The organism is Parapedobacter sp. SGR-10 (assembly GCF_011030405.1).
In the GTDB taxonomy this organism is placed as follows: domain Bacteria; phylum Bacteroidota; class Bacteroidia; order Sphingobacteriales; family Sphingobacteriaceae; genus Sphingobacterium.
Map to the genome: position 1 here is coordinate 1 of NZ_JAAJTJ010000002.1, position 57,671 is coordinate 57,671.

A 57,671-nucleotide genomic window follows, 5' to 3' on the forward strand; every position below is an offset into this window, starting at 1 on the left:
GTCATAATTTAACATACCTCAACACGTATTATCCCAAACCTTTCAACCAATCTATAACTTCTTCACGTGCTTTTCCCAATTTTTGCTGTAAGCGCCCTAACAATTCCTCGTCTTGTCCCTCCTCATATTTCAGATCATCATCTGTCCAATCGGCGTACTGTTGCTTGATCTTACCTTTCATTTCGGTCCATTTACCTTTCAAATCCAATTTGTCCATGTTGCTTAAATTTTAACTTTATAACTATTTCTTATCTTACTTAACAAGCGTGGCCATTTTTTGTTTGTAAACTCTTTCAACAATCCAGCTTAAGAGAGCGGATAGACAGATCAATTCTTGTGCATTATTTGTTGAATGAGGTCAATTTCACGCTGTGTAAATGGTGAACTTCACAAATAAGCCCTTCTTCTCGAAGTGTGAATAGTTCTATTGGCCATGCTTCTTACGGCTTAGATAAAATGGCTTGTCTTCGCGAACCGGATGCTAAAAGAGTTCGTGATTTTTTTCGCTATTGTATCATATCTGTTACGAAATCGGTACAGTTGATAAGCGACGGATTAGAAAATTTCTTTTTACATTTTGAAGGGCTATCTTTAAGAATTTAACAATATAAAGTAAGGATATGTCAACAACATTTGAGTCTAGGTACGCCATAGGTCCTAATGAAAGTAAATCATTAGATACAAGTGGACTTCGCCAGAATTTTCTGATCGAACGATTGTTCTTCGAAGATCAGGTACACTTCGTCTATACCCATTACGACCGCTACATGGCAGGAGGAGCATTCCCGGTCAACAAAAAGGTTAAATTGGAAACCATCGAACCCCTATTAAAAGAGCCACATTTCTTGTCCCGTCGTGAACTGGGCATCATCAATGTAGGCGGTGACGGGCACGTAGAGGTAGATGGAGAAATCTTTGTCGTCAACCATAAAGAGGCTTTGTACATTGGAAAAGGAGCGCAAGAAGTCTATTTCAGCAGTAACGATAGCAAGAATCCTGCAAAATTCTATCTCAACTCCACACCAGCTCACCATACATTTCCTACCCGTCGCGTGACAAAAGAAGATGCCAACAAAATCGAATTGGGCAGTATGGAGACGGCCAACCACCGTGTCATCAACCAGATGCTCCTGCATACCGTCATTGAGACTTGCCAACTTCAAATGGGTATGACCGAGCTCAAACCGGGTTCGGTATGGAACACGATGCCTTCGCATACTCACGATCGCCGTATGGAAGTCTATTTCTACTTTGATATACCCGAAGGACAGGCCGTATCTCATTTTATGGGTCCAGTGGACGAAACCCGCCATATCTGGATGCACAATGAACAGGCCGTGATCTCGCCTCCCTGGTCTATCCATTCAGGAGCCGGCACGAGCAATTATACTTTTATATGGGGTATGGCCGGCGAGAATATGGATTACGATGATATGGACAAAAGTGCTATTACAGATTTGAGATAAATGAAAAAAATTATATATGCTGTTGTGGCCCTGTGCCTGACTTATTCAGCTTCGCGGGCACAAAAAGTTATCCAAATAAAGAATACCGGGGATGAGCATAGGCTAGAAGTGGTATCCGTACCTTTTGCCAAGTTTAGCAAGCATTTCGGAGTAGATACAGTTTTTACGATAAAAGACAAGGTTTCAGGTACCACATATACCCATCAATTGGAAAAATTGGGCCTGCCCGATGTACAGAATGTGCTTGTACAGGTACAGATAGCACCCAAAAGTAGTCTGGACCTAGTGGTATCACCCGAAAAAGCTCCATCGGTAAATAGCAAAGCCTACGCCCGATATGTTCCGGAGCGTTTTGACGATTTTGCCTGGGAGAATGATGTAGTGGCGTTCCGTATGTACGGAAAAGCACTCGAGGGTAGAAAAGACGATGCACAAGGCGTTGATTACTGGGCAAAGAGAACTACCGATCTCGTCATCAATGCATGGTATAAGCACGGCGACTACCACAAGGATCATGGACAGGGTTTGGACTATTATTCCGTTGGACAAACATTGGGAGCAGGGGATATCGCCTTGTTTTTTAAGGATAAGGTGCACTACACCAAACATTACAGACAATATCAGGTGCTGGACAATGGTCCATTGCGGACAACGTTCAAACTGACCTTTGAACCACAAGACTTTGACGGCAAAACGGTTTCATTGACCAAAACTATTTCTCTGGATGCGGGACAGCATTTCAACAAGGTCGTTGTGCATTTGGAAAACAAACAGGCCAAGGTCACACCTGTGGTCATCGGTCTGGCCAAACGAAAAGAGGTAAATCCAGCGTTTGATTTTGACCAAAAAGAAAGGACGCTAGCCTATTGGGAACCAGATATCGATGGTGCAGGCCGTACAGGAACCGCCGTGGTATTACCACATTCCAAAGTGCAGCTTCTTCCTAATGTACCTGAACAGTTCTTGATAAAGACGACCGTAAAAAACGGTAAACCTTTGGTGTATTACAATGGGGCTGCATGGAATAAAGCCGGCAAGATCACAACAGCAGACAAGTGGGAAGATTATGTGGAGGAATATGCCGAACGGATCAAAAAACCGTTAAAAGTGACATTGAAATAAGTAAGGGCAAAAGATTTTTTTGCCCCTACATCTAAATTTAATTTTTATGATACTAAATTCATTTGATTTATCAGGCAAGGTTGCCCTTGTCACAGGTTGTAAACGAGGGATCGGAAAAGCCTTGGCCGAGGCACTTGCCGAAGCTGGTGCCGACATCATTGGGGTATCAGCCACGCTCGAGCTTGAAGGCTCGGATGTAGAAAAATCTATCCAAACTTTGGGTCGAAAATTCCATGCCTATAAGTGTGACTTCTCAAAAAGAGAAGAGCTGTATAAATTTATCGATCAAGTCAAGAAAGATCACCCAGTCATTGATATTCTGTTCAACAATGCAGGAAATATTCTACGCAAACCCGCAGCAGAGCATCCCGACGAATATTGGGACGAGATCATTGAAATCAACCAAAATGCACAGTTTGTATTGACGCGCGAAATCGGAAAAGACATGATTGCCCGTGGTTCGGGTAAGATCGTGTTTACCGCATCACTACTGACCTTTCAAGGTGGTATCAATGTACCGGGATATGCGGCATCCAAAGGAGCCATTGGTTCATTGACGAAGGCTTTTGCTAACGAATGGGCATCCAAAGGGGTAAACGTCAATGCTATTGCGCCGGGGTATATCGCCACAGACAATACAGAAGCCCTGCGTGATGATCCCGAGCGTTCGGCTTCTATTCTGGGACGTATACCGGCAGGTAGATGGGGAGAACCCGAAGACTTCAAAGGACCTGCCATATTTCTGGCATCCAAAGCCTCAGACTATGTCCATGGCACGATCCTGACCGTAGATGGTGGCTGGATGGGTCGATAATATAATGTCGTCGTAAAGCTAGCGCACGAATCCTTTCGTGTGCCTATCTTTCGAGCACACGAAAGGATTCGTGCGCCAACAGATGAAAGGGCTTTATTTAAAATAAAGCCCTTTCTTGTCGATAAAGTCGATGACCTTATCCGGAGTATAGTACTTTATACTCTTTCCCTCTTTGATCGCTTGTCGCAGAAAAGTGGACGACAGTTCCATAATAGGCGTATCGGTGACCATCACAGAAGGGTGGCTTTTGAGTACTCCTCCATCATGGCCTATCCTTGGGTACACAATGATTTTATAATCCCTTAAGATAATATCTGCATTCTTCCATTTATGCAAGCTAGCAAGGTTGTCCTCTCCCATGATAAGTACAAATTCTTTGTTGGGATATTTCTCCCCCAAATGGATCAATGTATCTATGGTGTAGGAAGGCTGAGGCAATCTGAATTCGATGTCGGAGGCTTTCAGCTTATCGGAGCCTTCCAAGGCAAGGTTGACCATTTCCAATCGATCATACATATTGCCTAAGCTTTTTTTTTCCTTAAAAGGATTCTGAGGAGAGACAACAAACCAAACTTGATCCAACAAGGTGTACTGCGCCATATAATTGGCTATGATCAGATGGCCAATATGAATGGGATTGAACGACCCAAAGAATAAACCGATGTGTTGTTTTTTCATATTCGTATTGAGATATGAGTAGTGCGTATTGAAACATTCATTTTCAAATTCCCAAATTACTTTATAAAATCCAACACCAATTTCTCCGCATCAGCCTTAGCTGTCTCTAAATCAAAATTATCGAGCACTACATCAAATTTGTCTGCATAGCTCAGCTCATGTTCAGCTTTTGCAAAACGTTCTTTCAACTTTTCTTCCGAGTCAGTACCACGTCCACGTAGTCTCTCTTTGAGCACATCCAGTGACGGAGGATTCACAAAAATAGCCAACGCTTCCTCTGGGAACTTGGATTTGAGGCGAAGACCTCCGACGACGTCGATATCAAAAATCACGTGCTTACCTTCGGCCCAAATACGTTCTACCTCAGATTTCAATGTGCCATAAAACGTCCCGGAATACACTTCTTCAAATTCGATGAACTCGTGTTTGGCCACTTTATGCAAAAACTCCTCTTTGCTGATAAAATAGTAATCCGACCCATCGACTTCGGCACCGCGCCGCTCCCGTGTTGTCGCCGAGATGGAAAACGCCAGTTTGTCCGCGTATTTGGACAGTAGATGTCTGACTATCGTTGTTTTTCCGGCGCCGGAAGGAGCTGAGAATATGATTAATTTTCCCATAATATCTAGCTATAGCACGTTGAGCAATTGTTCCTTTATTTTCTCCAGCTCTTCCTTCATCCGCACGACGACCTGCTGTATTCCCGCATCATTGGCCTTTGAGCCGAGCGTGTTAATCTCACGGCCCATTTCCTGCGAAATAAACCCCAGTTTCTTACCATTCGAATCCGGCGCGTTCAAAGCATTCAGAAAATAATTACAATGACTCCGCAACCGCACCTTCTCTTCGGTAATATCTAATTTGTCTATATAAAAGATCAGTTCTTGTTCGAAACGGTTTTTGTCGATATTCTCCTTACCCACGGCGGCGTCCATATAATTTGCTATACGCTCGCGGATCAAGGGAATGCGGTCGCCTTCCACAGCTTCTACTTCCACCAGATAATCCAAGATCAGCCGTACCCTATTCTCCAGATCGGCTTTGAGGACCTTACCTTCATCAAGCCTAAACGTATTGAATTTGTCCACCGCTTGATAAAAGGCCGCCAAAAGTACCTTTCCTTCTTCCTCATCGATTTCGTCATCGTTGGTGGCCACGACTTCAGGCATATTCAATGCCAAGTCGAATAAAGAAGCTTTCGTATCGCCCACCTGTTGGGCTATCTCTTGAAGTTGGGTATAATATTTTTTGAGGAGCTCGCCATTGATGGACGATGCTTTTGCCGTTTGATCTGTATATTCCGAAGAAATCATGACATTGACTTTTCCGCGCTCTATGAGCTTGCTACACTCACTACGTAAGGTCAACTCTTTGTCCGAAACGGCTTTAGGAAGCCGGATACTCAATTCCAAAAATTTAGAATTAAGCGATTTTATCTCTACAGTGTACTTTACGTTTTCATTTTCCTGCGTATCGACACCATATCCTGTCATTGATTTTATCATACGCAAAGGTAACGAAACAAGCGGTAATTTTCCGATAGATAGGAAAATTGATAATAAATACCTATCTTCGAAACATGTGCACGGGGTGCGAAGCAGATCAGTCTGCTAGCTGAGATTATACCCGAGACCTGATTTGGATAATGCCAACGTAGGAATGCCTTGCACTTCATTTAAACCCCTGCTCCGCGGGTGTTTCATAGGTGTGATTTTCTATGTTTGGCGCAATATATAGAAAATATAAACACACCATATGGAACTACAAAAATCAAATTTTCAGTTACTTCCTACAGATCAACGGACCTGGCAAAACCGTCCTGAATGGTTCTTCAACAGAGAGCATACAGAGACCTACGAACAATGGTACGAAGGGAGGTATAAAAGAGCCGAAATCTGGCAAAAAAAAGTCATGGAACAGCTTGTTAGCCACGATACCCGTGTCAAAACATTATTAGAGTTCGGATGCGGCACGACACGATTTACGCGTTGGTGGAAAGAAATCGGCATTGAAGCTACCGGAGGCGATATCTCTCCATTGATGCTCTCCCAAGCGATCCATCTATTCGAAGGAGATCTAGTCATGGCTGACTCCCATCATATGCCATTCAAGGACCATACGTTCGACAGTTTAGCCTTCATCACTACATTTGAATACTATCGAGACCCGGTCAAGGTTATTCGTGAAGCCGCCCGTGTGGCCAAATATGGAATTGCTATGGGGATGATGAACCGCAATTCGCCTAAGGTTGTACGAAGACGTGTACAGCAGATTTTTGGCAAAAATCCATTCTATGTCACGGCAACATTCTATACACCCAAAATGCTCATCCGCATAATAGAAGAGGCATTGAGAGGAAGAGAATATACCATCCGGTGGACTTGCACCGGATTACCAAAATGGTTTCCTGTCCAGCAATGGAGTGTCCCCTATGGAGATTTCTTTGGACTATATATTCAGTTTAATGACGTAGACCATGTATAGAGATGGAAAATTAGATCCTGTGGCATTAAAAGCCCAGTTTATCGAAAAGACTGGTTTTCGAAGACAGGAAGTCCTACAGGGGCCCTCCATAGGTGTGGATGTCAGTGTCATCAAAATAGATGAAAAAACAGCTTTAATCGCGGCAAGTGATCCACTAAGTATATTACCCTCGCTGTCCATGGAGATCTCCGCTTGGCTTTCTGTACATTTAATGGCAAATGATGTGGCGACCACCGGATTTTTGCCCAACTATGGACAGTTTGTACTCAATCTTCCGACATCCTTGTCCTCCTCCCAAATACAAAACTATTGGAATTCTATCGATCAATATTGTAAAGAAATCGGCGTACATATAACCGGTGGGCACACAGCCTTTGATTCATTTACGCAAAGCACCATTGCCGGTGGAGGTACTTTATTCGCTATCGCACCTGTGGACGAGGTCAAAACATCTTCCCTTGCACAAGCTGGGGACGATCTGCTGATGACAAAGAGCGCTGCCCTCTCCAGCAGTTCGTTGTTAGCGTGGAGCTTTCCCGACTACATCAAAAAACATGTGGGGGATGAGATAAGGAACCAAGCACAGGCAAGTTTTTTCGAAACAAGCATTATTCCCGAGGTGAAAGTATTGCAGGAAGATCAAGCGCTTTTTTCACAGGTACATGCTATGCACGATGTGACCGAAAAGGGAATCATCGGCGCTTCCCATGAATTTGCGCAAGCCAGCAATACATGCATCTCCCTGTTTGAGGAGAATATAAGAGTAGCAGAGCCACAGCGACAGGTGTGCAAGCTTTTTAAGATAGATCCTTTGCGCAGTATAGGCGCAGGCTCTTTACTCATCGCCTGCAATCCACACTATACCGACAAGATCATCACAAAATTAGGTGATGTCCATATAGAAGCAACACATATTGGCAGATTCAATAGTAGACCGGATCTAAAGTCATATCTTCAAGATCAAAATGGTTTGCCTATACCTTACCCTGTTGAAGACCCTTATTGGGCAGCTTACTTCACCGCCTATAAAAATAATTTGTCATGAGCGAACAATATATAAAAAATGGCATCTATCTCGTCCTGGATCCGGGTATGGAACTGGATAAGCTACAACAGCAACTCGTAAAAATCAGTGGCTGTGAATTAAGTGCTATTCAAATCTGGGACAATATGCAGCACTTGCAAGAAGCAGAAATCAATGAAGTATTTGATATTGTCTTCGAAATTTTCGGTGATAAAAATATTCCTATACTGATCAACAACAGATGGGAATATCTTAACGACAGGTCTTTTGATGGTGTACATTTTGACCATATTCCGCTGTTTTTCGAGCATATCGTTGAGCAGATAAAACGACCTTTTTTGAAAGGGCTGACCTTAAACAACGACCTATCCGTCGTATCGGTCGCTGAAAAATATGGTTTTTCCTACTTTTCCTTTTGTTCTATGTTTTCGTCTCAGACCAGCAATAGCTGTGAAATAGTCCATCCCGAAACAATCAAAACGTGTAGACAAAAAACAGAGATACCCATTTTTGTAGCCGGCGGTATTACCCCCCAAAACTTACACCTATTAAATGATCTAGATTACAATGGGGTCGCATTGATCTCTGGAATCATGAAGGCAGAAAATCCTGTCGAACAACTATCAAAATACACCCAACAACTTAATCTATCAAAATAATGAAACTTCAGACCATACAAGAAAAACTTTGTTGCCCTTTTGACAAAAGCGACTTAAACCTAACCGTCATTTCCAAAGACCTACAGGAAAATGTCGTGGAAGGCATCATCCAATGCAAGCAATGTAAACGGGTTTATCCTATTATTAATGGAATACCCGTCATGTCTCCGGACGAATACAGAAATTTTGAGCTCGAACGGCCTGTACTGAAGCGTTGGGACAAATATATCGATCCAGAAAAAATAGATCAGTTTAGGTTATTGAATGAATAGGACAAGACCGATTCTCGACATACATAAGATTTCAATAGGAAGAAAGTATTTTATAGTACTTTCTTCTTGTTAAACCTTTCCTTAAGCACTTCAAATATAATGGGCAGAATGGAAAGAAATATGATCAGTAACACGACTTTGGAAAAATTATCACGGATAATAGGAATATTACCCAGAAAATATCCTGCTAAGGTAATACCAACTACCCACAGCACTGCACCAACGATATTATAGGTCAGGAAAGTACCATAATGCATACGACCTATCCCACCTACAAAGGGAGCAAGCGTGCGTACAATAGGTACAAAACGAGCAATGACGATAGTTTTGCTCCCATACTTCTCATAAAAAGCATGGGTCTTTTCGATCTGTGCCTCTTTGACGACCTGCTTACCAAAAAGTTTGAATTTAGTCACCCGCATTCCAAAATGTTTGCCTATGGAATAGTTAAGCGAATCCCCCATGACCGCAGCCAACAGCAGAAGGAAGATCATAATCCAGATGTTAAGTTCGTTGGGCTGCGCGGCTAACATTCCGGCCGCAAACAATAAGGAGTCTCCTGGCAAAAAGGGCATGACCACCACACCCGTTTCTACAAAAATAATGAGGAACAAGATAAGGTATGTCCAGGTCTGGTAATTATTCACGATCTCCACAAGATGTTTGTCTATATGGAGAATAAAATCAATAAGCGAATAAATGACTTCCAAAACTGTACGATTAGCCTTGACTATTCAACATAACAGGCATGACCAACATCAGGATATCCTCATGATCCTCTTTGATGGCAGGCAACAATAACCCTGCCCTGTTTGGAGAGCTCATTTCCAAAACGACCTCTTCACAGGAAAGATTATTGAGCATCTCGACCAAAAACTTCGCATTGAAGCCTATTTCCATATCTTCCCCTTCAAACTGACAGCTCAACCGCTCATGCGCTTCATTCGAGAAATCCAAATCTTCTGCCGAAATGTGCAATTCTGAACCGTTGATTTTCAATCTGACCTGATGTGTAGTTTTGTTGGCAAAGATCACGACCCGACGTAATGTATTCAGAAATTGTGATCGGTCTACCGTGAGCTTGTTGGGATTATTCTGTGGGATGACCGCCTCATAGTCCGGATAACGCTCGTCTACCAAGCGACAGATCAAATGGATGCTGCCAAACTGGAAGAAAGCATTGGTGGTATTGTATTCCAGAGAGACTTCGGTATCGTCCGTAGGAAGCGAAGATTTCAGCAAGTGCAGGGCCTTTTTCGGCAGGATGATCGAAGTGGCTTTTTCAGCCCCCACATCCGTACGACGGTACCGTACCAAACGGTGGGCATCTGTGGCGACAAATGTAATATTCTGTTCGTTGAGCTGAACATATACACCTGACATCGCAGGCCGAAGCTCGTCATTGCTCACGGCAAATATGGTTTTGTTGATCGCTTCCGCCAAAGCAACCCCGGCGATCTTTACCGTAGACACATTCTCTACGGTCGGTATCTTCGGAAAATCGTCGGCATTCTCTCCACTCAGCTTATATTTACCATCGCCGGCACTGATCTCAATGGCCAATGTATTGGTATCTACCGAAAACGCAACTGGCTGATCGGGTAAAGTCTTTAATGTATCTATCAAAATCTTGGACGGCATAGCGACCCGCCCTTCTTCTTTAGCCTCTATAGGCAATGAAGTGACCATGCTGGTCTGCAAATCCGTTGCCGAAATGGTAAGGGTATTGTCCTTGATTTCAAACAAAAAGTTCTCCAAAATGGGGAGTACCGTGCTGCTGCTGGATGCTCCGCTAATGGCTTGTAATTGTTTTAGCAATGCTGAAGTAGATACAATAAATCTCATTTCTTGATTTGATATTTTTACATGCAATAATACGCAAAAGAATCTATATTTTATAAACTCTGTTTGCTTTAATTCTAAGACACTCTTAGCAATCCGCAGATGACGCGGATTGAAACCGCACCTGCGATAGGCAGGTCTCGATAAATTCGTTTTTATATGAAAACGAATTTATCTAAGTTTGTACAATTCAAGATATGCGGTTTAAAGAGATTGTAGGACATCAGAGCATCAAAGAACAATTGGTCAACACGGTAAAAAACAACCGTGTGAGCCATGCACAGCTATTTCTCGGCCCCGAAGGATCGGGTAGTCTGGCGCTAGCAGTGGCCTACGCTCAATATATCAATTGCGAAAACCGATTGGAAAACGACAGCTGTGGCCAATGTCCTTCCTGCCGCAAATACGACAAACTCATCCATCCTGATCTGCACTTCTCCTATCCCTTCTTTGCAAAGGGAGCAGAAGACGTCGCCACCAATTACATTGAATCCTGGCGGCAGGCTTTTCTATCCAATCCCTATCTAGGGCTGGACCACTGGCGACAACAATTGGAAGCGGGCAATAAGCAAGCCAATATCAATATAGCCGAGGCACACGACATCATCAAAAAACTGAGTCTGAAAGCCTTCGAAGCCGAATACAAGGTGTTGATCATGTGGTTGCCCGAATACCTGGACATACAGGGCAACGCTCTGCTGAAGCTCATCGAAGAACCTCCCGCAAAAACATTGTTTCTGCTCGTAGCTGAAAATCAGGACAAGATCATCAACACGATCATTTCAAGGACCCAGCTTACCAAAATAAACAAGCTGCACCATGACGAAATGAAGAGTTATCTTGTGGAGGAAAAAAACCTTGACCCTGCCAAAGCCAACGAAATCGCTTTCATCGCCGACGGCAATATCCAGCAGGCGCTCGACCTGCTTCATCAGCATGGCGAAAACGAGACTTTTGCCCTATTGGTCCAATGGCTGCGCTTCATTGTGACCGACAATGGGCTAGAACTTATCGGCCTGTGTGAGGATAAACTTTCAAAATTAGGCCGTGAAAATCAAAAAAGTTTCTTACTTTATGCCATCAATATGATGAGACAGATTATTTTAATGCAACAAGGTCTCAAAGAATTGGTATTTTTGCAGCAGGAAGAGTTGGCTTTTGTAGAAAAATTTAGTGGACTATTCCAATTTGAACAGTTACAGCATGCCGTAGAGTTGTTGGAAAAAGCGCATTATGGCATAGAAAGAAATGGTAATCCTAAAATATTATTTTTAGATTTATCTTTGCAATTGGTGTTATTGTTCAAATATCAAACGTTCCCGAAAGGGGCTCAATATATATAAAAGGAAAATATGGGATGTGGCAGTTGCTCATCCGGAGGTTGTGGTAGTAGTAGCAAATTAGGCACGGTACCCGCAGGTTGCAACAACAATGGCTCCTGCATGACCAGCGGATGTAATAAATTAGATGTATATGACTGGCTTTCCGACATGGATTTGCCATCAAATTATAAACCGTTCGATATTGTAGAGGTACGCTTCAAAGGCTCTCGAAAGGATTTTTATGTCAACAAGGACAATATTTATCTGGAGATGGGCGAAATGGTTGCGGTAGAACCTTCTACAGGCGGATACGATATTGGACACGTTTCGCTCACGGGAGAGCTTGTGCGCTTACAGCTCAAAAAAAACAACGTGAGCCCTGAGTCTGTGGTCAAAAAGATTTATCGCAAGGCCAACGAAGCCGATGTCGCCAAATTCAACGCCGCCAAAGATCTGGAATGGGAGACGATGCACCGCGCGCGCAAACTGGCACTGGATCTGGGGCTATCCATGAAGATTTCGGATGTTGACTATCAAGGCGACAAGACCAAAGCTACTTTCTATTATACTGCCGACGGCCGTGTAGATTTTCGTGAACTCATCAAGCGGATGGCCGAAGCATTTCGTATCCGTATCGAAATGCGGCAGATCGGTATGCGGCAGGAAGCCAGCAGGCTCGGGGGTATAGGATCCTGTGGACGGGAACTGTGCTGCTCCACATGGCTGACAGACTTCAAGACTGTCTCTACCTCGGCCGCACGATACCAGAATCTATCGTTGAATACGCTCAAGCTGGCCGGACAATGTGGCAAGCTCAAGTGCTGCCTCAACTATGAGCTGGATAGCTATATGGATGCACTCAAAGATATCCCTAACGATGTAGACCGTATCGAGACCCTCAGCGGTGTCGCTTATCTACAGAAGACGGATATTTTCAAAAAAACAATGTGGTTCTCTTATCCCGGGGCTGAAAACTGGATTCCATTGACGGTAGCCAAAGTCAAAGAACTCGTGGCACAAAACAAAGGTGGAGTCAAGCCCGAAGCACTGGAATATACACCCCAGCAGACTGAAACCAAAAAACCAATCGTTTTTGACTATGAGAATGTAGTAGGGCAAGATAGCCTAACGCGTCTGGATGATCGGAATAAAAAGAAGAAAAAGAAAAAGAGCAAACCTAAACAGTCAAACAACAGGCAGGAAAACAATACACCTGCTTCAAACGGCAATCAAGGCAAAGCTGCTTCTAAGGACAAACATGATCCAACTGCTGCGATAGCCGAACAAAGCAACGCTGCCAAAGGAGGGGAACAACGCAAAAAAAGAAGGTTCAACAATAACCGAAACAGGAATAAAAACGACCAGAAACCAAATAAAGGCAGCGAATAAAAGGATATTACAATGAAAAAGTTTGTCTATATTTTTTTTGTGTGGTTTACCTTTTTCTTCACTCTTTCCTGTGAATACGATGCCTTCTATGAACAGAACAAAGCGATAGCGGGCAGGTCTTGGACGTATCAGGACATTCCTGAATTTCCGGTACATATCACAGATAAGAATGCCAAATATGATATATTCATCAATCTAAGGCATAGCTCTGGATATGATTTTTCCAATATTTTCGTACTCCTCCATCAAAAAGGACCACAATTGGCCGACACAACTTACCGTGAGGAGATCCCTCTCGCCCAACTGGATGGACGCTGGCTAGGTAGATCGGCAGGTGGCCTGTACGAAATACAGTATCTTGCGTATCCAAATTTTGTCTTTCCCGATACAGGAATCTATACATTTGGTATCGAACAAAATATGCGGCAAAATCCGCTGACGGACATTTCGGATGTGGGTATCAAACTCATAAAAAAATGATTACCCTGATCCGGTGGATACTATGGCCTGTCAGCCTTATCTATCAGTGTATCGTATGGATCCGAAACCTATGTTACGACAGGGGGATCTTCAAAAGTACCACTTTCGATATACCGACCATCGTCATCGGCAATCTGGCTGTTGGAGGAACAGGCAAAAGTCCGATGACAGAATACCTCATCAACCTGCTTTCTCCACACTATCGACTAGCCACCTTGAGTCGGGGGTATGGCAGGAAAACAAAAGGTTTTTATTATGTACAGACCGATTCGGAAGCTTTGCAGGTCGGGGATGAACCTCTACAATTCAAAAGGAAATTTCCCCATATTACTGTAGCTGTATCCGAAGACCGCTGTGCAGGCGTGCGGCAGATCATGGACAGTCATGACCTCATACTATTGGATGATGCCTATCAGCACCGCAAACTAAAGCCCGGTTTCTCTATTCTGCTATTGGAATACCGTTCACTCCACAGACCTGTATTGATGCTTCCTACAGGAGATTTTAGGGATAATTTTTCAGCTATACGACGTGCTGACCTAATTGTCATCACCAAATGTCCAGATCATATCACTACTGAACATAAAAGACATATCGAGCAAAAAATCAAAAAGTACAGTGCCGCCCCCATCTTGTACACACGTATAGCGTATGACACCCCATTGGACAAAATTGGCAAGGCTATCCAATCGGATATAGTCGGGATGGACACCCTTTTGTTCTGTGGTATTGCAAATCCCAAACCTTTGATAGCCTATTTAGAAAGCAAAGGAAACAAGGTGCATCCCATCCTATACCGTGATCACCACAATTTTACCGAAAAAGATTACAGCCATATCAAGCAGGCTTACGAAAGGATGTCTTCCTCAAATAAACTTCTGTTGACCACCGAAAAAGATTTTCAACGATTGGATATTATGGTATTTGAGAACTATCCCTTAGGCTACATTCCCATCAAGACCACTTTCTTCGATGAGGACGACAAAATTTTTGACAATGCTGTCCAAAACTACGTACAGCAGCACTTTGTAAACAAACCTTAACAAAGGTTAAACATTTGATAATTAGTTCTTTTCTATCAAAATAATGTTCAACTTTATATAAATAAAAATAGAACGTTATGAAAAATTTCATGTTAACACTCACGCTTGCATTCTTATCTTTGACCGTCACGATAGCCCAAGAACAAAGACCGGGAAGACAAGTAGACAACCCAGAGGAGAGAGCTAGAATGGAGGTACAACGCCTGCATAAAGACCTTGACTTGAGTCAGACCCAGCAGGATTCCATCCTGAACTATTTGCTGACAGCGAATAAAGAACAGCAGCAGCTAAGAAAACAGTCAGGGGGTGACAGACAGGCGGCATTCGAAAAGATGCGTGCACAACGCGAAGTCAGAACAGCCAAAATAAAATCTTACCTCACCAGTGAACAGGTAGGAAAATATGAGGATCTGCTTAAGAAAAGACAGGAAAACAGATCTCAGCAACGAAAGAATAACCTGTAAACAATTCTCCGGCACAAAGGAAAGGCCTGGCTATAGTCAGGCCTTTCCTTTGTGCCGGTTCCCACTTCATGGGCCTAATAATGCTAATTTGTCAGTAACCAATATAATTAGCACAATATTTGAAGTGTCTTGCCTGTTAATATATAAGGTTAAAAACAATAATAGTTTTAAACTTTAAATCTGTAAGCAATGAAAAAATTAATTTTAACAGGATTAGGTTTCTTGTTCGCCATCACGCTGGCACTAGCCCAAGAAGTTGACGTAGAACAAAAAACAAAAGAAACCATAGCTACTCTGGCAGAAAAATTAACCCTTAGCGATGAGCAGCAAGCCACTATCTATCCTGTTGTTTTAGAAGCAAAAATAACCAAATATGCGCTTAAAGCGGACACAGCTTTATCCTTTCAGGAACTACAGCAACAGCTCCACAAATTGAAAGAAGGGTCAAACAACAGAATCATGGAACAATTGAACGATAAACAAAAAGAACAATTCAAAAAATACCTCGCGGAACGTAAAAGCAAGGAAGACTAATAAGGGTTGATTTATAAAAGAGGGGATCGAAAATTTTCGATCCCCTCTTTTATACAACATTTAATGCTTTTCATAAATTAAACACCATAAATACGTTTTTTACTGCTACTTTTGCAACAGGATTTTACGACATTAAAATCAATATGTGTAAACACGCTCTTCAAAGGTCTACAAAAGTCGTGGACAAGAGGGCCCGATAACGGTAAAAATTTATAATAATGAAATCTGCCTGTGGAGACGGGCAAGATTCATTGCCATTGAGAAAACAATTTATGATAATGAAAAATACAGCTTTGACAGATCTGCACACTTCCTTAGGTGCAAAGATGGTTCCTTTCGCGGGATTCAATATGCCGGTACAGTATTCCGGCATCAACGATGAGCACGAGACCGTACGTACGGGAGTAGGTGTATTTGACGTGAGTCACATGGGCGAATTCATCCTCAAAGGAGAAAAGGCACTGGATCTCATCCAAAAGGTCTCTTCCAATGATGCCTCCAAGCTATACGACGGCAAAGTACAATATGGTTACCTGCCCAACGAGGAGGGCGGTATAGTCGATGACTTCCTGACCTATAAGATCGATGATCATACCTATTTGTTGGTCGTCAATGCGTCCAATATCGAAAAGGATTGGAACTGGATCAGCAAATACAACACGTATGGTGTCGACATGAAGAACATTTCGGATAAAACATCTTTGTTTGCTATCCAAGGACCTAAAGCTACAGAGGCACTACAATCCCTGACCGATATCGAGCTGGCTTCCATGGAATACTACACTTTTGCCAAGGGACAGTTTGCCGGTGTGGACAATGTGTTGGTTTCTGCTACGGGGTACACCGGGGCCGGAGGATTTGAGGTGTATGTAGCCAATGAGGATGCGAAGAAAGTGTGGGATGCAATATTTGCAGCCGGAGCTCCTTATGGTATCAAACCTATCGGCTTAGGTGCACGTGACACGCTGCGCCTGGAAATGGGATTCTGCCTATATGGAAACGATATCGACGACACGACATCACCTTTGGCCGCAGGGCTCGGCTGGGTGACCAAATTCACCAAGGATTTTGTAAATTCCGAAAACCTAAAGGCCGAAAAAGAAAAAGGTGTATCGCAAAAGCTGGTTGGTTTTGAGATGATCGATAGAGGTATACCACGTCATGACTATGAGATCGTGGATGCAGAAGGCAACAAAATCGGCCGTGTGACTTCGGGTACACAATCACCTACCTTGAAGCGGTCCATCGGATTGGGTTATGTGGATACAGCCTTTGCTAAGGAAGGTACGGAAATCTACATCTCCATCCGTAACCAGGCTGTAAAAGCTGTGGTAAAGAAACCACCGTTTGTAAAGTAATTTTTTGTTTACTAAGCATACAGATACAGTAAAGTGTCTGTATGCTCGATAAGCATCGATATCTCGCTACAAAAAATCCCTCAGAAACTATACCCTAACTTGATATTCATTACAAAACTTGCCACATAGTATTTTCCCGATCTGGACTCGGAAAAAGGTATATTAGGGTGCCGAGGACCGTGAAGTCTAAAATTCTCACGTATGGGCTTATTATACTCTACATCCCGGTATTTGATTCCTAGGCCAATAAAACTATCCAATATAAATCTTTTGTGCACGTATTGGTATCCTATTTTGGCGTTACACGTGTAGGTTTGCCGTGCAATCTTCAACGTATCCGTATAGTGTTCCGTATCCACACCTTCGTCATATAACCCTGAATAGAATGTCTTCTCTTCGTTGAATTCTTTTGTCAGATAATTGATATCCAAGCCTGCATAAACCCCTTGGGGATAAGGGCTCCTGAAATAGAAACGCGGCTCTAGTCCCAAAGAAAATCCTCTCGTTTCTGGTTTGACATAATCAGCATACCATACCAATGGGTTTCTTAACAAATATCCTGCCTGTGCCTGTACAGAAAACAGTTTCCCCAACTGCCGTTCATAAGATATCTCAGCCGATGGTGTGATCCATCCTGCTATCTTGAATGGCGTCAGCTTAACGATATTGGGCTTGATATATTGGACATCCAAAGGCTTCATCGGTCGTCTGTCAATCCGGTATGTGTCATCATGCATATCGATATATAGACGCTTAGGATAGGTACGCCGCTTGGGGCTCCACAGATCTATTACAGCCCCAGGAAATCCTGCAAAATACACAAGATTAAGAAGATATGTGGGGGAAAGTGTGGACTCGACCGCAACTGTATGGGATACAGAATCTGTAAACGCGGTAATCATCAAGGGAGCTTTAGCACGGTCAACAAAAAGGATGTGTTTATCTGCCAACAAGGTAGTATCATTCTCTACCACCAGCCTGCTTTGCTCGTTCGTCCGGACATATACCAATGTCTCACGTTGATTAAACAACGTGGCACAGGAAGAGAATAGCAATACAACACTAAACGTATAGTAATAGTAGCGTATCATGGTTGGTTCTTTAATGAGTTAACGAGAAAAATACCTATCTGCTACAACTATTGCCATAACGGTCATTCTGATACGCTTGCTGCTTGTTAAGAAAACAATGCTTACCTCTTTTTCTGAGGATTTGGTTTTGCCTGCTGCTTCTTGACCAAGTCTTGTTTGACGTATTTCAATAGTACAACTTTGAGATAGATCAAGACGATGCTTATCGCAATGGCAAGTCCCAATATCAACATATTGCCACTCCGATAGGCTGCCACCCCGCTCATGATGAGAAAGATAATACCTAGATTGAGCAGTAGATTCAGGATAAAGTGCTTTTTCATTTATTTATCTTTTTTTCAATGATAATGAAACTGTCATGATCGAATCATTGTGAGATATTATCTACCAACCGACGGATCATGACAGTTTTATTTTTTGTTTGATTTCTTCCCGATTACATGTTCGCGGATGAATGCAAAATAAACAATCCCGGCCAAAATATTTCCCCCAATGATAAATAAAATCAACAATACGCACTCTACAGCAGTGAGTGCCCTAGACAGCAAGACCTCCCGCAGTACGAGCAGGACCCATATCAAGGATATCAATAGCGATACACTGATGACGATCGGAGCAAATGGAAGATGAAAGATTTGGCTCGCGATGGCCAATAAATAAAAAGCCAGACTAAAGTAGAAAGCCTGTTTAGTCTGGTGAAATAGCGTTTTCATACCACAAAAGTATAAAAATATTATAAGAAAACTTTCGAAGCTTGAGAACGGCGAAGCCCTCAACAAAGTTAAACTTCAGAGATCTTATTTGTCGTTAGCCCTTACGGGAAGATACCTAGCTGCTCGTACGATACACCGATCTTATTGATCGCACAGATAAATGCCGCTGTACGTAGATCCTTCACGCCTTCTTGGGAAGTGTAGATGTCCCGGATCTCCCGATAGGAGCCGATCATGGTATCCTCCAATCCCGAATGAACCAGATCGATCTCGTCCGGGCCTCTCAAAATAGTCTTACGCTCCAACTCCGATACTTTTTTGCCGGTAGTAGATTCGATGATATCGATCAGTTCATGATACATGTTTTCGCTAAAGCGTTTTTCCAGACGTCCATACCGAACGTGGCTTAGGTTTTTCAACCATTCAAAATAAGATACTGTGACTCCGCCCGCATTCAAGTAGATATCGGGAATGACCAATATACCTTTTTTGTTCAGAATCTCGTCAGCTTCGGAAGTCAATGGACCATTGGCCGCCTCGCCTACCATCTTGGCCTGTATGCGATTCGCATTATCCTTGTGGATCACGCTTTCCAACGCTGCCGGAATCAAGATGTCGCAAGACTGTTCCAAACCCTCCGCTGGGTCTGCAATATTGATCGCTCCCGGAAAGTTTAAGATACCTCCCGTCTTCTGGCGATGGGCCTGTACTGCGTCTACATCCAGTCCATTTTCATCGTATATCGCTCCGTTATATTCGATGAGTCCGACCAGCTTGGCTCCTGCTTCCTGAAAATATTTAGCTGTATGGTATCCCACATTTCCCAGCCCTTGTACGATGACCCTCTTACCGGCAATCCCGACAGGCAAACCCAGCTTTTCCATATCCTCTTGGAAAGAACAAGCCTCCCGAATACCAAAGAACACACCCAATCCGGTTGCTTCTGCACGGCCGCGTACACCCCCCTGCGCAATAGGTTTGCCCGTTACGCAAGCTTGCGCATTAATATCGTTGGGATTCAATGAAGCATATGTATCCAGTATCCAGGTCATCTCCCGGGAGCTCGTACCATAATCCGGAGCAGGCACGTCAATACCCGGGCCAATAAAATTCTTCTTACAAAGCTCTGAGGTGTAACGTCTGGTAATTTTTTCCAACTCAAAGTCTGAATATTTTTTGGAGTCGATCTTAATCCCCCCTTTTCCACCGCCAAAAGGGACATTTACGATCGCACACTTGTAGGTCATCAGTGCGGCCAAAGCCATCACTTCCTCTTGATCCACTTCCAGACTGAAGCGAATACCGCCTTTGCAGGGCAATTTGTGATGGGAGTGCTGTACCCTGTAGGCTTCTATAACCTCGATCTCATTACCTATTTTCACAGGAAACTTGACCCGTAAGATCGAATTGCACGCTTTGATTTGGTCCAAAATACCCCTATCGAAACGGGTAAACTTAGCTGCTTTTTCAAAATTCCGCTGTACGCTTTCGAAAAAACTTTGATTTGATGCATTTGTGCTGCTCATAACGGTCTATTTAGTGTTTGTTCAAAATGACGGACTAAAGTTAGCTAAACTTTAAAAAGCTGAGGAGCAAAATACCGTAAAATGAAAAAATTACTTTTTTTTAGATGAAAAGACATTTTTATTGGCATTTGTACAAATTTTATACTGTTCTAGTGTAATTTTTTCGACAAAACATCTTTTTATTTAAAATAAATTTTCAGCAAAATATGCACTAAAGATTAAAAGCAGGAGAAACTGTTGTAAATAAAGATCTTACGTTATGATTTTTTGGTATTTACTTTTTAGTCGTTCTATTCTTTTTGTTAAAGTCTACTTTTCTGTTTTGGATTTGGTTAGCTTAATTAGCATATTCATGCCGGAATAAATATGGTAACTGTTCGTTATGTAGCTCTGTTTTAGACAATGTGACAAATTTAACCTATAAACTTATCGATATTCTGAATAATAAATTCTGTCCTTTCTTTTACGCTTGCTTTTGGAACTTCGATGACGTTATAACCAAACTCAAGATAGGTTTCTTTCATTTTTTTAAATGTACACTCAGCTTCTTCCCAACTTTGTTTTCGTTCATTGTCTGTTTCGTAGATTTCCTGCCAAGGCGGGAGAATAAAAACATTCTTGTTATATGGATATTGTCTTACCATTTCTTTTATTTCATCTGATACCGGAATTTGCTCCATTTTCATATAGCAAATAGTATCTAAAATTCCCCTGTCAAAAAAAATGAAATTTGAAAACGTTTTGGTATTCACTTCATCATAGCTCCTTAGAGATGCCTCCAACATCAGCTTTGCATACAGTTCTTTGTTTTTCCACGGCAACCCTTCACTGTCGGTTTCAATTTGTGCCTTTATTATCTTTCGCGCGTCCTCTTGTACGGTTTGAAAACCGTAACCATTTAGTTCATTAATCAGTGTTGTTTTTCCGACACCCGGACCACCTGTTATGACACAAAAGGCTTCTCTATTTGTTTTCAATTTTTAATATTATTATTAAAATCACATAAGTCTTTTGATAGATATATTGAAGGGGGACTATGAGTCCCATTTTAAAACTTCTCTCACTTCAATACTTCCGTCAATTTTAAAAATGGGATTATTTTTTGCGTTGTTCCTTTTGCGTGAGACTCCACCCTTTTGGAGATAGTGGATAGTTTTGCTGAAAACTTTAAAATAAAAAAGAGAGCTTTTTGCCCTCTTTCCAAAAATCCAAACATTGTTTTAATAAACGTCCATATCTGGCTCGAACTCTTCTTTCCAAGCCAAAATTCCTCCCTCCAAGTTAGACAAATTTGTGAAGCCCTGCTGTTCCAACAGCATGATAGCCTGTGCACTGCGCTTACCTGAGCGGCAATGTACAACTACCGGTATATCCTTTGCGATCTTGTTCGACTCGATAAGAATGCCTGACAAAGGAATATTCACCCCTTCCAGATTGGACACCTCATATTCAAACGGTTCACGCACATCGATCAATTGAAACTCTTCATTGTTATCTATCATCGATTTCAGTTCTTCTACTGTTATTTCTTTCATAATAATCTATTTTACAATCAAACTTAGACAAATTTATGCTTTTATACAACAGCATAGATGAGTCATCTCAAAATCCAAAACTGGAAAGTTTTTATTCTTGATTATTTTTGATATGTTGTGCCTATGGAAAAAAAGACATTGGCTATTGTCGGTTGTGGTAGATTGGCCGCAATCGTTACAGAGGCGCTGAACGCCAATTTATTGGATGAATATCAACTTATCGCTGCCTATTCGAGGACTAAGGAGAAAGCACAGTCCATCGCAGATAGGGTAAATTCGACATTATCTACGGCTACATGTAAGGTCTGCGAATCGATAGATGAGCTACTCGATTGCAAGCCCGACTATATCGTCGAAACGGCATCACCATACGCCTTAAAAGAGTTTGCCATCGAGGCCTTAAAAGGAGGATCATCCATTGTGACACTTTCTATAGGTGCTTTTGCAGATCCGGTCTTTCATGAAGAAGTCCAAAAAACCGCCAAAGCAAACCACACCAAGGTCCACATAGCATCCGGTGCTATCGGAGGCTTGGATGTCTTGCGTACAGTAGCACTCATGGGCAATGCTACAGCCACCTTTGACACCGAAAAAGGACCCAATTCTCTTAAGAACACATCGGTGTACGACGACACGCTTCAGACCGAAAAGAGGAAAGTATTCGAGGGTAATGCTATAGATGCCATTGCACTATTTCCGACCAAGGTCAATGTTTCTGTTGCAGCATCTATTGCATCTGTTGGGCCGGAAAACATGAAAGTGTCCATCACTTCTACCCCAAATTTTGTAGGGGACGATCACCGCATTGAAATCAAGAACGATCAGGTACATGCCGTGATCGATGTCTACAGTTCGACGGCCCAGATCGCCGGATGGAGCGTCGTAAGCACACTCCGCAATATCGTTTCACCTATTTCCTTTTAAGATAGGTCTCTATATTGGCCAGTACCTTTGCGCTCAGGCGGTCAAATGCCTGACGGGTACGGCCTACCGAGACACCCATACAGTACACGTGTGGATGCGTGAGAAACTTCTTATTGCCCAAAGCGATCAGCGTATCACAATAACAAAGATTGTCCCGGTCGATCCATGTGGCAAATGGCTCTTCATCCCAGGCTGGAGAAAGACCTGTATTGAACAAAATCTTCCTATTGCCCATCGCAGCAAACTCCTCGTGATGGAGCAGTACTGTATTTTTGTTCAGACAGGTTACGATAACTTCGCTTTCTTGCAACAGTTGTTTGACCGGCAGGAAACGGTAACCTTTTTGTTTGGCTTCTTCTTTTTCCGACCGGGCAAAGTAAGCAATCTCCGCTCCGAAAAATTTCAGTGCATCGGCCACCATACCACCTGATTTGCCCAGCCCCACGATGCCGACCTTGGTTCCGGTAATCTCCCGTGCCACACCATCCCAAGGCTGTCTAGGCTGGCCGTCTTTCGCCGTACCAAAGCCATGTAAGCACCGTACCAGCTCACTCACCACATATTCTACCACTCCCTCGTCTCCGTAATCGCGTACACCCAAGACCGTGATACCTCTGGAATTGGCATATAGGATATCCACATTCGCACTTTCCGGTGTATACAAGGAACAGCACATGCCGATATATTTCACATGCGGACATTTTTTCAAAGCCTCTCGCCCCAATGTTGATGTATAACTGATCAATACAGCATCCGCATCTCCGATCCGTGCTGCCATTTCTTCAGGGCAGGCAGGCATATTATTATACATCACCACCTCCGAAGCATAATCAAACAATGCTTTCTCTGCCGAGGGGATTAAATTTAGAGGCTCAACCGCAACAAGCTTTTTAAACATAATACCTTTTATTCGTATATATTAGGAAATAAATAATAGCAAATTTTTTGGTAAAAACCAAATCGGGGAAATATACTACAGGTCCTCTCCGATCCATACATACGAATCCGTACTGAATTCCAGTGTCATGAAGCCATCTGCAACTGTACGAAAGGTACCTTTATTTACATACTCCACCCCTTGAAACGATTTGATATAAGCTTCGTCAAAGTACACTGTTTCATTTTTAGGGAGCCACTTTTCAAATTGTCCTTTCACGCAGACGTACCGTCTGTCCGCACAGAACAAAACAATATTGATCTGTCCGGCAAAGGATGAAAGATCCTCGTGGATGTTATCTGACCACATATTCACGGCTTTAAAGCCTTTGCTAACCAAATAATGCATGGCGTCTTCAGGAAATCCTTGCTCTATAGATATCTGTTGGATAGAATCCTGCCGAACAGCAGGAACATCTCCAAAAACTACGTCTACCTTGATGCCCAAGGCCAATAAATAGTCCAGATTTTGTGTATCGGTAATGATCGTGGGCGACCACTCCAAGAGCTGCCCCAACAATTCACCGGCCAAATTACGTGCCGATGTAATTAAAAGAGCCGGTTCTTGATTTTCCCGTACGATATGATGTGAAGACATTTCTGCTACCCCTCCAGTTGCCTCAATGCAATATAAGCCATCAGCCCGATACTGATCTCCAAAGCACGCTCGTCTATATCAAATGTAGGGGTATGCACGGCAGAGGTAATACCTTTTTCCTTATTGCCCGTACCCAAGCGGTAAAAACAGGCGTCATTCTCCTGTGAATAGTAGGCAAAATCCTCTCCCGCAGGCCATAACTCCAAGTCAAGAACATTTTCTTTACCCAAATATTCCTCAGCATAAGATTTTGCTTTTGCCGTCAATCGTGGTTCGTTGATAAGAAAAGGATAGCCCTTACGTACTTCGAAGTCGCAGGACGCACCCATGCTTTCCGCTATTCCCGTAGCAATTTTTTGCATTTTTTGATGGGCTTCAGCTCGCCATTGCTCGTCGAATGTACGGAAAGTACCTTCCATGTACACCTCATCGGGAATGACATTTGTCGCTCCGTTGCCGATAATCTTTCCCCAGGAGAGCACGGTCGGGATCCGCGGATCCGCAGCCCTGCTGACGACTTGTTGCAAAGCTGTAATAATCTGTGCTGTAATGGCAATCGGATCTATATTCTGGTGAGGATGTGCTCCATGTCCTCCTCTACCCCTGACAGTCATATAGAGCTCATCGGTAGAAGCCATATATTGGCCGGATCGAAATCCTACCTTTCCGGCTTCAATAAAAGGCATGACATGTTGGCCAATAACAGCTTGAGGCACGGGATTTTTCAAGACACCTTCCTTGATCATGATGGAGGCACCTCCGGGCAGTTTTTCCTCTCCCGGTTGGAAAATCAACTTGATTGTCCCACCAAATTCAGATTTCAATTCCTGTAGGATCTTCGCAACACCCAATAGGGAAGAGGTATGTACATCATGGCCACAAGCGTGCATCACACCCTTATTTTGTGAGCCATAAGACCTTCCTTCGACCTCGGTAATAGGCAATGCATCCATATCTGCTCGCAAAGCAATAACTTTCTCCGAAGGCTGTTCACCTGTGATTATACCCACCACACCTGTATTGGCCATCTCCTGGTACGGAATACCCAAGCTATCCAAAGTTCTTTTGACAAAAGCCGAGGTCTCAAATTCCTCAAAAGATAGTTCGGGATGTCGGTGCAGATGACGACGTATTTCTACAGTTTCTCCAAAAAAATCCTTTGCTAATCGGTGTACACGCTCCTTTATATCTGCCATGATTCAAAAACTTATTCCCAAACCCAAATATCCTCTTGAAAAACAAATACATTGCTATATTGCGAACGAAGTATCCGCATAAAATTATTAGCTTCGGATCTGCTTGTAAAATCACCTACTTTCACACGGTAATTGGGTTCATCATAATTGATGTAACTATCAATATCCTTATATTGATTTCTGAATCGACTCTGCACAGCATAAGCCTCATTACGGTTACTGCCGGCATAAATCTGTACACGGAAACCTTTTTTCTTGACACGTGTCGCCTTGCTCCGGTCCACGACTCTGGCGCCTAGGCTTACCATAGACGGAGCAACGGGATTGATCTCATTTTCTGCACGAAAATGCTGTAACAATACAATCAAGGTATCTCTATTCACTTCCACGATCCCTGACTGTTGGGATCTGGCCGCAAAAGAGATACAGATACCTGCAAAGCATAAAAGCAACCCCTTGTACAACATACTTTTATTTAAAGTTATACAAATGAAGTAAGTTATGGAGGCGATGTCTGATATTCATCACTATATCATCACCTTTATAACCTTCATCACTTTATTCTAATATTATCCATTCTTGCCGTGACAATTCTTATACTTCAAGCCCGAACCACATGGACACTCGTCATTGCGGCCTATGGTCTGTTCCTTACGGATCGGCTGAGTGACCTGTTGCTTACGGGTGTCAAAGTCCTCTTCCGACACACCTGTAGGTGAATTTAAATCCTGTTTTGAAGCAGTCACATTAGCCGGCTGAGCCGCAACAGGACGTGCTTCCTGGATATTTTGAGGTTGCTGTTGTTGTCCCGGAATCTCACCCTTGAACAGGAAGCTCACAATCTCCTTGTTCATACTGGCCAACATGCTCTTGAACAGATTGAACGCTTCCATCTTATAGATGATGATCGGATCCTTCTGCTCGTACACGGCATTCTGAACAGATTGTTTCAAATCGTCCATTTCCCGTAAATGTTCTTTCCATGCCTCATCTATCAGAGCAAGAACTATACCTTTTTCAAAAGACCGGAAAACTTCTGCTCCTTGCGTCTCTACAGCTTTCTTTAAGTTCGTTGCCACCTGTATACCACGGATACCGTCTGTAAAAGGAACAACAATGTTCTCGATGACGTCCCCACGCTCCTCCAATACATTAGTCAATACCGGCAAAGTCTGTGCGGCAATATTTTTGGCTTTATTTTCATAGTGTGCTATGACTTGTTGGAAGACTTTGTCTGTCAACACATCCACACCGCTTGATGTATATTCCTCAGCACTGATCTCCGGATCCACTGCAAAAATACGGATTACTTCAATCTGAAACTCTTCATAAGAACCGCTTTCCTTGGCATTGATCACGATATCTTCGACCACATCGTATATGGTATTGTTCAGATCTACGTCGAGGCGTTCGCCAAACAAGGCATTTTTACGTTTAGCATAGATGACCGTACGCTGTGAGTTCATGACATCGTCATACTCCAACAAACGCTTACGTATACCAAAGTTGTTTTCCTCAACCTTACGTTGTGCACGCTCGATGGATTTGGTCAGCATGCTGTGCTGCATGACTTCACCCTCTTCCACACCCATCTTGACCATGATATTGGAAATACGCTCGGAAGCAAACAAACGCATCAACGGGTCTTCCAGAGAAACGAAGAACTGGGATGAACCCGGGTCTCCCTGACGACCTGCACGACCGCGCAACTGTCTGTCCACACGACGTGACTCGTGACGCTCGGTACCGATGATGGCCAAACCTCCGGCTTTGATGACCTCTTCGGTCAATTTGATATCCGTACCACGACCAGCCATATTGGTCGCAATTGTCACCTGTCCCGGACGACCTGCCTCAGCAACGATATCCGCTTCTTTTTGGTGAAGCTTAGCATTCAAGACATTGTGCTTGATACCGCGCAGTTTCAGCATACGGCTCAGCAATTCGGAGATTTCGACCGATGTCGTACCCACCAACACCGGGCGGCCTTGTTCGGTCAGGTTTTGAATCTCCTGGGCTACAGCATTATATTTCTCCCGTGCCGTGCGGTAGATCAGATCCTGTCTGTCATCTCTTGCAATAGGCTTGTTGGTCGGTATTTCGACCACATCCAATTTATATATTTCCCAAAGCTCGCCAGCTTCCGTAGACGCTGTACCCGTCATACCGGCGAGCTTGTGATACATACGGAAGTAGTTTTGTAGCGTAATGGTCGCGTAAGTCTGCGTTGCATCCTCTACCTTCACGTTTTCTTTAGCCTCTATCGCCTGGTGCAAACCATCTGAATAGCGACGGCCATCCATGATACGGCCTGTCTGCTCATCGACGATCTTGACCTTACCTTCGTCCACAATATACTGATCGTCACGCTCAAACAGGGTATAGGCTTTCAACAGTTGGTTGATCGAGTGGATACGCTCGGCTTTGACCGAATAATCACGCAACAACTCTTCTTTTTTCGCGGCTTTTTCTTCCAAAGAAGCTTCTGATTTTTCGATTTCGGCAATCTCCGTACCTACATCGGGCAGGATGAAGAAGCTCGGATCCTCTCCCGAAGCCGTAATCAGTTCAATACCTTTTTCGGTCAATTCTACCTGGTTGTTTTTCTCGTCGATGACAAAGAACAATTCCTTATCCGCCTTTGGCATGTGACGGTTTTGCTCTTGCATATAGTAGTTTTCAACCTTTTGCAAAACCTGACGGTGATTGCTCTCGCTGAGGAACTTGATCAGTGCCTTATTTTTGGGAAGACCACGATACGAACGCAAGAGTGCCAAACCTCCTCCCTCTACATCGGTATCACCTGCAGCAATAGCTTTCTTGGCTTCGTTGAATACCGTATTGATGTAAGCTTTCTGTGCATTGACCAGTCTTTCTATCCTTGGTTTCAGTTGATAGAACTCATGTTCATCCCCCTTAGGAATAGGGCCGGAGATAATCAATGGTGTACGTGCATCATCGATCAATACCGAGTCTACCTCATCGATCATGGCAAAATGCAGTTTACCCTGTACCAATGAATCCGGAGTCTGTGTCATATTGTCACGTAGGTAGTCAAAACCAAACTCATTGTTCGTACCATAGACGACATCCGACTTGTACGCATTGCGACGTTGCGGAGAGTTTGGTTGATGTTTGTCTATACAGTCTACGCTCAGCCCATGGAACTCAAACAGTGGACCATTCCACTCCGAGTCACGCTTGGCCAGATAATCGTTGACCGTGACGATATGTACACCTTTACCCGACAAAGCATTGAGATAAGTCGGCAATGTACCTACTAATGTCTTACCTTCACCTGTCGACATCTCGGCAATTTTACCTTGATGCAGCACGATACCACCGATGAGCTGTACATCGTAGTGAACCATATTCCAGGTCACTTCCGTACCTGCTGCTGTCCATGTATTGGACCAAAGCGCTTTATCACCCTCAATTTTCACATTTGGCTTGCGTGCTGCCAAATCTCGGTCAAAATCTGAAGCCGTAACCTCCACAACAGGATTTTCGGTAAAACGACGGGCGGTTTCTTTTACGACGGCAAAAGCCTCGGGCAGAATCTCTGATAAGATTTCTTCCAGCTTCTTGTCTCTGTCCTTGTTTAATTTGTCGATTTTTTCGTAGATGGCGGTTTTTGTCGACATATCGACCGACTCTTCTTCCGCCTGTACTTTCAACGTATCGATTTCGGTATCGATCTCCTGTAGATATTCTTGTATACGTTTCTTGAAATCCAGGGTTTTGGCACGCAGCTCATCGTTGCTTATTCCGGTTAGCTTGCTATACTCTTCTTTGATTTGTTCGACGATCGGTTGTATAGCTTTGATGTCACGCTCGGACTTGCTACCAAAAAGTTTGCTTAAAAATTTGAACATAATATTTTTTATCTCTTCTTTTTTGTACAAAATGAAGTCCAAAAATAGAGAACGGACATTTTGACACTAACGGGCAAATTTAGTTATTCGAAATGATATCTAACAGGTTCGTCCTATTTTTTTTACTTAAAATGTTTGTTGTGTTTTCGCTAGGCACTTGCACAGTTTGGTTTTGTGCTTACAGTTAAAATCACAGCTCATCCACCGATTAAATCTTGAAACCCCTCCAACAATCCCTGTATCTTCTGTTCATCTGTACCGCGAAAGCTCCGCAACAGCATCTCCATTGGGATATTGCCTACTAAAGCATCTTGTGCAAACGGACAGCCTCCATAGCCCATAAGCGCACCTTCAAAAATACGGCATCCTGCTTCATAGCCTGCCTCTATCTTCAAGAGTGCATTTTCTGGTCTGCTGTGCAAATGCAGGCTCAATTCCCAATCGGGAAAAGTATGCCGGACAAGAGTAAATAACATCTTGATGTCCTCCGGTGAGGCTTCGGATGTGGTATCGGCAATCGAAAACCGTGTGATTCCCAAGTCGGAAAGCCTTTCCATCCATTCCAATACCACATCCGTACTCCATGGATCACCATACGGATTGCCAAAAGCCATAGAAATGTACATGACCAGTTCTTGCGAGCCCGATGCCATATAGCTTTTAATATTTTCCACCCGCCGAAACGATTGCTCGATCGTGGAGTTGGCATTTCGCTGCTGAAAGGTCTCCGATATGGAAAAAGGATAACCCAAGAAGTCGATTTGATCAAAAGGAGCAGCGGTCTCAGCCCCCCTTTCATTGGCAATAATGGCCAACAGCTTGGTCGTACTATTCTTTTCAATACTTTCCAGCACCTTTGCCGTGTCCTGCATCTGCGGAACAGCCTTTGCAGAAACAAAACTTCCGAAATCAATACAATCGAACGCATGGCTGCGCATCAATTGGTTGATGTACGTTGTCTTTTTTTCCGTGGGGATAAAATGTGTAATACCTTGGATGGCATCCCGTGGACACTCCACCAATTGTACTTTTTCGTTATTGGACATCTTTCCTAATCTCCCTGGCTATAACCATTTTTTGTATCGCACTGGTTCCTTCACCAATAGTACACAATTTTGCATCCCGAAAATATTTTTCCGCCGGATAATCCTTCGTAAAACCATATCCACCATGGATCTGCACACTCTGATTGGACACTTCCACAGCAACTTCGGACGCGTAATACTTGGCCATCGCACTTTCCTTGGTCACTTTCTGATCTGTATCTTTCAAATACCCCGCCCGACGTATCAACAGTTCCGAAGCATCTATTTTGGAGGCCATGTCGGCCAATGTAAATGCCACATCCTGAAAATCAAAAATCTTCTGATTAAACTGTTCACGTTCATTCGCGTAGCGCAATGCACATTCGTACGCCCCCCGAGCGATGCCCAGTGACAATGCAGCAATGGAAATACGCCCACCATCCAACAGTTTCAGGGCTTGGATAAATCCGTCGCCTACCTTACCGATAATCTGGTTTTTGTGCACCCGGCAATTATCAAAAAACAAACTAGCTGTTTCGGAAGCCCGCATACCCAATTTGTTTATTTTTTGGCCTGCTGTAAATCCCTCCATGCCTTTTTCCAGCAGAAAGGCCGTAACTCCATGTTTGTCTCCTTTCTCGCCCGTACGGGCCATCACGACAAATACATCCGCACTAATGGCATGGGTAATAAACGTTTTGGAACCGTTGATGACGAAATAGTCGTCGTCCTGCACTGCTGTAGTCGCTAGCCCTCCTGCATCCGATCCCGAACCTGTTTCCGTCAAACCCCAAGCACCTATCCATTCTGCCGTAGCCAATTTGGGCAAGTACTTTTCTTTTTGCTCTTCATTGGCAAAGGAAAGGATATGGTTAGTACACAGAGAATTGTGGGCAGCCAAAGAAAGCCCTATTGAGCCACAGACTTTTGATATTTCATCCAAAATGGTAATATATTCTTGATAATCAAGACCTGCACCGTTGTATTTTTCCGGCACCAGTATGCCCATAAAACCATATTCGCCCATTTTCTTGAACAACTCTACCGGAAAATATTGTTTTTCGTCCCATTCCATCACATAGGGTTTGATATGTGTATTTGCAAAATCCCTTGCACTTCTTTGAACCAAAACCTGCTGTTCGTCCTCCTGTATATTGAATACCATAATCTGTAAGTTTATCCTTCTTTATGAAAAATACAAAAAACCTTCCGTATTTTGAAAGATTTTTATTTTTCATATACAAAACAATCCTGCTATTGAAAAGTTTTAAATAACATAGGCAGGGCTTTTTTAATTCGGTATCTTTGGTATTGCGCTTAAATAAACCACATATGGAAAATCTACTCAACATACTCAAGAGCAAGCACGAAAAACTCTTTCTCGGAGGTGGTATAGACAAAATCGAAAAGCACAAGAAAAAAGGCAAAATGACTGCTTGGGAACGTATTGTCTATCTTTTGGATGAGGATAGACCCTATGTAGAAATTGGTGCTTTTGCCGGAGACGGTATGTATGAGGAGCAGGGTGGCTGTCCGAATGGGGGAGTAGTAGTCGTGATGGGTTATGTCAAAAACAGGCTGTGTGTCATTGTCTCCAACGATGCCACGGTAAAAGCTGGCGCTTGGTTTCCGATTACAGGCAAAAAGAACCTGCGGGCCCAAGAAATTGCTATGGAAAACCACCTTCCCATCATTTACCTTGTCGATAGTGCCGGTGTGTACCTACCTATGCAGGAGAAAATTTTTCCCGACAAGGAGCACTTTGGCCGTATATTCCGAAACAATGCCAAAATCTCGGCCATGGGCATTCCACAGATTTCTGCCATTATGGGGCCTTGTGTGGCCGGTGGTGCCTATCTGCCGATCATGTCCGACTATGCCCTGATTGTCGAAGGCACTGGTTCTGTTTTCCTAGCCGGTCCGTATCTTGTAAAATCGTCCATAGGCGAAGTGGTCGACAATGAAACATTGGGAGGGGCAACCACCCATTGTGAAATATCAGGCGTCACGGACAACAAATATCCTAACGACGAGCGTTGTCTCGACGCCATCAAAAATATCGTGGACAAATTTGGCGAAACCGACAAAAACCAATTTTCCCGTATAGCAAGCAAAGAACCCGAATATCCACACACTCGGATCTACAAGCTCTTGCCCGAAGACCGTCTAAAGCCTTATAATATGCTCGACATCCTAAAAGCTATTGTGGACAAGAGTTCGCTCGAAGAATATAAAAAAGACTACGGCAAAACATTGATTTGTGCCCTGGCGCGCATCGATGGCTGGGCGGTAGGCATCGTGGCCAATCAACGGGAAATTGTCAAAGCCAAAAAACCCGGCAGTACCTCCGAAATGCAGATGGGCGGTGTGATCTATTCCGATTCTGCAGACAAGGCCGCCCGATTTATCATGAACTGCAATCAACAGAAGATCCCGCTGGTATTTTTTCAAGACGTGACCGGATTTATGGTCGGCTCGCGCTCAGAACATGGGGGAATCATTAAAGACGGCGCCAAAATGGTCAACGTAATGGCCAATTCGGTCGTTCCAAAATTCACGTTCATCATCGGAAACAGCTATGGTGCCGGCAACTATGCCATGTGTGGCAAAGCTTACGACCCTCGACTGATATATGCCTGGCCCACAGCACAAATCGCAGTGATGAGCGGCGCATCGGCCGGAAAAACCCTGCTACAGATACAGGAAACAGCACTCAAAGCAAAAGGCGTGTCCCTATCCGAAGAAGAAAAAAACCAATTGCTTTCTAAAATCAAACAACAATACAATGCACAGTTAAGCCCCTACTATGCTGCCGCCCGTCTTTGGGTTGATGGAGTCATCGATCCCAAAGAAACCCGAAAAATCATTTCTATGGGAATAGAAGCCGCCAACCACAATCCAAATATGGAAAAATATAATGTCGGAGTGCTACAGGTATAATAACTCCATAAAAGTAAGTCGGATATGATAAAAACTAACTCTTCATAAACTCAGTCAACGATCGGTCAATAATAGCTACACTATCCAAGATCTGTGGCTCTGTCATCAGCAATGGGGGAGCAAAACGAATGATATTTCCATGCGTTGGCTTGGCCAATAATCCATTGTCCCGCATCTTCAAACAGATATTCCAGGCTGCTTCGGGGTCTGAATGTTCAATTTCAATAGCATTCAACAGTCCTTTACCTCTTATATCTATTATGAAACCATAATTTAGTTTTTTGAGTTCTTGACGCAGTAAATTTCCCGTTTTTTCAGCATTTTCAGCCAAATTCTCGTCCTTCAGCACCTGTAAGGCGACAGTAGCTATACTACATGCCAGTGGGTTTCCGCCGTAGGTAGATCCATGTTCGCCCGGTTTGATAGTCAGCATAATGTCGTCATCTGCCAAAACAGCCGAAATAGGAAAAGTACCGCCACTCAGTGCTTTTCCTAAAATAAGAATATCGGGTCTCACATTTTCATGATCGCAGGCCAACATTTTCCCCGTACGACAAAGTCCGGTTTGTATTTCATCAGCAATAAAAAGTATATTTTTGCTTTTACAGAGCGCTGCCACCTGCTTCAAATATCCCTCATCGGGGACAATAACACCTGCTTCTCCCTGTATGGGCTCGACCATGAATGCCGCTACATCCTTGTCCTCCAACACTTTTTCCAAGGCTTCGATATCATTGTATTCAACTGACACAAATCCGGGCATATAGGGTCCAAACTGATGATAACTGATCGGATCGGACGAAGATGAGATAGCCGCAAGCGTCCGTCCCCAAAAATTGTTCTTTGCAAATACAATCTTTGCCCGGTTTTCGGGAATACCCTTTTTCACATAGCCCCAACGTCTTGCCAGCTTAATAGCCGTCTCTCCACCTTCTACACCTGTGTTCATCGGCAAAACTTTATCGTATGAGAAATATTGTGTGATATATTTCTCGTATTCGCCCAATTTATTGTTGTAAAAAGCACGAGAAGTCAGTGTCAGCTCCTGTGCCTGCGCTATTAAAGCTTCTACAATACGAGGATGACAGTGTCCCTGGTTTACAGCCGAATAGCCACTTAGAAAATCATAGTATTGCTTGCCTTCCACATCCCAAACATGTACACCTTTACCTTTTTTCAGTACAACAGGAAGAGGATGATAATTGTGTGCACCATACCGATGCTCCAAATCCATAAAATATGTTGATAAGTCTTTTTCTGTGTTCATATCGAAATTTACTGTTTTTGATTAAAAATTCCCACATATTCTTCCAGACATTCCGGATTGCGCATGATATCTTTAGAAACAGTTTTTTCCAATGGATAACCCGAAAAAATCTTTTTGATAGGTATTTCCAATTTTTTACCGCTCAACGTATAGGGAATATCCGTTACGGCATAAAAATCATCGGGAACATGACGTGGGCTATATTGCTTTCGGAGTTCGCTCTTTATTCTTTCGATGATCTGCCCCAATGAGGTATTTGCTTCCAATTGCACAAACAAGGTTATCCTGCTTTCACCTTTCTCATTATCAGTGGCGATGACCAAACTATCCTTCACATGCTCCAAGGCATTGACTACATTATATATTTCGGCTGTACCTATGCGTACACCGCCTCGATTGAGTGTTGCATCCGACCGTCCATACATGACAATCCCACCTCTATCATTTATCAAAATCCAATCTCCATGACTCCACACACCTGGCCGTTCAGAAAAATAACTTTCTCTATACTTTTCATTATCCTTATCATTCCAAAAATACAAGGGCATAGATGGCATAGGCTGTTTGATAACCAATTCTCCTACTTCATGATATACCTCTTTTCCTTGGTCATTGACCGCAACAATATCCGAACCTAAGGCTCTACATTGGATTTCGCCGGCATACACCGGCAAATATGGGCAACCGGACAGAAATGCACTGCACACATCCGTACCTCCACTTAAAGAAATGATATGTACGTCTGGAAATTTCTGTTGCAGATTTTCGAATGTAGACGCAAGTAGGGGAGAACCGGTAGATCCGATCACTTTGGGTTGGTAGTCCCCAATTTCCAAATCATGGATAGCCGAAAAATAAGCTGCCCCTCCACCTAAATGGTGTACTTTGGCCAGTTTAACAAATTCCCAAAAATCTTTGTGGTCACGATAATGTATAGCTCCATTGAACAAGCACAATGTAGCACCACATAGCAGAGAAGACAAGGCATAATTCCACATCATCCACCCCGTGGTCGTATACCACAGAAAATTCTCTCCTTCCTGTACATTTTGATGGATAGCCAATGCTTTGTAATGCTCCAACAGATTGCCTCCTGTACTATGCGTGATGGCTTTGGGTTTTCCGGTCGTGCCCGAAGAGTATAAAATCCATATCGGATGCGAAAAAGGTACACGCAAGAAAGTCAGCGTCTGAGGTGTATAGGTGGAAAATATAACCTCCCAATCTTCTTCGTAAACAGGTACAACCGTTGCAATCGATGGAATATGCTTCCTGATCTGTGCTAAAGTTTCTTGTTTGGAGAATGATTTTCCGTTGTATTGGTATTCAGTTTCCAAGAACAGTACTTTTGGTTCTATCTGCGCGAAGCGCTCGATAATACTTTTGTCCCCAAAATCCGGTGAACAACAAGACCATATGGCACCCAGTGAATTGACAGCTAGAAAAATAGCAATCGTTTCCACGGTGTTATTCAAAATTCCGACAATTCTATCTCCTTTTTGAACACCTTTTTCCTGTAAAAACTGTTGGATAACCGAAACCATATCCTCCAATTCACGCCACGTGACTTCCCTGTATTTTAATTTTTCATCCGCATATTTTAACGCTATTTTTTCAGATTGCTTATTCCGAAAAATATGCTCTGCATAACTTAGCGAAATACCTTCAAACCACTTTGCCTGAATAAAATCGGTACTTATATTGTCCCGGTCCAACACTTTTTGATACCCACCTGAATAGGTAATCTCAAAGTAGTCGTATACAGCTTCCCAAAAAATACTTAGATTCTCAATTGACCAGGAATACAAATCGTCATAAGCCAAAAATTTTTTATTCGTTTTTTGTTCCACAAAGTGTTGAAAGTAGTACAAAATAGAACTTTGTGTATATTCTTGAGAGGGTATCCACAGTGGCGCTGACATAGCTGTTTATAAACGATTGTCAACTTAAAGTTTAAAAAAAAAAATTTAAACCTTCATTTCCAAATCACCTTTTTCACTTACTTCTAGTGGAAATTCAGCGATTTGTATACCAAAGGCATTGTAGATTCGCAACTTGAAATTCATACCATCCTTCATCAGTTTTTTGCATTCAGGGTATTTTTGATCTACCTGAGTCAAGACAGAAGATAATTCATTGGTATAGGGCGCTCCGAAGGATTCTTCTTTCGTATCAAAGACAAAATCTAAACTGACCGTTCTCTTGTCCAAACTATAAGCTTTCGTATGTTTCAAGGTTGCATTGGAAATAGCTTCCTTATTTTCATTGTATTTCGTCACCAAGTCATAAACCTGGGCTTCCCTGTTTTTACATGCTGTGAAAAACAATGGAAATATCAATAATAAAAGTATTTTTTTCATATATGTCATACTGTAAGTATTTTGGAAAATAAAATTTTAAAACCGTGTTCCTACTTCCCAAAAGCATTCCATCCCTGTGCCTTGATTTCATGCACATTTCCGGATTTGGAAATCATGTTGCATCCTGCAGCTGCCTCTGTCATATAGCCAATGACCGAAATATCCAACTGTCCTTTTATTTTATCGTAGTCCGCCTGTGGCACCGTAAACAACAATTCATAATCCTCACCACCACTCAAAGCACATACCGTAGGATCCAAACCAAATTCACGGGCGGTCTCGTAAGTCATTGGGTCGATCGGAATTTTGTCCTCATGCAGCTTACATCCTACATTGGAAGCTTTGCAGATATGTAATATTTCCGAAGCCAATCCATCCGAAATATCGATCATAGCATTTGGTTTCACGTGCAACTTGGCCAACAGCTCTATCATATCTTTGCGTGCTTCGGGTTTGAGCTGACGTTCGATAATATAATCTTTACCTTCCAAATCGGGTTGTATCTGTGGATTCTCCAAAAAAATCTGCTTTTCACGTTCCAAGAGCTGCAATCCTACATAAGCCCCTCCCAAATCACCACTCACACACAGCAAATCTCCTTCTTTCGCACCCGAACGATAAGCAATTCTATCTGTATCAGCGTAGCCCATACTCGTGACCGAAATGACTAATCCCTGTACCGAAGCTGAGGTATCACCTCCAACTAAATCTACATTGTATTTCTTACAGGCAATCAAAGCTCCCTCATAAATTTCTTCTACAGCTTCCAATGGAAATTTTGAAGATAACCCAATAGAGAAAGTAATCTGTGAGGCCATTCCATTCATTGCATAGATATCGGACAAATTAACTTGAACGGCTTTATAACCTAAATGTTTGAGAGGAACATACCGCAGATCAAAATGTACGTTTTCTAATAACAGATCCGTAGAAATCAAAGTTTTCTTATCTGAAAAATCCAATACAGCTGCATCATCTCCAATGCCTTTTACAGTTGATTTTTCAGTCAGTTCCACCGCTTGTGTGAGGTGTTGGATTAATCCAAATTCTCCTAAGTCGTTTATATTTGTTTTATCGTTATTCTCAAACATATTTTTAAGATTAAAGATAAAGGAAAAAGGAGCAAGGAAGTCCCTTGCTCTTTCTACCTTAATCTATTATGCTACAATCCCAATCTGGCCGAAATCTCCAACATCCGTTCGATGGGACGTCTGGCACGTGCTATAACATCTTCCGAAAGGATGATTTCCGGTTGTTTGTAGTACAGGCAATTGTATAGTTTTTCTAAGGTATTGAGCTTCATGTGCGGACAATCGTTGCAGGCACAGGCATTGTTTGGCGGAGCCGGAATGAATGTCTTATGTGGACTAGCTTTTTGCATCTGGTACAAGATACCCGATTCGGTTGCCACGATGTACGTTTGGCTAGGGTCTTCTATTGTAAACTTCAACATACCCGAAGTAGAACCAACATAGTCGGCTTGAGCTAAGATATGCTCTTCACATTCGGGGTGGGCAATAAATTTAGCCCCGGGATATTCAGCCTTTAGCGCATCGATACGCTCCTGCGAAAATATTTCATGTACCATACAAGCACCATTCCACAGTACCAGATCACGACCGGTCTTTCTTTTGACATAGTCACCCAGATTACGATCCGGGCCAAAGATGATCTTTTGATCCTCCGGAAGGCTTTCTACGATCTGCACGGCATTGCTCGATGTACAGACGATATCCGACAGTGCTTTTAGCTCTGCAGTACAATTGACATAGGTGATGACCAAATGATCGGGATACTGCTCCTTGAACTTAGCAAACAAATGAGGGGGACAGCTATCCGAGAGCGAACAACCGGCTTTGAGATCTGGTAATAATACCTTTTTGCCAGGAGACAGGATCTTGGCTGTCTCGGCCATAAAGTGTACGCCTGCAAATACGATAACATCTGCATCGGTCTTGGCTGCTTGTTGTGATAATCCTAAGCTATCACCAATATAGTCTGCCAAATCTTGTATTTCAGACTCTTGGTAATAATGTGCCAGAATAACCGCATTTTTTTCTTGCTTGAGCCTGTTGATTTCTTCCACCAAGTCGATCGTTGGATCTATAGCCACATCGATAAAACCTTTGGCTTGCAAGTCTCTTTCAAAAACTGTATTCATCTCTCTTCGCTATGCTGTCAATCTTTTGACTATTTAACTATACAAAAGTAAAGAAAGAATTTCAAACGAATTCCACATTCCCTTTTTCTAATAAATAATAACTCTTTTTTTAAAAAAGAATCTTGTTGTTTATTAGGGTGTGGATATTGGGGAAAATTGTTTCAAAAAATATTTCCTAAAGAAGATATTCTTAGTTTGTTCACATCTTATTCACATTAATTTTATGTTATCGTGTTGGTATTCAATACACTATTATTTTACCTAATATTTTTTCCATATTTTTATGTTTGATTCTTTTTGTTCATATTCTGTTAATATTAAGGTTACATTAGGGTAATCTGGACAATCAATTTGTGGAGTTTTTCAAGTGATTGTGGAATAAAAGAAAGTTTTGAATTTTAATTCACCTATTCTATACAGGTTTTCCACATATTTTGTTAATTTGTTTATTCATAAATATAGCTAAAAAGAAAATGGCGGACAGAAAGGTAGACTTTTTGATTGTAGGCTCAGGGATAGCCGGCCTTAGCTTTGCCCTTAAGGCTGCAAAACTAGGTAAAGTTCTGATCGTTACAAAGTCTAATGAGGACGAATCCAATACAAAATATGCACAGGGTGGTGTCGCTGTGGTGACAGACCATACAGATAGTTTTGAAAAACATATACAGGATACACATATAGCCGGAGATGGGTTGTGCAATCCAGAAGTAGTGGAAAATGTCGTCAAAGAAGGTCCGGCACGTATACAGGAATTGATTGCTTATGGGACTTCTTTTGATAGAGAGGATACAGGTGAGTATGATCTGGCCAAAGAAGGGGGACATTCCGAACATCGGATTTTGCATTATAAAGATATCACGGGGTATGAGATAGAACGTGCTCTTTTGGCCAAGGTACATCAAGATCCCAATATTGAGATAATGACGCATTATTTTGCCGTAGATCTTATTACACAACATCATTTGGGTATTCATGTGGATAAAAAATCCACTGATATTAGCTGTTATGGAATCTATGCATTGAATACGCATTCTAATACAGTGGAAAAGATATTGGCAAAAGTGACCTTGATGGCAACGGGTGGAGCTGGACATATCTACGCATCCACGACCAATCCGACTATCGCTACAGGAGATGGGATAGCTATGGTGTACAGAGCAAAAGGAAGGATCAGAAATATGGAATTTATCCAATTTCATCCGACGGCCTTGTACAATCCAAGTGAATATCCTGCATTTTTGATATCGGAGGCAGTACGGGGATTTGGAGGTATTCTTCGCAGGGCAGATGGCAAGTCTTTTATGGAAGAGTATGATGAACGTGGTTCTTTGGCTCCTAGGGATGTTGTGGCTAGGGCTATTGATGCGGAGATGAAGAAATCAGGTTTAGATTATGTTTATCTTGACATTACACATCGTTCTAAAGGGGATCTGTTATCACATTTTCCAAATATTTATGAAAAGTGTCTGTCTATAGGATTGGATATGACAAAAGACTATATTCCTGTGACACCTGCAGCTCATTATCTGTGTGGGGGTATTATGGTGGACAATTATGGGGCGACATCTATAAGAAATTTGTATGCCTGTGGAGAAAGTTCTTCTACAGGACTCCATGGTGCCAATAGATTGGCTTCCAATTCGTTGTTGGAAGCAGCTGTTTATGCACATCGGATTTTTGTGGATGTCAGTTCTAAATTCAAAAGTATCGATTACCAGGATAATATACCGGACTGGGATGAATCAAATACAAAGCTTTCGAATGAGGATATTTTGGTGACACACAATCTACGTGAAACACAAAAATTCATGAGTGACTATGTAGGTATAGTACGTTCGGATTTTAGATTGGAGCGCGCTATGCGTCGATTGGGATTGTTGTATGAAGAAACAGAATCATTCTATAAACGCACGAAGTTGTCCGTGAAACTCTGTGAATTGCGTAATGTGATCCAAGTAGCTTATCTGGTGGTCAAGTCAGCTATGAGTAGAAAGGAGAGTAGGGGATTGCATTATACGACTGATTATCCAAATCATGCTGAGGTGTTGGAAGATACAATTCTTTAGGAGCAAGGACAATGGATAAAGGAACAAAGACTGTTTAAAGAAATAAATACTATGCCGTTGATTTCACCTGTAAAAGAAAATTACCCTGTTATTGGAGAGAATACTTTTTTAGCACCAAATTGTACTGTGGTCGGGGATGTGGTTATTGGGGAGCATTGTTCGATTTGGTTCAATGCTGTCGTAAGGGGTGATGTGAATTACATTAAGATTGGTAATTATACCAATATTCAAGATAATGTTTGTGTACACGGCACTTATGAACGAAATGGTACGGATATAGGCAATTATGTCAATATAGGGCATAATGCGATTATTCATGGATGCGTGATTCACGATCATGTATTGATCGGGATGGGTGCTATCGTAATGGATAAGGCCATTGTTGAATCCAATGTGATTATAGCTGCCGGGGCAGTGGTTTTGGAAAATACGGTATGTGAATCTGGCTATTTGTATGCAGGTGTTCCCGCAAAGAAAATAAAACCTCTGACAGAAGATCAGTTGGCGTTATTGCAGAAGTTGCCGCACAATTATGTGTTGTATAGTTCCTGGTTTAATAGGTAGAGACGCAATTAATCACGTCTCTACTATTTATTAAAATCTACATCAATCTTTTCATTTTGCTCCCAATTGGCGCGTATGGTAAAGGTTTTGTCGAAATACCAAATAGGCTCTGCTTGTGTTTTTGTCTTATAATCTGCACCATCCCACCTGTTGTTTTCATTTAGGTCTTTTATAATACGAAGTGTATATTTTCCTCCTGGAAACTTAATATAGCTTATTTTATTTTCGTTTCTTAGTATCCTGCTATCGAAAGTTTTCTTTTTGCTTTCGTCTATGAGTTCTACGATATAATTTACATTTTTTTCCAATCCATTTATATCGAAGATGATATCGCCATAATTATCCGTTTCATCAAAGGTGAAAGTCTTTTTCAATTCTTTGTTAAAAGTTTGGAAAGGGGTAAGTATGGCTTTTTCTTCTATAACAAGCTCATAGTTTTTATTTGGTTTCCAATTGAAGCGTATATGATAGAGATTTTTATTTGCTGTATCTTGTTGCAGTTGGAAATTTCTACGTGAAACAGAGTCTTCGAGGATTTGAATCTTATTTTTATCGACAGAGGTAATGGGTTCTTTGGCTGTCAATCTGATGTGACGTATCTTATCTACTTTATTGTTGATATTCAGTATAGGGACAAGATCACGCTCGTATTTGTCATTTTTTCCTCGTCTTATGAGTATGGTATCAAGGATTTGCTGGTTATCACTCAATTCGAGTTTGATGGAATCAAATTCCAGTTTTTCTACATAAATAAAAGCGGAATCATTATTATTTGCGAAATTAACGATCTTATTGGCATTCAGTTCGTCGGGATCTAATATTTTTAAGTCTGGATTATTTAGTGATTGGTTGAATGTCAACAGGATAGATCCATTTTTTTCTATTTTTTTCTCAATGGTACGATGTTTTTCAGGTTTTCCTTTTGAATATTCGAGGTGAATATCGGATATGTCATTGTCCAACACAATGCTATCCAATAAGAAACCCAGGAGCTCATCCGGATTATTATATATTCTGTCGTTATTCTGTTCTTTTAAAGCATATATTCTATAGGTATCTTCTCGTAGATTTTTGAATTGGAAATTACCGGAACTGTCTACAGAAGTAAATATGTTAGCTTTCTTTTTACCAAATATACTATCCTGCCGGGTAGGGATCAAGAGGACTTTGAGGTCCGGATCTTCTTTCATATCGTAGGTCTTGGTATATGCGTTTTTGACTTGACCGGATATGGTTAGGGAATCTAATTCGGGCCCTGTGGAGAATACATACGTATAATTCACGATAGGGTTTCCTTCGTTGTAATCTACCAGACCTTTACCAAAATTTATTGTGTAGGTTGTGTTTTCTTCCAATGAATCAGGAAGTATGATGTGCAAACTTTTCTTTCTTATTTTGTATTCCGGTTGCTTTTCTACGTCTGGTGATATGCTGAATTCTTTAAATTCATTATTTTTTTTAATGAATTCGTCAAACGTGAGTACGATTTCTTTTTCGGAGAAATTACGGGTTAAATTTTCCGGTACTTCGGCCAATAGTTTAGGAGGGATAGAATCTTTTGGACCACCTGTGGGTCTTTGCATATTGGCACACTGAAAAAGGGTAAGTGATATAAGAACCAAAAAACATGTAAGAATGGCTTTTTGCAATAACGTTGCTCTTGATGAAATATTTGTTTCTGTTCTCATTTTAATGCTTATATCACTTTTTTGGCTTTTTTTGTCATTCTGAGGATTTTCGAAGAATCTGTTGATAATATATTTATAGATTCCTCCAAAGTCGGAATGACAATTTAGCTTAGTATAACACTATACAGTATCTAGCTTCTATTTTTAAGTTAATATATTGATTATCAATATATTAACTTAAATGTACCAATAATACGCTAATATCTGAGGGTGACACGCCCGAAATACGTGAAGCCTGTCCAAGTGTACGAGGTTTCACTTTTAGCAATTTTTCACGCGCTTCTATCGAAAGTGAAGTCAGTGAAGAATAATCAAAATTAGGATTAATTTCTTTATCCTCCATCTTTTTCATTTTGTTTACGATTTCCATTTCCTTTTCGAAATAACTGTCATATTTGACCTTTATTTCTGCCTGCTCGATTGTCTCTTCGTCAAATTTACGTAATTCCTGTGCAAATCTTTCGTCTGCTTCGGCAAGATGTTGTATATTGACTTGTGGCCGGCTCAAAATATTGAAGAGTTTCACCTTCTGTGTGAGTAGACTTGAATCTTCTCTTTCCAATATGGAATTCATATTTTCCTTGTCCACACTATTTTCTTTCATATAGTGGATTAGATAATCTGAGTTTTTTATTTTCTCTTCTACTATTTGCAATCTTTCGTCTGAGACCAAGCCTAGTTTGTGTGCAATAGGTGTCAATCGAATATCGGCATTATCCTGACGTAGCAACAAACGGTGCTCTGCTCGGGATGTAAACATACGATAAGGTTCTTCTGTTCCTTTAGTGACCAGATCATCGATCAATACACCTATGTAGGATTCGGATCGCTTTAGAATGAGCTCATGCTGATCATTGATACATTGATGTGCATTGACTCCAGCTACAAATCCTTGTGCAGCCGCTTCTTCATATCCTGTAGTTCCATTGATCTGTCCGGCAAAGAATAGATGTTTGATCCGTAATGTTTCCAATGTAAGATCCAATTGCATAGGAGGGAAGTAATCGTATTCTATAGCATATCCAGGACGGTACATTTTTGCATTTTCAAAGCCAGGTATCAACCGCAAGGCTTTCTGTTGTACATCTTCTGGTAAGGATGTAGAAAAACCATTGACGTATATTTCTACGGTTTTGAAACCTTCGGGCTCGACAAATATTTGGTGTCTATCCCTTTCGGCAAAGCGATTTATTTTATCTTCGATAGATGGGCAATAGCGTGGTCCCAGTCCTTTTATCCTTCCGGTGAACATGGGTGATTTTTCAAAACCGGTTTTCAGTACCTCATGTACTTTGTCATTGGTATATGTGATCCAGCAACAGCGTTGTTCGATGGGTAGCTCTACAGGGGTATAAGAGAATCTACCTCTTTTTTCATCTCCCCATTGTTCCTCCATGACGGCATAGTTGAGACTTCTACCGTCGATCCGTGGAGGTGTTCCTGTTTTCATTCTGCCGGATTCAAAACCTAAGGACACTAATTGCTCTGTCAAACCGGTTGCTGATTTTTCACCTGTTCTCCCACCACCAAACTTTTTCTCGCCGATATGTATAATACCGTTCAAGAAGGTACCATTGGTCAATACAACGGCATCGGCTTCTATACGTACACCGAGTGAAGTTATGACTCCTTTAGCTTGGCCATTCTCGACGATGATTTCTTTGACCGTATCCTGCCACATATCGACATTTGGAAGTGCTTCCAATTGCAGACGCCACTCTTCGGCAAAGCGCATTCTGTCATTCTGCGTACGTGGGCTCCACATCGCTGGGCCTTTGGACTTATTGAGCATACGGAATTGTATGGTCGATTTGTCGGCAATAATACCGGTATATCCTCCCATGGCATCTATCTCACGGACGATCTGTCCTTTGGCTACACCTCCCACGGCAGGATTGCAGCTCATCTGCGCAATTACTCCCATATTCATTGTGATGAGTAGGGTAGAGGAACCAAGGTTGGCTGCTGCTGCTGCTGCTTCACAACCTGCGTGTCCAGCTCCGACAACAATTACATTATATTTTTTAAACATATTCTTTTCTTACTCCGTTTCACGTGGAACGAAAATACTTTTTCATTACGTTTTTTGTCATCCCGACTTTGGGGAATATTTTTGAGATTCTTCCTATCGTCAGAATGACAATATTTCGCTTCCTGCACGATAAATCGTCGCTTTTATTTTTTTAACATTCAAAATTGTAATAACTTGTTTCACGTGAAACTTTTTATATATACTCCGCCAATTCCAACCAACGTTCAGTTTTTTGATCTAAATTATTTTGTAAATTTTCTATTTCTTTTGCTACCTCTGCTATTTTTATATGGTCCGTCATCTCATTTAGTTCTGTAGATTTCGATGAGACGAGACTTTCTAATTCTTCTATATCCTTTTCCAACTGTTCGTATTCCCGTTGCTCCTTATAGGATAATTTTTTCTTTTCTGATTGTGGAGGAGATTCTTTCTCCTCCGTAATGTGTGATTTTTCCTTCAGTTTTTCTTCTTTGAGAAGCTGCTCCTGTTCTAATTTGTAATCTGCATAATTACCGTTGTAGATAGTGACCTGTCCATTTCCATCAAAAATAAACAATTGTTCGGTCAGTTTGTCCAATAAATAACGATCGTGGGATACCAATATCAATACGCCCGGAAAGGTTAAGAGAAAATCTTCCAATACATTGAGCGTATCAATATCCAAATCGTTGGAAGGCTCATCCAAGATCAGAAAATTAGGATTGGCCATCAACACACGCATGAGCTGCAATCGTTTCTTTTCGCCTCCACTTAGTTTTTCTACCAAGCCAAATTGCTTTTCGGGTGGAAAAAGAAAAAGTGTCAACAATTGTGAAGCGGTGAGAGTATCGCCGTTGGCCATTTGAATGTACTCTGCTATCTTTTTTACGATATCCAGTACTCTTTCGTTTTCTTCGAATTGTAGACCTCCTTGTTTATAATAGCCGAATTTTGTGGTTTCTCCCAAGACGATGTTTCCCGAATCGGGCAAAAGTTCTTGTGTCAATAGATTCAAAAATGTACTCTTTCCTGTTCCGTTCTTACCTGCAAGGCCTATACGATCACCTTTTTTGAATATATAGGAGAAATCTGATATGATCGTTTTCTGATCAAAGGTTTTAGAAATATTTTCCAGCTCTGCTATTTTGGAACCTTGTCTCGAAACCTTTACACTCAATTGTACTTTATCTTGCGTACGGGGACCTTTAGCTTTTTCTTCCAGGTCATAGAAGGCATCGATACGAGCTTTGGATTTTGTACCTCGTGCCTGCGGTTGACGGCGCATCCATTCCAATTCTGTACGTAGCAAGTTTCTGGCTTTTTCTGCCATCAAAGTATTCGAATGTTCCCGCTCGGCTTTCTTTTCCAAAAAATAGGCATAATTGCCTTTGTAGCTATATAGCTGCCCTCTATCGAGTTCCTTGATTTCGGTCGATATATTATCTAGAAAATATCGGTCGTGAGAGACACTGATAACGGTTTTTTGGCCCGTCGTAAGTAGTTTTTCCAACCACTCTATCGTTTCTATATCCAGATGGTTGGTAGGCTCATCCAGTATATACACATCCGGTTCGTCAATAAGCAGTTTGGCTAACGAAAGTCTTTTTTTCTGTCCTCCGGAGAGACTATCGATGTGCTGATCAAAGTTGGTGATCTGTAGACGGTTGAGGATTGTTTTGATTTGATGCTCGTATTCCCAAGCATTCAAAGCGGTCAATTTATCACTCAGAATAGCTAATTTTTTTTCATCAACTTCTTGATTTTCAAATAGTTGTTCGTATTCTTTTATCAACTGCTGCTGTTCATTGTCCGCACTGAAAATAAAATCATTGACAGTATCCAAACCATCAAAATTGGGTTCTTGGGGAAGATACCCTATTTTTATACCTTTTTCTTTGACGATACGACCTTCTTGTGGAGGAAATACTTCTGCCAAGAGCTTCAATAACGTTGATTTACCTGTGCCGTTTATACCGACCAAGGCCACCCGATCACCTTTTTGTAGGGCAAAATGTAAATTTTTGAATAACCACTTATCGTTAAAGGAATGGCTAACCTGTTCTGTGCTTAAAATACTCACGCCAATTTTTTTATTTCTTCCGTTTGATAGATATGGACGCCACTTGTGCGCAAACTTGCTGTATGGATCATTGCTCTGGCGACAGATTCAGCAGAAATGCTTTTGAAATTTCTCCATGGGCCGATCATAAGCATATTGAATAAAGGGCTTAATTTCTGTGTGACAGTTTCTAAAAGCCGGTGTTCCTTTCTTTTGCCCATCAGTAGGGAAGGCCGAAAGATGTATGTGCTTTCAAATCCCAATGCCATGATACTTTGTTCTACCTGGCCTTTTAATCTGAGGTAAAAGTTTTTGGATTGTGCATTTGCACCTATACTGGAAACTAAGCAAACTGCGTTACACCCGTTTTTTTTCAACAATGTGGATACCAGGATGGGGTAATCATGGTCAATCTTATAGTACTCGTCTTTGTTTGGGGATTTGGCCTGTGTTGATCCAATGCAGGAAAACAGCACATCGACACGGATATCCTTGATTTTTTCCTCAACATTGTGCATATCGGCAAATATTTGCACCAGTTTGGGGCTTTCTTTGTTCACACCCTTTCGACTTACAGCAAATACCATATTATATTTATCGTTTTTCAATAATAAATCAACAATTATTTCTCCAATAAGACCATTGGCTCCCAATACTAATGCTGTCAATTTGTCCTCCACTATAATTTGCCAGGTACAAAAGTAAATAAATATTCAACAATATAGGAGTGTTGTTAACACACTCCTATATCAATGACCACACCCACTTCCCAAAAATCCAAAGCAGGTAGAACAGCACTGCACATAAGGCAAATAGAATAACCAATATAGTAATCAAAATGCCTGTTGCACTCCCTTGGTGCTTATTTTCAAAATAATGTTCGTGTAGAAGAGTGATGTTTTTTTTATTGGCTTTGTTGAAAAAGTCAAATACCTGCCCAAAAAAGGGTATTGCTCCAAGAACGGCATCGTATATGATGTTAAGCAACATTTTTACGACTACTTTGGAGCCAGCTCCGTTACGAAGCATGATGATGACCAATAATAGGGAGGTGCCGAAGGATACTGCCTGACCTCCGTAGGGTATTAAATTCAAAAGGGGATCCAATCCAAAACGGAATCCCCCTATATTAAATTTATCGTCCATTAAGGAAGAAAAACGCTTGAGCCACACAAACTCTTTTTTGCGTTTTTCTTCTTTGTAGTTTGCAGGTTTATACATTATTTCAATTCAAAAACGCCATCCACATAGCATGTGAGCTTGATCGGACGGATGTCAATGTCCAAGCTTTCTGCCTCCGCACCTGCACTGTCCATTGCTACCGCCGCTTTGGCTGCATACATGCGCGGTTGGGGTACAAGATCATTGAAATTGATACTGCTGTTGTCATTGATGACCAATACCTTTCCGACGGATTGTCCATCAGCGGCGGCCAGTATTTCTGCATTTTGACGTGCATCTTTGACGGCAGCTGTTTTCAAATCTCTTTCTATTTCGCGTTTTTGGCTGTGGTCATAGCCCGAAATCGAAGTACTTTGCAATCCACGGGGATCTATTTTGTCCATCATGGCATTTAATCCGTTCAGATTTGTCACCTTGATCCGATATTGCCGTGATTGTAGGAGTTCGTTGAGCTTCTTTTTTATGTTTGAATTGTAGCTGAAGATATTCTGTATAGTGAAATCTTCTTTTTTGACACCGGCTTCCATGGCCGCTTCGTAAAGCTGTTTTTCCAATGTTTCGATAAAAACCTTCTTTTTGAGGTTACCATCCATGTAAAATTCTTTCAGACTAATGGAAAGATAGATAATGTCCGGGGTTACTTCCCGTTCGGCATATCCCTTTGTAGCGACCTTTCGGCTGCTTTCGATGTTTATGTTCTGTGCATTTGCCATAGCTGTGCTAGCGATTATCAAAGTCAAAGCAAGTAGTTTTTTCATTGTTTTTGTGTATTAAAGTTGTTGTTGTTTCTTTAGCATAGACAAACAAAATGCCACAATGTTTAAGGAGTATTTGAAAATAAATTGTAAACAATTGGTTTTTAAGTCGTACCTTTAGAAAAATAATACAATTAAATAATGCAAGAAGGTAAAGTAAAATTCTTTAATGAGACCAAAGGTTTCGGTTTCATTGTCCCTGCATCAGGCGAGAGCGAGATTTTTGTTCACGTTTCAGGGTTGGTTGACAAAATTCGTGAGGGAGATGATGTTTCTTACGAAGTAGAACAAGGCCGTAAAGGTCTGAATGCGGTAAATGTAAAAGTTATCTAAGAGTAGTTTATATATTTATTGTAAAAAATCCCGAAACACCTGTTTCGGGATTTTTTATTTTAGTTATTATCGTCTGTAAATGGTCTTGGCGGATTGGGAAACGGATTATTGTTTTCCCGTTGGCCGGCAAACGGATCTTGATTTTCATCTGCTTTGGGATCTTCGCCATATTCATTCGGACCGTGATCGCCTTCGATGATGTTCAGATAAATAAGATAGAATATACCTATACAGGTGAATACCCATAGAATATTCCATCCGGACTTACCAATATCATGAAGTCTTCTCACCGTCACAGCCAATCCCGGAATAAGTATGGCCAAGGAATAAATTGAACTTAACATCCCATTTTGACTATACCAAGGCAGACCTTCTGTAGAACCGATCGTGAGACCGAAAATTCCATCGATTATTCTTAAGATAACACTTCCTATGATGAAGTTAAACAGTACGAACATCCAGTACTCTTTGCGACGGGCACGGCCACTGAAGTTTGCGTAATTATCCCGAATTACTTTTAAATACCATTCCATGTGATAATGTTTTAATTATTGTCGTTTGTAAACGGATTTGTCGGATTTGAGAATGGATTATTCTCTTGTTGCTGTCCGGCAAAGACATTTTGATTTTCAGTAGCTTTGGGGTCAGGACCAAACTCATTAGGTCCTTTGTCTCCTTCCAGAATCAGCAAATAGAGAATGTAAAGATTGACAATGGGAATAAAATTGAGTACAATATACCAGGTTGGCTTACCGGTATCGTGTAAGCGACGGACTGTAACTGCCAAGCTTGGTACCAATATAGCCAATGAAGCAATCCATATCACAAAGCTTAGTATACCACCCAATGTACTGCTTATCCAGGAGATAATTCCTATGACAATCGACAGAGCGATAAAGATGAGCATCACGTATAATGTGTACATCCAGTACTCTTTACGGCGAGCACGGCCTTCAAAGTTAGCATAGTTGTCTCGGACAACTTTTAAGAACCATTCCATAGTTTTGTGTTTTTAATGTTAGCGAAGTGATTAAAAAATTATTTATAAATCCTTATCAAAAATAATCTATTTTTTGAAAAACGAAAATTTAATGGAAAATTTCTTCCAGAATTTCTAACGAATTGACTGTTCCGAAATTTTCGGTATGCAATCTGTAGAAATTTATGATCTGTCGCAACAGATATATGCGGTCCTCGTGTTTCATCTGAAATGAGTGACTTTCATCGTAGCTGCTGCGTAATATTTCGTAGAACAAGGTGGTGTGAGGTTCTTGCAAGACATATGTGTGTGCGGGTAGATTTTTCGTAAATATACCTTCTGCAAGATCGAAATAAGGCATTTTTTCGGACGTTAGGGTGGGTAGGTAGCCTAGATATTTGCTCAATTTCATCAAGAAGCAGAGGTGAAAATTGGAAACGGGTTGTTGGGTTTGGTCAAGCCAGAGAATGGATTCTTGTATAAAATGGAATAAATGGCTGTCCGGCTGCTGATGCTTCAGTACCTTATACAGCACTTCGTTCAGAAAGAGAGCTAGGGAGCTTTTGACGATATCTAGGGGTATTTGCCTGAATACAGGCGTTTGTCTTGCTTCTTTGATATGTTGCAGACCGTTGTTTTCTTTGACGTAGGCCACCATTTCCAATAGATGAAGAGGTTGCAGCATATTGATATGGATTTTAGCCTTTGGTTTTTTAGCTCCGTTTATGATATAGGATTGCAAGCCCAATTCTTCGGTGAATATTTGGGTCACTACACTGCTGTCTGCGTAATCGGTTACTTTTAAAACGATACCCCTGGTCTTGATGATCATCGGTTGTGTTGTGTTTCTAAGAGGCGTAATGCTTACGGATTTACCTGCACAATGTGAATTGTTGAAAACTATTTTGTTTTGTTCGAACAAAGATAATATTATAAAACATATACATTTGTACTGTGCCTGTCTTGAATTGTTATTTCAAATAATTCTTAACTATTCTATTGTAAATTCCAAAAGAAATATAGATATTTGCAAACTCTTTGCAGGGAGTGCATAGAGCGTATAGTGTAAATGGATAATTAAAAATAAATATCATGTCAAGAATTTGTGATTTAACAGGCAAAGCGGCATTAACGGGAAATAACGTTTCTCACTCTAACGTTAAGACCAAACGTAAATTTTACCCGAATCTACAAACCAAGCGTTTCTACATTCCTGAAGAGGATCGTTGGATTACTTTGAAAGTATCGGCTGCGGCCATCCGTACGATCAACAAAAAAGGTATTTCTGCGGTAATCGATACGTTCCTTAAAAAAGGATACGTTTAATTAGATAACGCCTGTTAATAAAAATATTCATGAACATAAGATCTGCCAGTGAGCAGGTTTAATATAGTAAAACAATGGCTAAAAAAGGAAATAGAGTACAAGTAATCTTAGAGTGTACTGAACACAAGGAAAGTGGTCTTCCAGGGATGTCTCGTTACATCACGACAAAAAATAAAAAGAATACCACTGAGCGTTTGGAGTTGAAAAAATTCAACCCTGTATTGAGAAAAGTAACTGTTCACAAGGAAATTAAATAACCATGCATGTTGGCTTTGGCCGGCATGTTTAAAATATTAGAATACCATGGCAAAGAAAGCGGTAGCATCATTACAAAAAGGTGGTGGTAAAGAGTTTACCAAAGTGATTATCACGACAAAGTCTGCAAAGACTGGCGCATATACTTTTAAAGAAAGTATGGTACACAACGATAACGTAAAAGACGTTGTGGCTACGGCCAACAAATAGAAGCATTCCTTATTTTAAGGTTTTCTTTAAAAAATTTCAAAAGCCGTTTTGGTATATCTACCGAAAGGGCTTTTTTGGTATATTTGGATTCTTGGAGCAAGGATAAATGAACAAGGAAGAAAGACTTGCGACTAAGTTATACATATCTCAATACGCAATACTAAGGACTCAATACTATTATGGGACTATTTGATTTTTTCAAGAAAAAGCAGGAAACACCAGAGGCTCAGGAAGCTTTGGATAAGGGACTGGAAAAGACAAAAGAAGGTTTTTTTTCCAAGATCACTAAAGCCGTTGTGGGCAAATCCACGATAGATGACGATGTATTGGACAATCTGGAAGAAGTGTTGGTCACTTCGGATGTGGGTGTGACCACTACGCTCAAGATCGTGGAACGTATTCAGGAACGGGTCGCACGGGATAAATATGTGGGTACGGAAGAGCTGAACAGATTGTTGAAAGAAGAGATTCAAGACCTGTTGGCAGAGAATAACAGCAGTGATTTTGAGAATTTTGAATATGGCAACCATAAGCCGTATGTGATCATGGTCGTCGGTGTGAATGGTGTTGGTAAGACCACGACGATCGGTAAGCTGGCACATCAGTTGAAAGAAGCAGGCAATAAAGTCGTGCTTGGCGCAGCTGATACATTTCGAGCCGCAGCAGTGGATCAGATCAAATTGTGGGGAGAGCGGGTCGGTGTGCGTGTTGTTGCCCAAGCTATGGGTTCGGATCCAGCTTCGGTGGCTTTTGATACCATAAAATCCGCAGTCTCCAACGGAGACGATGTGGCGATCATCGATACGGCCGGACGTTTGCACAATAAAGTGGGCTTGATGAACGAACTGGGTAAGATCAAAAATGTGATGCAAAAGATCGTTCCGGGTGCTCCGCACGAAATCTTGCTTGTGCTGGATGCGTCTACAGGACAGAATGCAATCGAACAATGTAAGCAGTTTACAGAAGCTACGGATGTGAACGCTTTGGCACTAACGAAATTGGACGGAACGGCCAAAGGTGGTGTGGTCATCGGTATTTCGGATCAGTTCAAGATTCCGGTAAAATATATAGGTGTAGGAGAGAAAATAGGTGATTTGCAGCTGTTTAACAAGAGAGAGTTCGTCGACAGCCTGTTTAAAGGATAATAATGAAGACAAAAGAAGCCCGTATAGGGGCAACAATAAAGAAACCTCGTGTCAATGTCGTAACCTTGGGCTGCTCCAAGAATATCCACGATAGTGAAGTGCTGATGGGTCAGCTGAAAGGTAATCAAATGGAGGTTGTTCACGAATCCTCCAATATCCAGGCAAATGATATTGTCGTCATCAATACCTGTGGGTTTATAGATAATGCCAAACAGGAATCCATCGATACCATATTGCAATTTTCGGAGCTCAAAGACCAGGGCAAGGTAAACAAGGTCATTGTCACCGGCTGTCTGTCAGAGCGATACAAGCCCGAGCTGCAATCCGAGATTCCGAATATAGATGACTATTTCGGCACGAATGACCTGCCCGACCTTTTGGCTTCTATTGGTGCAGACTATCGACACGAGCTTCTGGGTGAGCGGTTGCTGACCACACCTTCCCATTTCGCCTATTTCAAGATTGCCGAAGGCTGTAATCGACCCTGTTCATTTTGTGCTATTCCGTTGATGCGGGGCAAGCATATATCAAAAAGTATAGATGAACTGGTCAAGGAAGCTAAATTTTTGGCGGCTAATGGAACAAAAGAACTTATCCTTATCGCACAGGATCTGACCTATTATGGCCTTGATATCTATGGCAAGCGGAATCTATCGGACTTGCTCCGACACTTGTCCGACGTCGATGGTATCGAATGGATACGTCTGCAATATGCCTATCCATCCGGTTTTCCGATGGACATTCTGGATGCGATGAACGAACGCAGCAATATCTGCAATTACCTGGATATGCCCTTGCAACATATTTCGGATCCGATGCTACGCTCTATGCGCCGGGGTACAACAAAGCAGAAGCAAATCGATCTGGTCAATGCCATTCGGGACAAGGTACCGGATATTGCCTTGCGCACCACATTGATCTGTGGCTATCCCGGCGAGACCGAACAGGATTTTGCGGAAATGTTGGGATGGGTGGAGGAAACCCGTTTTGACAGGCTGGGCTGTTTTACCTATTCACACGAAGAGAAAACCCATGCCTATTCGTTGGATGATAATGTACCTGATGAAGTAAAACAGGAAAGGATGGATGCGATTATGGAAGTGCAGCAAGGCATTTCGTACGACATCAACCAAAGCAAGGTAGACAAAGAATTTAAGGTGTTGGTGGATCGGGTCGATGGGGATTATTTTATTGGCCGTACAGAGTACGATTCGCCCGAAGTGGACAATGAGGTCATTCTGGATGCCAAAGCCAATTATGCAAGGATAGGAGATTTTGTGCAGGTCAAGGTAGAGCGTGCAGAGGATTTTGATCTGTATGGTCATATAATCAGATAGTAGACGTCATTCTCGGCTCTACTATCCAACTCTTTTTGATTATACAGTTTTCACATACTTCTCATCGTAGTTTTCTATATCGATGATATACTTGTTTTGGATCAGGAAATCGTATAGGGGCTTTGCTTCCGGAGATACATCAAGATTTTTAGTTGTTACAATCTGATTTTGCTTCTTGTCCAGATAGGGATAGGCATAGAGTTTGACATTCTTGCTAAACATCCCCGAAATGTAGGAAAGAAGTTCGTTGGTGTACTGTTCCTTATTGTAATTTTCAGAATGGAAGATATTGCGTAGGTTTGATACGTTGGTCGCAATACCGACGTTTCTGGGTTTTAGCGTTTTGATGAATTCTGCCAAATGATTGTTTCGTCTAAAACTGGAAACCATAATGTTGTTTCCTGTGGAACACAGGAACTCTGCCCGGTCGGCAAAATACTTCAGGTCATCGCTCGTCAGGTTTAGGTCTTCATCCAGCACATTGGCCATCAATATTTCGATCAGTACAACAACATTTTCGGGGTTTGCCCCCGTATTTTTTTTAAATTGTTCGACTGCAAGATTGAAGAGGTCAAAATTTGGCAAGGATTTTTGGCGGTATTTCGTACGCAAGATGATGATATCTTTTTTGTACAGGAAGTCTTTGATCTGTGCGGCTTTTCCGTCTGGTCTGAAAATGGCGGCATGCGCAAATCCCTTGGCGATCAGGTATAGGTTTAGCAGGCGTTCATTGACGTTTTCGAAGATAGGGCCACTGACTTTGACCAGGTCTATCTCCACACTTCCGACGGAAAGGTTGTCCACGAGGGACTCGATCATGGTCTGTTGGTCGTTGGCGTAATGATAGGCAGCAAAGACAAGGTTTACCCCCAGGATGCCCAATACTTTGGATTGCAGTCGTGTATCACTGTCCAACAATCTGACGTGGATGATGATATCATTGGTCGGTCCTCCTACTTCGTGTTGAAAACGTATCCCAAGCCAACCGTGTGGATCGTTGCTTTTGGTAAAATTGAGCGTGGTGACTGTATCGGCAAAGGCAAAAAACTTCTTTTCGTTGTATTTTTTCCCATGTAGACGCTCGGTAAGCAATTCAAACTCGTGTGCTAGCATTTTGAGCAGTCGTGTGCGGCTGACGTACCTCCCCGATTCTTCTATTCCATAGATAGCGTCGCTGAATGCCATATCGTATGCAGACATGGTCTTAGCAATGGTTCCCGATGCCGCTCCAGCTTCAAAAAAGTTGCGAGCGACTTCTTGACCAGCTCCGATTTCAGCAAATGTACCGTAAATTTCAGGACGTAAGTTAATTTTTAGTGCTTTCCGCTTTGTTTCGAATATCTCTCTTGCCATGGCGCAAAGGTACGAAAACAGGGATAATTATTTTTATTTAGACCTATAAGGTTTCAAAAACCTTATAGGTCTTTCCTACAGCAGCCCCAACTTCTTAAATGTATAGAAAAGTGCCGATGTATGTAGCGCCTGTCCGATTTTATTGTCAAACAAAAATTGTTTTGCCTCTTCTATGCCCATTTCGACGACCTCGATATCTTCAGAATCGTCCAGTTCTTGTTCCTGCACTTTTTTACCTCCTTGCAGGAGATAGGTGTAGGTGAGATTGCCCGATGTGGCCGGGTTGGCATACAATTCACAAATATATTCTATCGAGTCAAATGCATAGCCGGTTTCTTCAAGCAGTTCCCGATATGCAGCTTCTTTGGGATCTTCACCTTTTTCGACGACACCGGCAGGGAGTTCGACCATGATCTCACCTGCTCCATGGCGATACTGTTTGACAAAGAGGATCGTGTTGTGTTCGGTAATAGCTACCATATTGACCCATGTGGGGTATTCTAGTACATAATATTCATCTTTTATATTGCCGTTTGGCAACCGTAGGGTGTCTATGCGTAAGGTAGCCCAAGGACGTCGGATGATATACTTTGAGTCGAGTAAAGTCCATTTTTCCATACTTATTCCTTAATGATATCTGCCATGATGTTTTTTACTTTATTTTCCAGTTTGGCAGCAATGGAATCGTATAAAGAAATATCGATCAAGCTTTCTTTGACAGAGCAGTAAAATTTGATCTTAGGCTCTGTGCCGGAGGGTCTTGCCGAGATGACATCTCCATCTACTGTGATAAATTGCAGCACATCGGATTTAGGAAGATCGATAGCGGTTTTTTCTCCCGTTAGCAGATGGGTCGCTTCCCTATTTTCATAATCGCGGACTTCTTTTACCCGTACGCCTCCGAGGGTTTTGGGTAGATCTGCCCTTAGATTGGCCATCATTTGTCTGATTTCATCGGCGCCGGCTTTTCCTTTTTTGGTCAATGAAATTAACTTTTCCTGATAGAAGCCATAGGTTTTGTACAATTGCAGCAGCACGTCAAAGAGGGTTTGACCTTCTCCCTTGTAATAAGCGGCCATTTCGGCGATGAAAGCACAGGCATTGACGGCATCTTTGTCCCGCACTAAATCCCCTACCAGGAAGCCATAGCTCTCTTCTCCTCCGACGAGATATTTTTCCTTGCCCAAGACATCGGTGATCACTTCACCTATGTATTTAAAGCCGGTCAGTGTTTCATAGCATTTGACCTTAAAGCTTTCGCCGATGTCTGCGATGAGATTGGTCGTCACAATAGTTTTTACGATGTAGTC

60 protein-coding genes and 1 riboswitch (1 of these 61 running past the window's edge) are annotated in these 57,671 nt (G+C 41.9%); of the genes, 24 read left to right on the plus strand and 36 right to left on the minus strand.

Annotated elements, in window-relative coordinates; genetic code table 11:
* Positions 1-28 precede the first annotated feature (28 nt).
* A complete protein-coding gene (locus tag G5B00_RS02075; RefSeq protein ID WP_163871600.1) occupies positions 29-217 on the minus strand; it encodes a CsbD family protein in 189 nt (62 codons plus the stop codon).
* A 403-nt stretch (positions 218-620) separates the two neighbouring features.
* Between G5B00_RS02075 and kduI the strand changes: the two genes are divergently transcribed.
* The 3 genes from kduI to G5B00_RS02090 are packed head-to-tail and all read left to right on the plus strand — an operon-like array spanning position 621 to position 3,402.
* Positions 621-1,466, plus strand: a complete 846-nt coding sequence (gene kduI / locus G5B00_RS02080) for a 5-dehydro-4-deoxy-D-glucuronate isomerase (protein ID WP_163871601.1) — start codon at positions 621-623, stop codon at positions 1,464-1,466.
* Positions 1,467-2,588 carry a DUF4861 family protein gene (locus tag G5B00_RS02085; RefSeq protein WP_163871602.1) on the plus strand — a complete coding sequence of 374 codons (1,122 nt, stop codon included), beginning with the start codon at positions 1,467-1,469 and terminating at the stop codon, positions 2,586-2,588. It begins immediately after the preceding gene.
* 49 nt (positions 2,589-2,637) lie between these two features.
* Positions 2,638-3,402 (plus strand): SDR family oxidoreductase, encoded by a 765-nt coding sequence (locus G5B00_RS02090; RefSeq protein WP_317168827.1) that lies wholly within the window; start codon positions 2,638-2,640, stop codon positions 3,400-3,402.
* A gap of 93 nt (positions 3,403-3,495) precedes the next feature.
* Here G5B00_RS02090 and nadD read toward each other — a convergent pair whose 3' ends face one another.
* Genes nadD through G5B00_RS02105 form a run of 3 tightly spaced genes read right to left on the minus strand, consistent with a single transcriptional unit; the run spans position 3,496 to position 5,585 of the window.
* On the minus strand, positions 3,496-4,080 hold the full coding sequence (nadD, locus tag G5B00_RS02095) for a nicotinate (nicotinamide) nucleotide adenylyltransferase (protein ID WP_163871604.1): 585 nt from the start codon (positions 4,078-4,080) through the stop codon (positions 3,496-3,498).
* Between the two features lie 56 nt (positions 4,081-4,136).
* The gene (gene gmk / locus G5B00_RS02100; protein WP_163871605.1) at positions 4,137-4,700 is read right to left on the minus strand and encodes a guanylate kinase; all 564 of its coding nucleotides are present in this window, start codon (positions 4,698-4,700) and stop codon (positions 4,137-4,139) included.
* A gap of 9 nt (positions 4,701-4,709) precedes the next feature.
* The gene (locus G5B00_RS02105; RefSeq protein WP_163871606.1) at positions 4,710-5,585 is read right to left on the minus strand and encodes a YicC/YloC family endoribonuclease; all 876 of its coding nucleotides are present in this window, start codon (positions 5,583-5,585) and stop codon (positions 4,710-4,712) included.
* 71 nt (positions 5,586-5,656) lie between these two features.
* A riboswitch (TPP riboswitch) is annotated at positions 5,657-5,757 on the plus strand.
* Positions 5,758-5,835: 78 nt separating this feature from the next.
* Between G5B00_RS02105 and G5B00_RS02110 the strand changes: the two genes are divergently transcribed.
* From G5B00_RS02110 to G5B00_RS02125, 4 genes are read left to right on the plus strand one after another with little or no spacing between them, the layout of a single operon-like run.
* Positions 5,836-6,564 carry a class I SAM-dependent methyltransferase gene (locus G5B00_RS02110; protein ID WP_163871607.1) on the plus strand — a complete coding sequence of 243 codons (729 nt, stop codon included), beginning with the start codon at positions 5,836-5,838 and terminating at the stop codon, positions 6,562-6,564.
* 19 nt (positions 6,565-6,583) lie between these two features.
* Positions 6,584-7,609 (plus strand): AIR synthase-related protein, encoded by a 1,026-nt coding sequence (locus tag G5B00_RS02115; protein ID WP_205966265.1) that lies wholly within the window; start codon positions 6,584-6,586, stop codon positions 7,607-7,609.
* Positions 7,606-8,247 (plus strand): thiamine phosphate synthase, encoded by a 642-nt coding sequence (locus tag G5B00_RS02120; protein WP_163871609.1) that lies wholly within the window; start codon positions 7,606-7,608, stop codon positions 8,245-8,247. The genes G5B00_RS02115 and G5B00_RS02120 overlap by 4 nt, the downstream gene beginning before the upstream one ends.
* Complete coding sequence (locus G5B00_RS02125) at positions 8,247-8,519, plus strand: Trm112 family protein (protein WP_163871610.1); 273 nt, start codon at positions 8,247-8,249, stop codon at positions 8,517-8,519. Before G5B00_RS02120 ends, G5B00_RS02125 begins: the two co-directional genes overlap by 1 nt.
* A 50-nt stretch (positions 8,520-8,569) precedes the next feature.
* On the opposite strand, the gene G5B00_RS02130 is transcribed toward G5B00_RS02125, so the two are convergent.
* Together G5B00_RS02130 and dnaN are read right to left on the minus strand one after the other, a co-directional pair.
* The gene (locus G5B00_RS02130; RefSeq protein WP_163871611.1) at positions 8,570-9,229 is read right to left on the minus strand and encodes a DedA family protein; all 660 of its coding nucleotides are present in this window, start codon (positions 9,227-9,229) and stop codon (positions 8,570-8,572) included.
* A gap of 10 nt (positions 9,230-9,239) precedes the next feature.
* A complete protein-coding gene (gene dnaN / locus G5B00_RS02135; protein ID WP_163871612.1) occupies positions 9,240-10,364 on the minus strand; it encodes a DNA polymerase III subunit beta in 1,125 nt (374 codons plus the stop codon).
* 194 nt (positions 10,365-10,558) lie between these two features.
* Here dnaN and G5B00_RS02140 point away from each other — a divergent pair, with 194 nt between their 5' ends.
* The 7 genes from G5B00_RS02140 (at position 10,559) to gcvT (ending at position 16,951) form a co-directional block, all read left to right on the plus strand.
* Positions 10,559-11,704 carry an ATP-binding protein gene (locus tag G5B00_RS02140; protein ID WP_163871613.1) on the plus strand — a complete coding sequence of 382 codons (1,146 nt, stop codon included), beginning with the start codon at positions 10,559-10,561 and terminating at the stop codon, positions 11,702-11,704.
* A gap of 9 nt (positions 11,705-11,713) precedes the next feature.
* The gene (locus G5B00_RS02145; protein WP_205966266.1) at positions 11,714-13,072 is read left to right on the plus strand and encodes a stage 0 sporulation family protein; all 1,359 of its coding nucleotides are present in this window, start codon (positions 11,714-11,716) and stop codon (positions 13,070-13,072) included.
* A gap of 12 nt (positions 13,073-13,084) precedes the next feature.
* Positions 13,085-13,552, plus strand: coding sequence for a gliding motility lipoprotein GldH (locus tag G5B00_RS02150; protein WP_163871614.1), 468 nt, complete (start codon positions 13,085-13,087; stop codon positions 13,550-13,552).
* Positions 13,549-14,595 carry a tetraacyldisaccharide 4'-kinase gene (lpxK, locus tag G5B00_RS02155; protein ID WP_163871615.1) on the plus strand — a complete coding sequence of 349 codons (1,047 nt, stop codon included), beginning with the start codon at positions 13,549-13,551 and terminating at the stop codon, positions 14,593-14,595. Before G5B00_RS02150 ends, lpxK begins: the two co-directional genes overlap by 4 nt.
* Before the next feature lie 77 nt (positions 14,596-14,672).
* Positions 14,673-15,059: a hypothetical protein gene (locus G5B00_RS02160; protein ID WP_163871616.1), complete on the plus strand. Its 387-nt coding sequence runs from the start codon at positions 14,673-14,675 to the stop codon at positions 15,057-15,059.
* A gap of 189 nt (positions 15,060-15,248) precedes the next feature.
* Entirely contained in the window at positions 15,249-15,593 is a 345-nt protein-coding gene (locus tag G5B00_RS02165; RefSeq protein WP_163871617.1) for a hypothetical protein, read from the plus strand.
* A gap of 278 nt (positions 15,594-15,871) precedes the next feature.
* Positions 15,872-16,951, plus strand: a complete 1,080-nt coding sequence (gcvT, locus tag G5B00_RS02170; RefSeq protein ID WP_163871618.1) for a glycine cleavage system aminomethyltransferase GcvT — start codon at positions 15,872-15,874, stop codon at positions 16,949-16,951.
* Between the two features lie 80 nt (positions 16,952-17,031).
* Here the strand turns inward: gcvT and G5B00_RS02175 are convergent, their stop codons facing one another.
* The 6 genes from G5B00_RS02175 to G5B00_RS02200 form a co-directional block, all read right to left on the minus strand.
* Entirely contained in the window at positions 17,032-18,042 is a 1,011-nt protein-coding gene (locus G5B00_RS02175) for a DUF3575 domain-containing protein (RefSeq protein ID WP_163871619.1), read from the minus strand.
* Positions 18,043-18,143: 101 nt separating this feature from the next.
* Complete coding sequence (locus tag G5B00_RS02180; protein ID WP_163871620.1) at positions 18,144-18,365, minus strand: DUF6358 family protein; 222 nt, start codon at positions 18,363-18,365, stop codon at positions 18,144-18,146.
* An 87-nt stretch (positions 18,366-18,452) separates the two neighbouring features.
* On the minus strand, positions 18,453-18,755 hold the full coding sequence (locus G5B00_RS02185) for a hypothetical protein (protein WP_163871621.1): 303 nt from the start codon (positions 18,753-18,755) through the stop codon (positions 18,453-18,455).
* 101 nt (positions 18,756-18,856) lie between these two features.
* Complete coding sequence (locus tag G5B00_RS02190; protein ID WP_163871622.1) at positions 18,857-20,281, minus strand: Glu/Leu/Phe/Val family dehydrogenase; 1,425 nt, start codon at positions 20,279-20,281, stop codon at positions 18,857-18,859.
* A 413-nt stretch (positions 20,282-20,694) separates the two neighbouring features.
* A complete protein-coding gene (locus tag G5B00_RS02195; protein ID WP_163871623.1) occupies positions 20,695-21,258 on the minus strand; it encodes an AAA family ATPase in 564 nt (187 codons plus the stop codon).
* 243 nt (positions 21,259-21,501) lie between these two features.
* Positions 21,502-21,816: a rhodanese-like domain-containing protein gene (locus G5B00_RS02200; RefSeq protein ID WP_163871624.1), complete on the minus strand. Its 315-nt coding sequence runs from the start codon at positions 21,814-21,816 to the stop codon at positions 21,502-21,504.
* Between the two features lie 123 nt (positions 21,817-21,939).
* Between G5B00_RS02200 and G5B00_RS02205 the strand changes: the two genes are divergently transcribed.
* Complete coding sequence (locus G5B00_RS02205; RefSeq protein ID WP_163871625.1) at positions 21,940-22,740, plus strand: aspartate dehydrogenase domain-containing protein; 801 nt, start codon at positions 21,940-21,942, stop codon at positions 22,738-22,740.
* Here G5B00_RS02205 and G5B00_RS02210 read toward each other — a convergent pair.
* The 7 genes from G5B00_RS02210 to G5B00_RS02240 form a co-directional block, all read right to left on the minus strand.
* On the minus strand, positions 22,727-23,638 hold the full coding sequence (locus G5B00_RS02210; protein ID WP_163871626.1) for an NAD(P)-dependent oxidoreductase: 912 nt from the start codon (positions 23,636-23,638) through the stop codon (positions 22,727-22,729). The two genes, G5B00_RS02205 and G5B00_RS02210, sit on opposite strands and share 14 nt — an antisense overlap.
* A gap of 75 nt (positions 23,639-23,713) precedes the next feature.
* Entirely contained in the window at positions 23,714-24,274 is a 561-nt protein-coding gene (locus G5B00_RS02215; protein ID WP_163871627.1) for a thiamine diphosphokinase, read from the minus strand.
* Positions 24,275-24,279: 5 nt separating this feature from the next.
* Positions 24,280-25,470, minus strand: a complete 1,191-nt coding sequence (locus G5B00_RS02220; RefSeq protein WP_163871628.1) for a M20 family metallopeptidase — start codon at positions 25,468-25,470, stop codon at positions 24,280-24,282.
* An 11-nt stretch (positions 25,471-25,481) separates the two neighbouring features.
* Positions 25,482-25,937: an SPOR domain-containing protein gene (locus G5B00_RS02225; protein WP_163871629.1), complete on the minus strand. Its 456-nt coding sequence runs from the start codon at positions 25,935-25,937 to the stop codon at positions 25,482-25,484.
* Positions 25,938-26,039: 102 nt separating this feature from the next.
* Complete coding sequence (secA, locus tag G5B00_RS02230) at positions 26,040-29,345, minus strand: preprotein translocase subunit SecA (protein ID WP_163871630.1); 3,306 nt, start codon at positions 29,343-29,345, stop codon at positions 26,040-26,042.
* Between the two features lie 197 nt (positions 29,346-29,542).
* Positions 29,543-30,391: a hydroxymethylglutaryl-CoA lyase gene (locus G5B00_RS02235; RefSeq protein WP_163871631.1), complete on the minus strand. Its 849-nt coding sequence runs from the start codon at positions 30,389-30,391 to the stop codon at positions 29,543-29,545.
* Entirely contained in the window at positions 30,381-31,535 is a 1,155-nt protein-coding gene (locus tag G5B00_RS02240; protein ID WP_163871632.1) for an acyl-CoA dehydrogenase family protein, read from the minus strand. The genes G5B00_RS02235 and G5B00_RS02240 overlap by 11 nt, the downstream gene beginning before the upstream one ends.
* Before the next feature lie 167 nt (positions 31,536-31,702).
* Here G5B00_RS02240 and G5B00_RS02245 point away from each other — a divergent pair, with 167 nt between their 5' ends.
* The gene (locus G5B00_RS02245; protein ID WP_163871633.1) at positions 31,703-33,310 is read left to right on the plus strand and encodes an acyl-CoA carboxylase subunit beta; all 1,608 of its coding nucleotides are present in this window, start codon (positions 31,703-31,705) and stop codon (positions 33,308-33,310) included.
* A 34-nt stretch (positions 33,311-33,344) separates the two neighbouring features.
* Here the strand turns inward: G5B00_RS02245 and rocD are convergent, their stop codons facing one another.
* From rocD to nadA, 5 genes are all read right to left on the minus strand, one after another.
* On the minus strand, positions 33,345-34,577 hold the full coding sequence (rocD, locus tag G5B00_RS02250) for an ornithine--oxo-acid transaminase (protein ID WP_240894358.1): 1,233 nt from the start codon (positions 34,575-34,577) through the stop codon (positions 33,345-33,347).
* Positions 34,578-34,585: 8 nt separating this feature from the next.
* Positions 34,586-36,499 (minus strand): acetoacetate--CoA ligase, encoded by a 1,914-nt coding sequence (locus tag G5B00_RS02255; RefSeq protein WP_163871634.1) that lies wholly within the window; start codon positions 36,497-36,499, stop codon positions 34,586-34,588.
* Between the two features lie 45 nt (positions 36,500-36,544).
* Positions 36,545-36,937: a hypothetical protein gene (locus G5B00_RS02260; RefSeq protein ID WP_163871635.1), complete on the minus strand. Its 393-nt coding sequence runs from the start codon at positions 36,935-36,937 to the stop codon at positions 36,545-36,547.
* Between the two features lie 50 nt (positions 36,938-36,987).
* Entirely contained in the window at positions 36,988-38,028 is a 1,041-nt protein-coding gene (thiL, locus tag G5B00_RS02265; protein WP_163871636.1) for a thiamine-phosphate kinase, read from the minus strand.
* 71 nt (positions 38,029-38,099) lie between these two features.
* Entirely contained in the window at positions 38,100-39,098 is a 999-nt protein-coding gene (gene nadA / locus G5B00_RS02270) for a quinolinate synthase NadA (protein ID WP_163871637.1), read from the minus strand.
* A 473-nt stretch (positions 39,099-39,571) separates the two neighbouring features.
* On the opposite strand from nadA, the gene nadB reads away from it, so the two are divergent.
* Together nadB and G5B00_RS02280 are read left to right on the plus strand one after the other, a co-directional pair.
* On the plus strand, positions 39,572-41,164 hold the full coding sequence (nadB, locus tag G5B00_RS02275) for an L-aspartate oxidase (protein WP_163871638.1): 1,593 nt from the start codon (positions 39,572-39,574) through the stop codon (positions 41,162-41,164).
* A gap of 51 nt (positions 41,165-41,215) precedes the next feature.
* Complete coding sequence (locus G5B00_RS02280; RefSeq protein ID WP_163871639.1) at positions 41,216-41,728, plus strand: gamma carbonic anhydrase family protein; 513 nt, start codon at positions 41,216-41,218, stop codon at positions 41,726-41,728.
* 23 nt (positions 41,729-41,751) lie between these two features.
* On the opposite strand, the gene G5B00_RS02285 is transcribed toward G5B00_RS02280, so the two are convergent.
* From G5B00_RS02285 to G5B00_RS02310, 6 genes are all read right to left on the minus strand, one after another.
* Positions 41,752-43,311 (minus strand): Ig-like domain-containing domain, encoded by a 1,560-nt coding sequence (locus tag G5B00_RS02285; RefSeq protein ID WP_240894359.1) that lies wholly within the window; start codon positions 43,309-43,311, stop codon positions 41,752-41,754.
* Positions 43,312-43,588: 277 nt separating this feature from the next.
* The gene (gene mnmG, locus G5B00_RS02290; protein ID WP_163871641.1) at positions 43,589-45,448 is read right to left on the minus strand and encodes a tRNA uridine-5-carboxymethylaminomethyl(34) synthesis enzyme MnmG; all 1,860 of its coding nucleotides are present in this window, start codon (positions 45,446-45,448) and stop codon (positions 43,589-43,591) included.
* A 193-nt stretch (positions 45,449-45,641) separates the two neighbouring features.
* Positions 45,642-47,507: an ABC-F family ATP-binding cassette domain-containing protein gene (locus tag G5B00_RS02295; protein WP_163871642.1), complete on the minus strand. Its 1,866-nt coding sequence runs from the start codon at positions 47,505-47,507 to the stop codon at positions 45,642-45,644.
* The gene (locus tag G5B00_RS02300) at positions 47,504-48,166 is read right to left on the minus strand and encodes an NAD-dependent epimerase/dehydratase family protein (protein WP_205966267.1); all 663 of its coding nucleotides are present in this window, start codon (positions 48,164-48,166) and stop codon (positions 47,504-47,506) included. The genes G5B00_RS02295 and G5B00_RS02300 overlap by 4 nt, the downstream gene beginning before the upstream one ends.
* A gap of 64 nt (positions 48,167-48,230) precedes the next feature.
* A complete protein-coding gene (locus G5B00_RS02305) occupies positions 48,231-48,707 on the minus strand; it encodes a DUF4112 domain-containing protein (protein ID WP_163871644.1) in 477 nt (158 codons plus the stop codon).
* Positions 48,707-49,426, minus strand: coding sequence for an SIMPL domain-containing protein (locus G5B00_RS02310; RefSeq protein ID WP_163871645.1), 720 nt, complete (start codon positions 49,424-49,426; stop codon positions 48,707-48,709). The genes G5B00_RS02305 and G5B00_RS02310 overlap by 1 nt, the downstream gene beginning before the upstream one ends.
* A 138-nt stretch (positions 49,427-49,564) precedes the next feature.
* On the opposite strand from G5B00_RS02310, the gene G5B00_RS02315 reads away from it, so the two are divergent.
* Positions 49,565-49,756 (plus strand): cold-shock protein, encoded by a 192-nt coding sequence (locus tag G5B00_RS02315; RefSeq protein WP_163871646.1) that lies wholly within the window; start codon positions 49,565-49,567, stop codon positions 49,754-49,756.
* Between the two features lie 59 nt (positions 49,757-49,815).
* On the opposite strand, the gene G5B00_RS02320 is transcribed toward G5B00_RS02315, so the two are convergent.
* The 3 genes from G5B00_RS02320 to recO form a co-directional block, all read right to left on the minus strand.
* A complete protein-coding gene (locus tag G5B00_RS02320) occupies positions 49,816-50,289 on the minus strand; it encodes a DUF805 domain-containing protein (protein ID WP_163871647.1) in 474 nt (157 codons plus the stop codon).
* 11 nt (positions 50,290-50,300) lie between these two features.
* Entirely contained in the window at positions 50,301-50,756 is a 456-nt protein-coding gene (locus G5B00_RS02325) for a DUF805 domain-containing protein (RefSeq protein WP_163871648.1), read from the minus strand.
* 88 nt (positions 50,757-50,844) lie between these two features.
* Complete coding sequence (gene recO, locus G5B00_RS02330) at positions 50,845-51,567, minus strand: DNA repair protein RecO (RefSeq protein ID WP_163871649.1); 723 nt, start codon at positions 51,565-51,567, stop codon at positions 50,845-50,847.
* A gap of 260 nt (positions 51,568-51,827) precedes the next feature.
* Here recO and rpmB point away from each other — a divergent pair, with 260 nt between their 5' ends.
* From rpmB to rimO, 5 genes are all read left to right on the plus strand, one after another.
* Positions 51,828-52,061, plus strand: a complete 234-nt coding sequence (gene rpmB, locus G5B00_RS02335) for a 50S ribosomal protein L28 (protein WP_163871650.1) — start codon at positions 51,828-51,830, stop codon at positions 52,059-52,061.
* A 74-nt stretch (positions 52,062-52,135) separates the two neighbouring features.
* The gene (rpmG, locus tag G5B00_RS02340) at positions 52,136-52,318 is read left to right on the plus strand and encodes a 50S ribosomal protein L33 (RefSeq protein ID WP_002998409.1); all 183 of its coding nucleotides are present in this window, start codon (positions 52,136-52,138) and stop codon (positions 52,316-52,318) included.
* Positions 52,319-52,364: 46 nt separating this feature from the next.
* Positions 52,365-52,526, plus strand: coding sequence for a DUF4295 domain-containing protein (locus tag G5B00_RS02345; RefSeq protein WP_163871651.1), 162 nt, complete (start codon positions 52,365-52,367; stop codon positions 52,524-52,526).
* Positions 52,527-52,705: 179 nt separating this feature from the next.
* A complete protein-coding gene (gene ftsY, locus G5B00_RS02350; protein ID WP_163871652.1) occupies positions 52,706-53,671 on the plus strand; it encodes a signal recognition particle-docking protein FtsY in 966 nt (321 codons plus the stop codon).
* A gap of 2 nt (positions 53,672-53,673) precedes the next feature.
* Entirely contained in the window at positions 53,674-55,008 is a 1,335-nt protein-coding gene (rimO, locus tag G5B00_RS02355) for a 30S ribosomal protein S12 methylthiotransferase RimO (protein ID WP_163871653.1), read from the plus strand.
* A 39-nt stretch (positions 55,009-55,047) separates the two neighbouring features.
* Here the strand turns inward: rimO and G5B00_RS02360 are convergent, their stop codons facing one another.
* The 3 genes from G5B00_RS02360 to G5B00_RS02370 all read right to left on the minus strand — a co-directional run.
* On the minus strand, positions 55,048-56,361 hold the full coding sequence (locus G5B00_RS02360; RefSeq protein WP_163871654.1) for a nicotinamide mononucleotide adenylyltransferase: 1,314 nt from the start codon (positions 56,359-56,361) through the stop codon (positions 55,048-55,050).
* Positions 56,362-56,436: 75 nt separating this feature from the next.
* Complete coding sequence (locus tag G5B00_RS02365) at positions 56,437-56,979, minus strand: NUDIX hydrolase (RefSeq protein WP_163871655.1); 543 nt, start codon at positions 56,977-56,979, stop codon at positions 56,437-56,439.
* Positions 56,980-56,981: 2 nt separating this feature from the next.
* On the minus strand, positions 56,982-57,671 hold the 3' end of the coding sequence (locus tag G5B00_RS02370; RefSeq protein ID WP_163871656.1) for a phospho-sugar mutase. 1,050 nt of this gene lie beyond the right edge of the window; the window shows 690 of its 1,740 coding nt (coding positions 1,051-1,740); its start codon lies beyond the right edge, outside the window; the stop codon is at positions 56,982-56,984.

Excerpts from the sequence above, each read along its gene's own strand:
- G5B00_RS02075 (WP_163871600.1), bottom strand. The coding sequence starts at position 217 with ATGGACAAATTGGATTTGAAAGGTAAATGGACCGAAATGAAAGGTAAG.
- kduI (WP_163871601.1), top strand. The coding sequence starts at position 621 with ATGTCAACAACATTTGAGTCTAGGTACGCCATAGGTCCTAATGAAAGT.
- G5B00_RS02085 (WP_163871602.1), top strand. The coding sequence starts at position 1,467 with ATGAAAAAAATTATATATGCTGTTGTGGCCCTGTGCCTGACTTATTCA.
- nadD (WP_163871604.1), bottom strand. The coding sequence starts at position 4,080 with ATGAAAAAACAACACATCGGTTTATTCTTTGGGTCGTTCAATCCCATT.
- gmk (WP_163871605.1), bottom strand. The coding sequence starts at position 4,700 with ATGGGAAAATTAATCATATTCTCAGCTCCTTCCGGCGCCGGAAAAACA.
- G5B00_RS02105 (WP_163871606.1), bottom strand. The coding sequence starts at position 5,585 with ATGATAAAATCAATGACAGGATATGGTGTCGATACGCAGGAAAATGAA.
- G5B00_RS02110 (WP_163871607.1), top strand. The coding sequence starts at position 5,836 with ATGGAACTACAAAAATCAAATTTTCAGTTACTTCCTACAGATCAACGG.
- G5B00_RS02120 (WP_163871609.1), top strand. The coding sequence starts at position 7,606 with ATGAGCGAACAATATATAAAAAATGGCATCTATCTCGTCCTGGATCCG.
- G5B00_RS02125 (WP_163871610.1), top strand. The coding sequence starts at position 8,247 with ATGAAACTTCAGACCATACAAGAAAAACTTTGTTGCCCTTTTGACAAA.
- dnaN (WP_163871612.1), bottom strand. The coding sequence starts at position 10,364 with ATGAGATTTATTGTATCTACTTCAGCATTGCTAAAACAATTACAAGCC.
- G5B00_RS02140 (WP_163871613.1), top strand. The coding sequence starts at position 10,559 with ATGCGGTTTAAAGAGATTGTAGGACATCAGAGCATCAAAGAACAATTG.
- G5B00_RS02145 (WP_205966266.1), top strand. The coding sequence starts at position 11,714 with ATGGGATGTGGCAGTTGCTCATCCGGAGGTTGTGGTAGTAGTAGCAAA.
- G5B00_RS02150 (WP_163871614.1), top strand. The coding sequence starts at position 13,085 with ATGAAAAAGTTTGTCTATATTTTTTTTGTGTGGTTTACCTTTTTCTTC.
- lpxK (WP_163871615.1), top strand. The coding sequence starts at position 13,549 with ATGATTACCCTGATCCGGTGGATACTATGGCCTGTCAGCCTTATCTAT.
- G5B00_RS02160 (WP_163871616.1), top strand. The coding sequence starts at position 14,673 with ATGAAAAATTTCATGTTAACACTCACGCTTGCATTCTTATCTTTGACC.
- G5B00_RS02165 (WP_163871617.1), top strand. The coding sequence starts at position 15,249 with ATGAAAAAATTAATTTTAACAGGATTAGGTTTCTTGTTCGCCATCACG.
- gcvT (WP_163871618.1), top strand. The coding sequence starts at position 15,872 with ATGAAAAATACAGCTTTGACAGATCTGCACACTTCCTTAGGTGCAAAG.
- G5B00_RS02175 (WP_163871619.1), bottom strand. The coding sequence starts at position 18,042 with ATGATACGCTACTATTACTATACGTTTAGTGTTGTATTGCTATTCTCT.
- G5B00_RS02180 (WP_163871620.1), bottom strand. The coding sequence starts at position 18,365 with ATGAAAAAGCACTTTATCCTGAATCTACTGCTCAATCTAGGTATTATC.
- G5B00_RS02185 (WP_163871621.1), bottom strand. The coding sequence starts at position 18,755 with ATGAAAACGCTATTTCACCAGACTAAACAGGCTTTCTACTTTAGTCTG.
- G5B00_RS02190 (WP_163871622.1), bottom strand. The coding sequence starts at position 20,281 with ATGAGCAGCACAAATGCATCAAATCAAAGTTTTTTCGAAAGCGTACAG.
- G5B00_RS02200 (WP_163871624.1), bottom strand. The coding sequence starts at position 21,816 with ATGAAAGAAATAACAGTAGAAGAACTGAAATCGATGATAGATAACAAT.
- G5B00_RS02205 (WP_163871625.1), top strand. The coding sequence starts at position 21,940 with ATGGAAAAAAAGACATTGGCTATTGTCGGTTGTGGTAGATTGGCCGCA.
- G5B00_RS02210 (WP_163871626.1), bottom strand. The coding sequence starts at position 23,638 with ATGTTTAAAAAGCTTGTTGCGGTTGAGCCTCTAAATTTAATCCCCTCG.
- G5B00_RS02215 (WP_163871627.1), bottom strand. The coding sequence starts at position 24,274 with ATGTCTTCACATCATATCGTACGGGAAAATCAAGAACCGGCTCTTTTA.
- G5B00_RS02220 (WP_163871628.1), bottom strand. The coding sequence starts at position 25,470 with ATGGCAGATATAAAGGAGCGTGTACACCGATTAGCAAAGGATTTTTTT.
- G5B00_RS02225 (WP_163871629.1), bottom strand. The coding sequence starts at position 25,937 with ATGTTGTACAAGGGGTTGCTTTTATGCTTTGCAGGTATCTGTATCTCT.
- secA (WP_163871630.1), bottom strand. The coding sequence starts at position 29,345 with ATGTTCAAATTTTTAAGCAAACTTTTTGGTAGCAAGTCCGAGCGTGAC.
- G5B00_RS02235 (WP_163871631.1), bottom strand. The coding sequence starts at position 30,391 with ATGTCCAATAACGAAAAAGTACAATTGGTGGAGTGTCCACGGGATGCC.
- G5B00_RS02240 (WP_163871632.1), bottom strand. The coding sequence starts at position 31,535 with ATGGTATTCAATATACAGGAGGACGAACAGCAGGTTTTGGTTCAAAGA.
- G5B00_RS02245 (WP_163871633.1), top strand. The coding sequence starts at position 31,703 with ATGGAAAATCTACTCAACATACTCAAGAGCAAGCACGAAAAACTCTTT.
- rocD (WP_240894358.1), bottom strand. The coding sequence starts at position 34,577 with ATGAACACAGAAAAAGACTTATCAACATATTTTATGGATTTGGAGCAT.
- G5B00_RS02255 (WP_163871634.1), bottom strand. The coding sequence starts at position 36,499 with ATGTCAGCGCCACTGTGGATACCCTCTCAAGAATATACACAAAGTTCT.
- G5B00_RS02260 (WP_163871635.1), bottom strand. The coding sequence starts at position 36,937 with ATGAAAAAAATACTTTTATTATTGATATTTCCATTGTTTTTCACAGCA.
- thiL (WP_163871636.1), bottom strand. The coding sequence starts at position 38,028 with ATGTTTGAGAATAACGATAAAACAAATATAAACGACTTAGGAGAATTT.
- nadA (WP_163871637.1), bottom strand. The coding sequence starts at position 39,098 with ATGAATACAGTTTTTGAAAGAGACTTGCAAGCCAAAGGTTTTATCGAT.
- nadB (WP_163871638.1), top strand. The coding sequence starts at position 39,572 with ATGGCGGACAGAAAGGTAGACTTTTTGATTGTAGGCTCAGGGATAGCC.
- G5B00_RS02280 (WP_163871639.1), top strand. The coding sequence starts at position 41,216 with ATGCCGTTGATTTCACCTGTAAAAGAAAATTACCCTGTTATTGGAGAG.
- G5B00_RS02285 (WP_240894359.1), bottom strand. The coding sequence starts at position 43,311 with ATGCAAAGACCCACAGGTGGTCCAAAAGATTCTATCCCTCCTAAACTA.
- mnmG (WP_163871641.1), bottom strand. The coding sequence starts at position 45,448 with ATGTTTAAAAAATATAATGTAATTGTTGTCGGAGCTGGACACGCAGGT.
- G5B00_RS02305 (WP_163871644.1), bottom strand. The coding sequence starts at position 48,707 with ATGTATAAACCTGCAAACTACAAAGAAGAAAAACGCAAAAAAGAGTTT.
- G5B00_RS02310 (WP_163871645.1), bottom strand. The coding sequence starts at position 49,426 with ATGAAAAAACTACTTGCTTTGACTTTGATAATCGCTAGCACAGCTATG.
- G5B00_RS02315 (WP_163871646.1), top strand. The coding sequence starts at position 49,565 with ATGCAAGAAGGTAAAGTAAAATTCTTTAATGAGACCAAAGGTTTCGGT.
- G5B00_RS02320 (WP_163871647.1), bottom strand. The coding sequence starts at position 50,289 with ATGGAATGGTATTTAAAAGTAATTCGGGATAATTACGCAAACTTCAGT.
- G5B00_RS02325 (WP_163871648.1), bottom strand. The coding sequence starts at position 50,756 with ATGGAATGGTTCTTAAAAGTTGTCCGAGACAACTATGCTAACTTTGAA.
- recO (WP_163871649.1), bottom strand. The coding sequence starts at position 51,567 with ATGATCATCAAGACCAGGGGTATCGTTTTAAAAGTAACCGATTACGCA.
- rpmB (WP_163871650.1), top strand. The coding sequence starts at position 51,828 with ATGTCAAGAATTTGTGATTTAACAGGCAAAGCGGCATTAACGGGAAAT.
- rpmG (WP_002998409.1), top strand. The coding sequence starts at position 52,136 with ATGGCTAAAAAAGGAAATAGAGTACAAGTAATCTTAGAGTGTACTGAA.
- G5B00_RS02345 (WP_163871651.1), top strand. The coding sequence starts at position 52,365 with ATGGCAAAGAAAGCGGTAGCATCATTACAAAAAGGTGGTGGTAAAGAG.
- ftsY (WP_163871652.1), top strand. The coding sequence starts at position 52,706 with ATGGGACTATTTGATTTTTTCAAGAAAAAGCAGGAAACACCAGAGGCT.
- rimO (WP_163871653.1), top strand. The coding sequence starts at position 53,674 with ATGAAGACAAAAGAAGCCCGTATAGGGGCAACAATAAAGAAACCTCGT.
- G5B00_RS02360 (WP_163871654.1), bottom strand. The coding sequence starts at position 56,361 with ATGGCAAGAGAGATATTCGAAACAAAGCGGAAAGCACTAAAAATTAAC.
- G5B00_RS02365 (WP_163871655.1), bottom strand. The coding sequence starts at position 56,979 with ATGGAAAAATGGACTTTACTCGACTCAAAGTATATCATCCGACGTCCT.